Annotated in this window: 46 protein-coding genes (1 of these 46 running past the window's edge); 20 read left to right on the forward strand and 26 right to left on the reverse strand. The window is 66.3% G+C overall.

Going from position 1 to position 57671, the window contains the following annotated elements; all coding sequences use genetic code 11:
* Positions 1-315, forward strand: the end of a protein-coding gene (locus ACLNEE_RS04835; protein ID WP_412006836.1) for a GMC oxidoreductase. The gene continues 1206 nt to the left of window position 1, outside the view; 315 of the gene's 1521 nt are visible here — the last part of the coding sequence; the start codon falls outside the window, past its left edge; the stop codon is at positions 313-315.
* A 161-nt stretch (positions 316-476) separates the two neighbouring features.
* On the forward strand, positions 477-2615 hold the full coding sequence (locus tag ACLNEE_RS04840; protein WP_411422315.1) for a glycogen debranching protein: 2139 nt from the start codon (positions 477-479) through the stop codon (positions 2613-2615).
* Between the two features lie 75 nt (positions 2616-2690).
* On the opposite strand, the gene ACLNEE_RS04845 is transcribed toward ACLNEE_RS04840, so the two are convergent.
* Together ACLNEE_RS04845 and ACLNEE_RS04850 are read right to left on the reverse strand one after the other, a co-directional pair.
* Positions 2691-4091 carry an NAD(P)/FAD-dependent oxidoreductase gene (locus ACLNEE_RS04845; protein WP_411422316.1) on the reverse strand — a complete coding sequence of 467 codons (1401 nt, stop codon included), beginning with the start codon at positions 4089-4091 and terminating at the stop codon, positions 2691-2693.
* Between the two features lie 399 nt (positions 4092-4490).
* Positions 4491-5312: a transglutaminase-like domain-containing protein gene (locus ACLNEE_RS04850; protein WP_412006837.1), complete on the reverse strand. Its 822-nt coding sequence runs from the start codon at positions 5310-5312 to the stop codon at positions 4491-4493.
* A 322-nt stretch (positions 5313-5634) separates the two neighbouring features.
* On the opposite strand from ACLNEE_RS04850, the gene ACLNEE_RS04855 reads away from it, so the two are divergent.
* Positions 5635-6156, forward strand: a complete 522-nt coding sequence (locus ACLNEE_RS04855; protein ID WP_411422319.1) for a hypothetical protein — start codon at positions 5635-5637, stop codon at positions 6154-6156.
* A 145-nt stretch (positions 6157-6301) separates the two neighbouring features.
* Here ACLNEE_RS04855 and ACLNEE_RS04860 read toward each other — a convergent pair whose 3' ends face one another.
* Genes ACLNEE_RS04860 through hemL form a run of 4 tightly spaced genes read right to left on the reverse strand, consistent with a single transcriptional unit; the run spans position 6302 to position 10624 of the window.
* Positions 6302-7675, reverse strand: a complete 1374-nt coding sequence (locus ACLNEE_RS04860; protein ID WP_411422321.1) for a TRAP transporter large permease — start codon at positions 7673-7675, stop codon at positions 6302-6304.
* A 6-nt stretch (positions 7676-7681) separates the two neighbouring features.
* Positions 7682-8251 carry a TRAP transporter small permease subunit gene (locus tag ACLNEE_RS04865; protein WP_411422322.1) on the reverse strand — a complete coding sequence of 190 codons (570 nt, stop codon included), beginning with the start codon at positions 8249-8251 and terminating at the stop codon, positions 7682-7684.
* A gap of 2 nt (positions 8252-8253) precedes the next feature.
* Positions 8254-9366 carry a TRAP transporter substrate-binding protein gene (locus ACLNEE_RS04870; protein ID WP_411422336.1) on the reverse strand — a complete coding sequence of 371 codons (1113 nt, stop codon included), beginning with the start codon at positions 9364-9366 and terminating at the stop codon, positions 8254-8256.
* 19 nt (positions 9367-9385) lie between these two features.
* Positions 9386-10624 (reverse strand): glutamate-1-semialdehyde 2,1-aminomutase, encoded by a 1239-nt coding sequence (gene hemL, locus ACLNEE_RS04875; RefSeq protein WP_411422337.1) that lies wholly within the window; start codon positions 10622-10624, stop codon positions 9386-9388.
* A gap of 218 nt (positions 10625-10842) precedes the next feature.
* Between hemL and ACLNEE_RS04880 the strand changes: the two genes are divergently transcribed.
* Entirely contained in the window at positions 10843-12315 is a 1473-nt protein-coding gene (locus tag ACLNEE_RS04880) for an FAD-linked oxidase C-terminal domain-containing protein (protein WP_411422323.1), read from the forward strand.
* A 14-nt stretch (positions 12316-12329) separates the two neighbouring features.
* Here ACLNEE_RS04880 and ACLNEE_RS04885 read toward each other — a convergent pair whose 3' ends face one another.
* A complete protein-coding gene (locus tag ACLNEE_RS04885; protein ID WP_411422324.1) occupies positions 12330-14066 on the reverse strand; it encodes an alpha/beta hydrolase in 1737 nt (578 codons plus the stop codon).
* Between the two features lie 168 nt (positions 14067-14234).
* Entirely contained in the window at positions 14235-15095 is an 861-nt protein-coding gene (gene xth / locus ACLNEE_RS04890; protein WP_411422325.1) for an exodeoxyribonuclease III, read from the reverse strand.
* A gap of 51 nt (positions 15096-15146) precedes the next feature.
* Between xth and ACLNEE_RS04895 the strand changes: the two genes are divergently transcribed.
* Positions 15147-15512, forward strand: a complete 366-nt coding sequence (locus ACLNEE_RS04895; protein ID WP_412006838.1) for a hypothetical protein — start codon at positions 15147-15149, stop codon at positions 15510-15512.
* Here the strand turns inward: ACLNEE_RS04895 and ACLNEE_RS04900 are convergent.
* Positions 15454-16299: a tetratricopeptide repeat protein gene (locus ACLNEE_RS04900; RefSeq protein ID WP_412006839.1), complete on the reverse strand. Its 846-nt coding sequence runs from the start codon at positions 16297-16299 to the stop codon at positions 15454-15456. The two genes, ACLNEE_RS04895 and ACLNEE_RS04900, sit on opposite strands and share 59 nt — an antisense overlap.
* 100 nt (positions 16300-16399) lie before the next feature.
* On the opposite strand from ACLNEE_RS04900, the gene ACLNEE_RS04905 reads away from it, so the two are divergent.
* The 7 genes from ACLNEE_RS04905 (at position 16400) to ACLNEE_RS04935 (ending at position 23124) form a co-directional block, all read left to right on the forward strand.
* Positions 16400-17065 (forward strand): hypothetical protein, encoded by a 666-nt coding sequence (locus tag ACLNEE_RS04905; protein WP_411422328.1) that lies wholly within the window; start codon positions 16400-16402, stop codon positions 17063-17065.
* Between the two features lies 1 nt (position 17066).
* On the forward strand, positions 17067-17819 hold the full coding sequence (locus tag ACLNEE_RS04910; RefSeq protein WP_411422329.1) for a DUF554 family protein: 753 nt from the start codon (positions 17067-17069) through the stop codon (positions 17817-17819).
* Positions 17816-18478 (forward strand): hypothetical protein, encoded by a 663-nt coding sequence (locus ACLNEE_RS04915; RefSeq protein ID WP_411422330.1) that lies wholly within the window; start codon positions 17816-17818, stop codon positions 18476-18478. The genes ACLNEE_RS04910 and ACLNEE_RS04915 overlap by 4 nt, the downstream gene beginning before the upstream one ends.
* Complete coding sequence (gene larC, locus ACLNEE_RS04920; protein WP_411422331.1) at positions 18478-19737, forward strand: nickel pincer cofactor biosynthesis protein LarC; 1260 nt, start codon at positions 18478-18480, stop codon at positions 19735-19737. The genes ACLNEE_RS04915 and larC overlap by 1 nt, the downstream gene beginning before the upstream one ends.
* Complete coding sequence (locus tag ACLNEE_RS04925) at positions 19734-20780, forward strand: lysylphosphatidylglycerol synthase domain-containing protein (RefSeq protein ID WP_412006840.1); 1047 nt, start codon at positions 19734-19736, stop codon at positions 20778-20780. The genes larC and ACLNEE_RS04925 overlap by 4 nt, the downstream gene beginning before the upstream one ends.
* A gap of 91 nt (positions 20781-20871) precedes the next feature.
* Entirely contained in the window at positions 20872-21351 is a 480-nt protein-coding gene (locus tag ACLNEE_RS04930; RefSeq protein ID WP_412006841.1) for a Fur family transcriptional regulator, read from the forward strand.
* 54 nt (positions 21352-21405) lie between these two features.
* The gene (locus ACLNEE_RS04935) at positions 21406-23124 is read left to right on the forward strand and encodes a SulP family inorganic anion transporter (RefSeq protein ID WP_411424549.1); all 1719 of its coding nucleotides are present in this window, start codon (positions 21406-21408) and stop codon (positions 23122-23124) included.
* On the opposite strand, the gene ACLNEE_RS04940 is transcribed toward ACLNEE_RS04935, so the two are convergent.
* Positions 23076-24134 carry a helix-turn-helix domain-containing protein gene (locus tag ACLNEE_RS04940; RefSeq protein ID WP_411424550.1) on the reverse strand — a complete coding sequence of 353 codons (1059 nt, stop codon included), beginning with the start codon at positions 24132-24134 and terminating at the stop codon, positions 23076-23078. The genes ACLNEE_RS04935 and ACLNEE_RS04940 overlap by 49 nt on opposite strands.
* A gap of 26 nt (positions 24135-24160) precedes the next feature.
* Here ACLNEE_RS04940 and ACLNEE_RS04945 point away from each other — a divergent pair, with 26 nt between their 5' ends.
* Complete coding sequence (locus ACLNEE_RS04945; RefSeq protein ID WP_411424551.1) at positions 24161-25720, forward strand: arylsulfatase; 1560 nt, start codon at positions 24161-24163, stop codon at positions 25718-25720.
* A gap of 85 nt (positions 25721-25805) precedes the next feature.
* Here ACLNEE_RS04945 and ACLNEE_RS04950 read toward each other — a convergent pair whose 3' ends face one another.
* Together ACLNEE_RS04950 and ACLNEE_RS04955 are read right to left on the reverse strand one after the other, a co-directional pair.
* Entirely contained in the window at positions 25806-27422 is a 1617-nt protein-coding gene (locus tag ACLNEE_RS04950; protein ID WP_411424552.1) for a mechanosensitive ion channel family protein, read from the reverse strand.
* Positions 27423-27551: 129 nt separating this feature from the next.
* Positions 27552-28451, reverse strand: coding sequence for an acid phosphatase (locus tag ACLNEE_RS04955; protein ID WP_411424553.1), 900 nt, complete (start codon positions 28449-28451; stop codon positions 27552-27554).
* Between the two features lie 184 nt (positions 28452-28635).
* Here ACLNEE_RS04955 and ACLNEE_RS04960 point away from each other — a divergent pair, with 184 nt between their 5' ends.
* The 4 genes from ACLNEE_RS04960 to ACLNEE_RS04975 all read left to right on the forward strand — a co-directional run bounded on the left by ACLNEE_RS04960 (position 28636) and on the right by ACLNEE_RS04975 (position 35116).
* Entirely contained in the window at positions 28636-30486 is a 1851-nt protein-coding gene (locus tag ACLNEE_RS04960) for a bifunctional metallophosphatase/5'-nucleotidase (protein ID WP_411423602.1), read from the forward strand.
* Positions 30487-30551: 65 nt separating this feature from the next.
* Positions 30552-31541, forward strand: a complete 990-nt coding sequence (locus ACLNEE_RS04965; protein ID WP_411423601.1) for an META domain-containing protein — start codon at positions 30552-30554, stop codon at positions 31539-31541.
* Between the two features lie 462 nt (positions 31542-32003).
* Positions 32004-33209, forward strand: coding sequence for a DUF481 domain-containing protein (locus tag ACLNEE_RS04970; RefSeq protein WP_412006842.1), 1206 nt, complete (start codon positions 32004-32006; stop codon positions 33207-33209).
* A 305-nt stretch (positions 33210-33514) separates the two neighbouring features.
* On the forward strand, positions 33515-35116 hold the full coding sequence (locus ACLNEE_RS04975; RefSeq protein ID WP_412006843.1) for a mechanosensitive ion channel family protein: 1602 nt from the start codon (positions 33515-33517) through the stop codon (positions 35114-35116).
* 11 nt (positions 35117-35127) lie between these two features.
* On the opposite strand, the gene ACLNEE_RS04980 is transcribed toward ACLNEE_RS04975, so the two are convergent.
* From ACLNEE_RS04980 to ACLNEE_RS05000, 5 genes are read right to left on the reverse strand one after another with little or no spacing between them, the layout of a single operon-like run.
* Positions 35128-36261 carry an HlyD family secretion protein gene (locus ACLNEE_RS04980; protein ID WP_411423598.1) on the reverse strand — a complete coding sequence of 378 codons (1134 nt, stop codon included), beginning with the start codon at positions 36259-36261 and terminating at the stop codon, positions 35128-35130.
* The gene (locus ACLNEE_RS04985; RefSeq protein ID WP_411423597.1) at positions 36243-36455 is read right to left on the reverse strand and encodes a DUF1656 domain-containing protein; all 213 of its coding nucleotides are present in this window, start codon (positions 36453-36455) and stop codon (positions 36243-36245) included. Before ACLNEE_RS04985 ends, ACLNEE_RS04980 begins: the two co-directional genes overlap by 19 nt.
* Positions 36455-38584, reverse strand: a complete 2130-nt coding sequence (locus ACLNEE_RS04990) for an FUSC family protein (RefSeq protein ID WP_411423596.1) — start codon at positions 38582-38584, stop codon at positions 36455-36457. Before ACLNEE_RS04990 ends, ACLNEE_RS04985 begins: the two co-directional genes overlap by 1 nt.
* Entirely contained in the window at positions 38578-40284 is a 1707-nt protein-coding gene (locus tag ACLNEE_RS04995) for a SulP family inorganic anion transporter (protein ID WP_411423595.1), read from the reverse strand. Before ACLNEE_RS04995 ends, ACLNEE_RS04990 begins: the two co-directional genes overlap by 7 nt.
* The gene (locus ACLNEE_RS05000) at positions 40281-40835 is read right to left on the reverse strand and encodes a potassium channel family protein (protein WP_412006844.1); all 555 of its coding nucleotides are present in this window, start codon (positions 40833-40835) and stop codon (positions 40281-40283) included. The genes ACLNEE_RS04995 and ACLNEE_RS05000 overlap by 4 nt, the downstream gene beginning before the upstream one ends.
* Before the next feature lie 98 nt (positions 40836-40933).
* On the opposite strand from ACLNEE_RS05000, the gene ACLNEE_RS05005 reads away from it, so the two are divergent.
* Positions 40934-42163: a cation:proton antiporter gene (locus tag ACLNEE_RS05005; RefSeq protein WP_411423592.1), complete on the forward strand. Its 1230-nt coding sequence runs from the start codon at positions 40934-40936 to the stop codon at positions 42161-42163.
* 172 nt (positions 42164-42335) lie between these two features.
* Positions 42336-43919, forward strand: coding sequence for an alpha/beta hydrolase family protein (locus ACLNEE_RS05010; protein WP_411423591.1), 1584 nt, complete (start codon positions 42336-42338; stop codon positions 43917-43919).
* Positions 43920-43946: 27 nt separating this feature from the next.
* Here ACLNEE_RS05010 and ACLNEE_RS05015 read toward each other — a convergent pair whose 3' ends face one another.
* The 5 genes from ACLNEE_RS05015 to ACLNEE_RS05035 form a co-directional block, all read right to left on the reverse strand.
* Positions 43947-45590 carry an amidohydrolase family protein gene (locus ACLNEE_RS05015; protein ID WP_412006845.1) on the reverse strand — a complete coding sequence of 548 codons (1644 nt, stop codon included), beginning with the start codon at positions 45588-45590 and terminating at the stop codon, positions 43947-43949.
* 169 nt (positions 45591-45759) lie between these two features.
* Complete coding sequence (locus tag ACLNEE_RS05020) at positions 45760-46818, reverse strand: hypothetical protein (protein WP_412006846.1); 1059 nt, start codon at positions 46816-46818, stop codon at positions 45760-45762.
* Between the two features lie 397 nt (positions 46819-47215).
* Positions 47216-48610, reverse strand: coding sequence for a DUF1254 domain-containing protein (locus ACLNEE_RS05025; protein ID WP_412006847.1), 1395 nt, complete (start codon positions 48608-48610; stop codon positions 47216-47218).
* Positions 48611-49100: 490 nt separating this feature from the next.
* Positions 49101-49916 carry a DUF2092 domain-containing protein gene (locus ACLNEE_RS05030; RefSeq protein WP_411423587.1) on the reverse strand — a complete coding sequence of 272 codons (816 nt, stop codon included), beginning with the start codon at positions 49914-49916 and terminating at the stop codon, positions 49101-49103.
* A 217-nt stretch (positions 49917-50133) separates the two neighbouring features.
* Positions 50134-51090 carry a DUF1214 domain-containing protein gene (locus ACLNEE_RS05035; protein WP_411423586.1) on the reverse strand — a complete coding sequence of 319 codons (957 nt, stop codon included), beginning with the start codon at positions 51088-51090 and terminating at the stop codon, positions 50134-50136.
* A gap of 487 nt (positions 51091-51577) precedes the next feature.
* Between ACLNEE_RS05035 and ACLNEE_RS05040 the strand changes: the two genes are divergently transcribed.
* Positions 51578-52630 (forward strand): AraC family transcriptional regulator, encoded by a 1053-nt coding sequence (locus ACLNEE_RS05040; RefSeq protein WP_411423585.1) that lies wholly within the window; start codon positions 51578-51580, stop codon positions 52628-52630.
* A 101-nt stretch (positions 52631-52731) separates the two neighbouring features.
* Here the strand turns inward: ACLNEE_RS05040 and ACLNEE_RS05045 are convergent, their stop codons facing one another.
* The 4 genes from ACLNEE_RS05045 to ACLNEE_RS05060 all read right to left on the reverse strand — a co-directional run bounded on the left by ACLNEE_RS05045 (position 52732) and on the right by ACLNEE_RS05060 (position 57630).
* Entirely contained in the window at positions 52732-52917 is a 186-nt protein-coding gene (locus ACLNEE_RS05045) for a type II toxin-antitoxin system VapC family toxin (protein ID WP_412006848.1), read from the reverse strand.
* Positions 52918-52949: 32 nt separating this feature from the next.
* Positions 52950-53120: a type II toxin-antitoxin system VapC family toxin gene (locus tag ACLNEE_RS05050; protein ID WP_412006849.1), complete on the reverse strand. Its 171-nt coding sequence runs from the start codon at positions 53118-53120 to the stop codon at positions 52950-52952.
* A gap of 953 nt (positions 53121-54073) precedes the next feature.
* Positions 54074-55858, reverse strand: coding sequence for a mechanosensitive ion channel family protein (locus ACLNEE_RS05055; protein ID WP_411423581.1), 1785 nt, complete (start codon positions 55856-55858; stop codon positions 54074-54076).
* A 146-nt stretch (positions 55859-56004) separates the two neighbouring features.
* Entirely contained in the window at positions 56005-57630 is a 1626-nt protein-coding gene (locus ACLNEE_RS05060; protein ID WP_412006850.1) for a mechanosensitive ion channel family protein, read from the reverse strand.
* Positions 57631-57671 lie beyond the last annotated feature (41 nt).

Here is a 57671-nt window from a genome sequence, read left to right on the forward strand (position 1 = left end):
CGGTTGGTGTACCGCTGGCTGGACACGATCCAGAAAACCGAGGCCGACCCCGCCACCACGGTGGTGCAGCGGGCGCCGATCTATCCCCGCGGCGAGGCGCCGCTGAGCGTGATGGGCCTGGCCTGCGGCACCTGCCGCATGGGCAGTGATCCGGCCAGCTCGGTGGTGAACCTGGAGGGCCGTTGCCATGGGCTGGAGAACCTCTGGATCGCGGATGCCAGCGTGTTTCCGAGCTGCCCGGCGGTGGGCCCAGGCCTCACCGTGATCGCCAACGCCCTGCGCATCGCGGCGCGCCTCGAGGCGGAGCTGGCATGAACGCGACCAGGGGTTGATGGCCTGGAACCTCTGGGCACCGACCTGAGGGATCGCCAGTGGGGCGCGGTGCGGGAGGAGGAAGCTGTTCCACCACCGTGAGCTCCATCCACCCCGCCCTCACCGGCAGCGCAACGTAGGCAGCGCGCCCGGTCCTGATCACCATGGGCAGGGGATCCCACACCGTGCGGCTGGCCGTGACCGACACTCTCCTGGCTCTGGCTGAGGGCACCAGTGCGCCCCTCGGGGCGACGCTGCAGCGGGGCGGGGTGAACTTCAGCGTTCATGCCCGGGGCTGCGACAGGGTGGAGCTCTGCCTGTTCGACGCGCTCGAGGATCCGGAGCCCTCGGCGGTGCTGGTGCTCGAGGGTGAAGCGCACCGCAGCGCCACCTACTGGCATGGCCTGGTGGCGGGGGTGGGGCCGGGCCAGCTCTACGGCTACCGCCTCCCCGCCGATCCCGACTGCCTGCTGCTCGACCCCTACGCCCCGGCCCTGGCGGTGCCTGCGGGCTATCGCCGGCAGCGGGGCCAGCGCCGCGACGGGGGGCAGATCGGGGCGGGAGGCGGCTGGGCTGGGGCCATCAAGAGTGTCGTGGCCGACCTCAGCCGCTACGACTGGGAGGGCGATCGGCCCCTGCGCCGCCCTGCGCGCGAAACGGTGATCTACGAGCTGCACGTGCGCGGCTTCACCGCCGATCCCAGCGCCGCTGTCGCCCCCGGGCGGGCCGGCACCTATGCCGCTCTGATCGAAACGATTCCCTACCTGCAGCAGCTGGGCATCACCGCCGTGGAGCTGATGCCGGTGTTCGCCTTCGACGCCCAGGCGGCTCCGGCCGGCCTGAGCAACCACTGGGGCTACCAGCCCATCAGCGTGCTCGCTCCCCACCCGGGCTACGCCACTGGCCCCGATCCTCTGGCGGTGCTCGATGAGTTCCGTGATCTGGTGAAGGCCCTGCACCGCGCCGGCCTCGAGGTGATCCTGGATGTGGTGTACAACCACACTGCGGAGGGGGCCATGGCGGGCGCGGCGGCGGGGCCCACCCTCTCCTATCGGGGCCTGGCTCCCCACGACTACTACCTGCTCCAGGGGGAGGGGGACAGCCTGCACGACTTCGACGTGACCGGCTGCGGCAACACCTTCAACGCCAACCATCCGGTGGTGCGGCGGCTGATCCGCCACAGCCTGCGCCACTGGGTGCAGCACATGCACGTGGATGGATTCCGCTTTGATCTGGCCGCCGTGCTGTCCCGCGATGAGGAGGGCCGTCCGGAGCCGCGGCCGCCGGTACTCTTCGATCTCGACACCGATCCGGTGCTGGCCGGCACCAAGCTGATCGCTGAAGCCTGGGATGCCGCCGGCCTCTATGAGGTGGGCCGGTTCGTGGGGGAGCGCTGGCAGGAGTGGAACGGGCGCTTCCGCGACGATCTGCGCCATTTCCTCAAGGGAGACTCCGGCTTCGCCTGGGCGGCCGCCCAGCGCCTGATCGGCAGCCCGGACATCTATGGCCCCCGCCAGCGGGAGGCGGAGCTGAGCGTGAACTTCGTGACCTGCCACGACGGCTTCACCCTGGCCGACTGGGTGAGTTACGACACCAAGCACAACGAGGCCAATGGCGAGGCCAACCGCGACGGCTCCGATGACAATGCCAGCTGGAACTGCGGCGTGGAGGGGGAGACGCAGGATCCCGACGTGCTGGCCCTCAGGGCGCGGCAGATGCGCAATGCCCTCTGCCTGCTGCTGCTCGCTCCAGGCACGCCGATGCTGGCGATGGGCGATGAGGTGGGCCGCAGCCAGCGGGGCAACAACAACGCCTACTGCCAGGACAATCCGATCAGCTGGATGGACTGGGGCCTGGTGGCGAGAAGGGCGGATCTGCTGCGCTTCAGCCGCGCCCTGATCGCCTTCCGGCAGCGGCGCGATGTGGTGGTGGATCACGCCAACCTGTCGCTCTCCGAGCTGCTGCGCCGCTGTGCGGTGGAGTGGCACGGGGTGGAGCCGTTCCAGCCCGACTGGGGGGCCGACTCCCACTCCCTGGCCCTGAGCCACACCAGCAGCGAACACCGCTTCCGGAGGCATCTGCTGGTGAATGCCTGGTGGCAGCCGCTGCGGTTTGCCCTGCCCCCCACCGGTCTGGCCGATGGGCGGTGGCATCGCTGGATCGATACCGCCCTTCCCAGCCCCGACGACATCGTCGACTGGGCGGAGGCACCCGCTCTGCCGGAGCAGGCCTACACCCTGCAGCCCCGCTCGGTGGTGGTGCTGATGGCGCGGGCGGCTCAGGGCGGAGGGGCTGCCCCCTGACGTGTGGCCAGGCCTTCCTCGCCAGTGATGCCGCCAGCTCCATCATTGCCACCACGATCTTCGCCGATGGCGGCATCATGCAGAGCAGCCTGGTGCTCTGACGCCGGGATCGGCGGCTTCCAGTCGCTCCAGGCCTACATCGACGCCCATGTGCTGGTCGGGGCGGCCGGTGATCAGCAGGGAGGCCCGCTGACGGGTGCCGATCGTCCACAGCCATTTGGTGAGCAGGGTGAGGCGGTTCTCGTTGGCCGGCATGAAGGCCAGGTGGGCCAGGCCCCACAGCAGCCAGCCGATCGGCCCGCTCACCCGCAGTCCGCGCAGGTCGGCCACGGCGCAGAGGGGGCCGATCACCGCCATGCTGCCGAAATCGGTCCAGCGGAAGGGGGCATGGGAGCGCCCTTCCTGAGCGGCCAGGATGTCGGCGGCCACCCAGCCGCCCATCTGCACCGCCGGGCTGGCCATGCCCGGCAGGGGCTTGCCGTCCGCGGTGTGGCTGTAGGCGCAGAGGTCGCCCACCACCCGGATGGAGGGGTGGTCGGGAATGGAGAAATCGGGGTTCACGATCACACGCCCGCCCCGGTCGAGCGGGCAGCCGCTGCGCTCGGCCAGCAGTTTGCCCAGGTGTGAGGCCCGCACGCCGGCGGTCCAGCAGATCGTGGCCGCCTCCAGGGTCCGCTCGCCGCCTGGGGCGGTCAGCGTCACCCGTTCGGAGGCGATGGCCTGCACCCGGCCGCCCAGCAGCAGCTCCACACCGCGGGAGCGCAGGTAGCGGCCGGCGGCGTCCGAGAGGCTGGGGTGCATGGCCCGCAGCAGCCTCTCGCCAGGATCCACCAGGGTGACCTTGCAGTCGTCCGGGTCCAGCTGCTTGAAGTCGCGTGCCACCGCATGGCGCAGCATCTCGTTCACTGATCCGGCCAGTTCGCAGCCGGAGGGGCCGCCGCCCACCACCACCACCGACTGCAGGTGACGGCGGCGCTCCCGATCGGGCGTCTGCTCGGCCTCCTCGAGGGCCGTGAGCAGCCGCCGGCGCACCTCGTCGGCGTGCTCGAGGATCTTCATCGGCGGCGCATGCTCGCGCCACTCCTCATGGCCGAAGTAGGTGCTGCCCGAGCCGGTGGCCAGGATCAGGTGGTCGAAGGCCAGGCGGCGGTCGTTGAACACCACCTCCCTGGCCGCCGGGTCGATGTCGACCACCTCACCGAGCAGAACCTGGATGTTGGGGGCCTGACCCACCATCTGGCGCAGGGGTGAGGCCACGTCGGCCTCCGACACGAGCCCCGAAGCCACCTGATAGAGGAGCGGCTGGAAGAGGTTGAAGTTGCGCTTGTCGATCAGGGTGACCCGCACGGGCCTGCCGCTGAGGGCATGGGCCGCCTTGAGGCCGGCGAAGCCACCGCCCACGATCACCACGTGGGGCAGCCCGGCCAGCTGTTCATCCGGTGGGGCGAGCTCGAGGAAGAAGCGTTCCCTGGCCATCAGAGCAGTTCGCCAGGGGTCACGGTAACGGCGTTGGCCGCCGGCCACCGGCATTCAGGATCCGGAGCACCAGGACCCGGTGGACGTCCGCCACGAGCATGCCGCCCAGCTGCTCTCCAACGATCTCTTGTTTCTGGTCCTGTTCACCGGCAGCGCCACTCACGAGGTGCCTTCACCCCTGTGGTTGCCCGATCCAGACAACCAACAGGAGACGGTGCGGGGCGGGCGCATCGAGATCACCGCAGCAGATGGTTGGGATGTGGAGCACAGTCCTGATCAGATTCAGGTCCCTCCCTGCCGATCCAGGTGGCAGGGTGCTGCAGCCGAAGATGACGATCGGCATCCGGGCCAGCTCCACACATTCAGGCCCGCCACTTCGGCAGCCAGTTAGGCAGCCCCTCAGGCCGCCAGCGTGGAGGCGAGCTCATGGGTGATCACCTCAAATCCCACCAGACGGTGATCACCGAATGAACGCAGGAACGGCACATCGCCGGCATCACGACCCTGGCCAATGAGCACCCGGCCGCAGCGGGGCATGTTGTGTCGCGCATCGAAGGTGTACCAGCGGTCGCCGAGAAACACCTCGAACCAGGCCGAGAAGTCGACCGGCTCCTCCCCTACTGGAATACCCGTGTAGCCCAGGTAGCCGGTGCAGTAGCGGGCAGGGATGTTGAGGCAGCGGCACAGGCTGATCGCCAGGTGGGCAAAGTCGCGGCACACACCAGCTCCATCGGCAAGGGTCTGGCTGGCGGTCTTCTCCGGCGTCACTGCGCTGTAGTCGAAGCGGATCTGGGCGTGAATCCAGTCGCAGATGGCCTGGACGCGAGGCCAGCCTGCTGGAACGGACGAGAAGGTGGCCCAGGCCAGGCCCATCAGCGCGGCGGTGTCGCAGTAGGTGCTGGCGTTCAGGTAGGGGTAGGTGTCGATCGGCAGAAACTGAACCGGGCACAGCGCCGCAGCAGGCACCACGGGATCCCCTGCATCCGGCTGCTGGATGGTGGCGTTGTAGCCGAAGCTGGTGGTGCCGGAGGCGGCGATGAAGCGGCACCAGCGGTTGCCTTGCCAATGGGTGAGCACCTCCACCGGTCGATCAGGCTGCAACGACACCTGCTCATGGTCCAGCAGGTTGGTCAACAGGCTGGTGTGGGGGTGCACCAGGGCGAGGATGGGTGTGGGCGCCTCGCAGGCAATCTCGAGTCGGCAGCCGATGCGGAGATCCAACGCGGTTTTGGATTGCGTGCCGAGTGCACGCATGCTGGCCGCTGGGCCCCTGGGCGGCGGGCGCGGTGCGGGGGCTCTGACACGGGCAGGAGGTGAATCCTGCGGCTCGAGGCGAGGGCCAGCCGCTCCTGCCCCCAGCGGTAGGCCTGATCTGGCGGTAGAGCGCTTCGAGTTCAGAGCTCTGAGGGCTCGATGACGCAGGGCGAGGTGCTGCCTACCCGATACTGGGCTATGAGCCCCATTGGCTATGCAGGCTGATCAACAGCACGATCACCAACGTCAATACCCACGTCAATCCCAACATGGGCAGCAGAGGGAATTCATGACACGGCCCGCCAGATCAGGATTGCGGCAGAGGGCGCTAGAGGAGCTCAAGCTGTTCTGGCTCATAGCCCTGTATCTCTGGATCTTCCTGGGCTCATTCACCACCTACCGCCGACTGGTGCTTGCCGAAACCGGAGTCACCTATCTCCATTACGGGGTCGCGCTGATCGAAGCGTTGGTCATCGCCAAGGTTGTGCTGCTTGGCAAGATGTTCGGCTTTGGGCGGCGTTTTGAACAGCTTCCGCTGATCGTGCCCGTGGCTTACAAGTCCATTGCCTTTGGCTTGCTGGTGATGCTGTTCAGCATCCTTGAACACGTTGTGGAGGGAATGCTCCGTCACCACAGTGGCTGGAGTGGGCTGCGCGATCTGGCCGCCCTCGGCATCGATGAGCTGTCGGCTCGCGTTCTCATGCTCACGATCGCCTTCGTTCCGTTTTTTGCCTTCTGGGAGATCGGGCGCGTGCTTGGCATGCAGCGACTCGCTGCCATGTTCTTCGTACGGCAGGACACGTCCGCGTAGAGACGCCTCCGCATGGATCAACTCCCAGGGGATGCGCTGCCATGACGGCCACCAGCCCGGCCAGCCACCATCCCAGATCCCAGACCCATCACGACGCCGCCGAGCACGAACCAGAGCACGTTGAGCAGGAGGCGAAGCATGGGATTCAGCCGGCCGGTGCAGCAAGGGAGGGCAGAAAGGTGACCAGTTGGGGCACCAAGAGCACCAGCAGCAGCACGCAGAGCTGGATCCCCACGAAGGGCCAGGCGCCGCGGTAGATGGCCCAGGTGCTCAGATCCGCCGGGGCCACACCGCGCAGGTAGAAGAGGGCGAAGCCGAACGGCGGGGTGAGGAAGGAGGTCTGCAGGTTGGTGCCGATCACCACCCCGAACCAGAGCAGCTCCTGGGGGCTCAGCAGCGTTCGGGCCGTGGGCAGCAGCAGCGGCACCACGATGAAGGCGATCTCGAAGAAGTCGATGAAGAAGCCCAGGGTGAAGATCACCAGCATCGCGACGGCCAGGAACCCCACCCTTCCCCCAGGCAGGTTGAGCAGCAGCCCGGAGATCAGCTGATCGCCCCCCAGCCCGCGGAACACCAGGCTGAAGGCGGTGGACCCCAGCAGGATCGCCATCACCATCGCCGTGGTGCGCAGGGTCTCATCGCTCACCTCCGCCAGCGCCTGGCGGCTGAAGCCCCCCTGCAGGGCCGCCAGCACCAGGGCGCCGAGGGCGCCGAGGGCGCCGGCCTCGGTAGGGGTGGCGATCCCGAAGAAGATGCTGCCCAGCACCAGCAGGATCAGCCCCAGCGGTTGCAGCACCACCCGCGCCAGGGTGGAGGCCGGCATGGCGCGCTCCGCGGCGGTGCTCTGCTGTGGGGCCAGCTCGGGGCGCAGCGCCGTGATCACCACCACGTAGAGGGCGAAGGCTCCGGCCATCACCAGCCCCGGGATCAGCGAGCCCAGGAACAGATCGCCGATCGACACGCCGAGCTGGTCACCCAGCACCACCAGCACGATGCTGGGGGGAATGATCTGCCCCAGGGTGCCGGAGGCGGTGATCACCCCGCAGGCGAGCGAGCGGTCGTAGCCGGCGCGCAGCATCGCCGGCAGGGAGATCATCCCCATGGTGGTGACGGTCGCCGCCACCACACCGGTGGTGGCCGCCAGCAGGGCCCCCACCAGGACCACGGCGAGGGCCAGGCCCCCGCGCAGGCGACCCAGCAGGTGCCCCATGGCCACCAGCAGGCGCTCGGCGATGCCCGATTTCTCGAGCATCGCGCCCATGAACACGAAGGCCGGAATCGCCAGCAGGGTGAAGTTCCCCATGATTCCGAAGATCCGCTGCGGCAACGCCGTGAGGAACGAGGGATCGATCACCCCCAGGGCCATGCCCAGCAGGCCGAACAGCACCGCCACCCCGCCAAGGCCGAAGGCCACCGGGTAGCCGCTGAGCAGGGCGAGCACGAGCGTGGCGAACATGCCGGCGCCCAGCCAGGCTCCGGCATCGAAGCCGATCACGTAGCCGAGCAGTTCGATCTCCATGGCCGCTCAGCGGTGCTCCTGCGGCAGGTGTTGCTGCCGCCGTTCCCGGGCCAGGCTGGCCAGACGACCGGCCAGGCGGATGGCCTCCGCCACACCCTGCAGACCCAGCAGCAGGAACCCGAGCGGGATCAGGGCTTTCACCCAGAAACGTGGCAGACCGCCCGGATCCGGTGAGGCCTCGGCGATGCGCCAGCTCTCCACGGTGGGGGTGGCCGAGACAATCAGCACCAGGGCCACGAAGGGCAGCAGCAGCAGCAGGGTGCCGGCCAGGTCCACCCGCAGCCGGCGGCGTTCCGGCCAGCGCGCCTGCAGCACGTCGACGCGGACATGCCCCCGGCGCTGCAGGGTCCAGCCCATGCCCAGCAGGAAGGCGAGCGCGAAGAGGTACCACTGCGCCTCGATCAGCCCATTGGAGCTGAGATTGCGGCCCAGCAGCAGCCCCGCGTAGCGGCCGATCACGTTCCAGCAGCCGAGGGTGAGCATGAGCAGCAGGGCCCAGCCAGCCAGCCGCCCCGCCCAGCGGTTCAGTCCGTCGATGGCGCCCAGCAGCCGCGGCAGTGGGGGGGGTGGCGGCATCGTCAGCGGCCTGCCCCGCCGGCGCCATAGGTGAACCGGGAGAGGGAGTATTCATTCACCGCGTTCCAGCCCTGCACCTGGATGCGGAAGCCGCGCCACTGGTCATGGATCTCGCGGAAGCTGCGGTCGCCGGCCGCCATGTCCGCCAGCAGCTGTTCCGAGGCCTTGGCGGCGGCCGTGAGGATGGCCTCGCCGTAGTTCACCAGTTCGGTCCCGCCCTTGATCAGCCGTTTCAGGGCGGCCGCGTTCAGCGCCTCATAGCGGCTGAGCATCGCCAGGTTGGCCTCCTGGCAGGCCGTGCTGAACATCGCCTGGTAAGGCTTGGGCAGACGGCGCCAGGCCTGGTGGTTCACCAGGGCAGTGAGGGTCGGCCCCGGTTCCCACCAGCCGGGGTAGTAGTAGTAGCGGGCGGCCCGGGCCAGCCCCAGCTTCTCGTCGTCGTAGGGGCCCGTCCACTCGGCGGCATCGATGGCGCCGCGATCGAGGGCCAGGTAGATCTCCCCACCGGGAAGCACCTGCACGTTCACGCCCAGGGCGGCCATCACCTTGCCGCCCAGCCCCGGGATGCGCATCTTCAGGCCCCGGAGCGATTCCGGTCCGTCGAGCCGGCGCTTGAACCAGCCGCCCATCTGGGCGCCGGTGTTGCCGGCCGGGAAGCTGACCACGCCGAAGTCGGCGTACACCGCGTTGATCGCGTCGAGGCCGCCGCCCTCGTACAGCCAGGCGTTCTGCTGCTGGGCCGTGAGTCCGAACGGCACCGCCGTGCCGAAGGCCAGCGCGGGGTTCTTGCCCACGTAGTAGTAGCTGGCGGTGTGGCCGCATTCCACCGATCCGCTCTGGACGGCTTCCAGCACCTCCAGCCCCGGCACCAGCTCCCCGGCGGCGAAGGGCTGGATCTGGAAGCGGCCGTCGCTCAGTTCAGCCACCCGGCGGCTCACCGTCTCGGCGCCGCCGAAGATGGTGTCCAGCGCGTGGGGCCAGCTGGTGGCCATCCGCCAGCGCAACGATGGCAGCGAGCTGCCGCTGGTGGAGCCGGCCCGGCGGATCGTGCAGGAGCCAAGCAGTGCGGCAGAGACGCCGGTGCCGGCCGCCTGGAGCAGCCGGCGACGCTGGATCGCCAACCCCGAACTCCGCTCAGACCACCGCCGCGAACGACTCGCGGAAGGCGGCGATGGTGGTGTCGATGTCCGCGTCGCTGTGGGCCAGGGAGGTGAAGCCGGCCTCGAAGGCGCTGGGGGCCAGGTAGACGCCACGCTCCAGCATGGCGCGATGGAGCCGGCCGAAACGGGCCGCGTCCGCCGCCTTCGCTTCCTCGAAGTTGCGCACCGGGCCTTCGCAGAGGAAGAAGCCGAACATCGCGCTGATCGAGCCGCCGGTGATGGGCAGCCCGGCGGCCTTGCCGGCCTCGAGAATCCCGGCGATCAGCCGCTTGGTGGTGGCCTCCAGCCGCTCGTAGGTTCCCGGCTGCTTGAGCAGATCGAGGGTCTTGATGCCGGCCGTCATGGCCAGAGGGTTGCCGCTCAGGGTCCCGGCCTGATACATGGGCCCGGCCGGAGCCACCATGCTCATGATGTCGGCCCGGCCGCCATAGGCGCCCACCGGCAGGCCGCCACCGATCACCTTGCCCATGGTGGTGAGGTCCGGCGTCACCCCGAAGCGGGCCTGGGCGCCGCCGTAGCTGATCCGGAAGCCGGTCATCACCTCGTCGAACACCAGCAGGGCGCCGTGCTCCTTGGTGAGCTCGCGCATGCCCTCCAGGAAGCCCGGCACCGGCGGGATGAAGCCGGCGTTGCCCACCACGGGCTCGAGGATCACCCCGGCGATCTCGCCGGGATTCTCCGCGAAGAGCTGTTTCACCGCCTCGAGGTCGTTGTAGGGGGCGGTGAGGGTGCTCGCGGCGGTGGTGCGGGGGACGCCGGGTGAATCGGGAAGCCCCAGGGTGGCCACGCCCGAGCCGGCCTTGACGAGGAACATGTCCGCGTGGCCGTGGTAGCAGCCCTCGAACTTGATGATCTTCTCGCGGCCGGTGAAGGCGCGCACGAGCCGCAGCACCGACATGCAGGCCTCCGTGCCGCTGTTCACGAAGCGCACCATCTCCACCGAGGGGACCGCGTCGATCACCCGTTCGGCCAGCTGGTTCTCCAGCTCACAGGGGGCGCCGAAGCTGGTGCCCTTGTCGAGGGCGGCATGGAGGGCCGCAATCACCTCGGGGTGGGCATGGCCGCAGATGGCGGGTCCCCAGCTGCCGATGTAGTCGATGTAGCGGTTGCCGTCCACGTCCCAGGCATAGGCACCCTTGACGCGGTCGAAGACGATGGGGTTGCCGCCCACGGAGCGGAAGGCCCGCACTGGGGAGCTCACACCGCCGGGCATCAGGGTCTGGGCGGCACTGAAGAGGTCCTGGGACCGGGTGGTGTTCAGGGCGGGGGCCGAAACGGGAGCCGAGGTCAAGGCGGATTCCGCGGAGTGCGATGGACGGGTTGGTCGGCAGGCGCAACGACTGGAGCGTTACGGATAGACCATGGCCCATCCTGACCCAGAACCCGGCCGATCGGTTTGTCGGTAGTTTCGGAACACGTCGGCCCGGTCTTGTGAGCATCGACTGGCCAGTGCTGGAGCGCGAGCTGCGCCGCCTGCTGCCCCCTCGGGCGGTCGTCTCGGCGCGTCAGGAGTTGCTCGCCTACGACTGCGACGGCCTCACGCTGCACCGCCACCAGCCCCCGCTGGTGGTCCTGCCCGAGACCACCGCGCAGGTCTCGGCGGTTCTGGCGCTCTGCCACCGCGAGGGTGTGCCCTTCGTGGCCCGCGGCAGTGGCACCGGCCTCTCGGGTGGCGCCGTGGCCGAGACCGAGGCGCTCGTGGTGGCCACCAGCCGGATGCGGTCGGTGCTGAGGGTGGATCTGCCCAACCGCCAGGTGGTGGTGCAGCCCGGTGTGATCAACAGCTGGGTCAGTCGGGCGGTCGCCGGCGACGGGTTCTATTACGCCCCCGATCCCTCCAGTCAGGTGGCGTGCAGCATCGGCGGCAACGTGGCTGAAAATTCCGGCGGCGTGCACTGCCTCAAGTACGGGGTGACCAGCAACCACGTGCTGGCCCTCGAGGTGGTGTTGCACGATGGCACCGTCACCACCCTCGGGGGCGACCTCGAGGAGATGCCCGAGCTGGATCTGCGCGGGGTGTTCATCGGCAGTGAGGGCACCCTGGGGGTGGCCACCGCCATCACCCTGCGGCTGCTGCGCGCCCCGCAGAGCGTGGCCGTGCTGCTGGCCGACTTCACCTCCATGGAAGCCGCCGGAGAGGCCGTGCGGCTCGTCACGGCCGCCGGCGTGCTGCCTGCCGGGATGGAAATGATGGATCGGCTCACCATCGCGGCAGTCGACGACTACTTCGGCCACGACGAATACCCCCGCGACGCGGCGGCGGTTCTGCTGATCGAGCTCGACGGTCAGCAGCGGGAGGTGGCCGCGGCCACCGAGCTCGCCACGGCCCTGTGCCGGCAGGCCGGCGCCCGCCGTGTGCGGGAGGCCTGGGATGCCGACGAGCGGGCCCTGCTCTGGAAGGGGCGTAAGTCGGCGATCTCGGCCCTGGGCCGCCGCTTCCCCAGCTACTACCTGCAGGACGGCGTGGTGCCGCGCAGTGCGCTGCCACGGGTGCTGGCCGCCATCGAGACCCTCAGCGAGCGCTTCGAGCTGCCGGTGGCCAACGTGTTCCACGCCGGCGACGGCAACCTGCACCCCCTGATCCTCTACCGCGCCGCCGAGCCCGGCATCGGCGAACGGGTGCAGCAGCTGGGTGCCGAGATCCTGCGGCTCTGCGTGGAAGCGGGTGGCAGCATCACCGGGGAGCACGGCGTGGGCAGCGACAAGCGCTGCTACCTCGCGTGGATGTTCACCCCCGACGATCTGGCCACGATGCAGCTGGTGCGGCGGGCCTTCGATCCCCAGGGCCGCGCCAACCCCGGCAAGATCTTCCCCACCCCGCGCACCTGCGCCGAGTCGGCCCGCCGGGTGGCGGTGCTCAAAGAGGAGGGAGTGTCCCTGCCGGAGGCGGCAGTGGTGTTCTGAGCCGCTCCCTTCCCCTAATCCCTGGGCGCGGGATACTCCTTTCGGAAGGCTTCAATGGCTTCGGAAAGTTTCTGTGACGATCTTGCGCTGACCATGAAGAGTTTGAAGCGCTCATCCTTGCTGAGATATTCGGCATAGGAAGACCGAAGATAAGGTTTGTAGCTGTCGTTCTTGCGCAGATAAACTTCTACGAAAGGCAGGGCCACGCCCTTCATGTAGTTGCCGATCAGGCCCTGGCTGGGCAGGGTGATGTCGGTCATGGATTCGATGGCATCCTTGATGCCGGGGTCGATCTTGGTGAAGTTCACATGGGCCTGCCCCTGCACGATCAGCCAGTATTTGTCAGGCCCATTCAGCCACGTGAACGAGGCAGCCTGCTCCAGGGCCGGTGGTGTCGCCGGGTCGTAGCTGCCCGAGGCCATCACAACCGGCACCTTGATGTTGCCGAGGCCCTGCTTCCCGAAAATGCTGCGGTTCACGGGATTGGCGGCGAACACCGCGGCGGTGCGGCTGTCCTGGAGGTTGGCGAGCTGCTCGGGGGGCAGCTTCAGGGCCTGGCACTGGAGCAGCAACGAAACATTCAGGGATGCGTAGGGACGCTCGCACTCTTCCTTCAGGAAGGCTCGATCCACCGTGGCTCCGCCCAGGGCCAGAACGGTGTAGCCGCCGAAGGAATGGCCGGCCAGAGCGACCTTGGTGAGGTCGAGTTGGCCGTTGAATCGGCTGGCATTGCGGCGCTCCAGTTCGTCGATGACGAAGCTGATGTCCTTGGGGCGATTCGAAAATTCCTGGACGTCGAAGATGTCTTTGTGCAAGCCCCGCAGCATCTCCTTCAACCAGATGGCATCGCTGCCGGGATGTTGCGGCGCGGCCACGACATAGCCGTGGGACGCCAGCTGCTGCATGACCTCTGAGAAGTCTTCCGGACTCGAGCCCAGTCCGTGGGAGAAGACGATCACGGGCAGGGGCCCGGCTGCTGGCTTGGTGGGGCGGTAGACCTCCACGTAGAAGGAGCGGTTGCGGCGGCTGTCGGTGAGGTTCCACACCTCCTTGCTCACTGCCCGACTGCCGGGCTTGCGGGGGTCCGGCAGGGCCGCGAAGTCGGCTGGGGCATCCCCCTTGGCTTCCTCTGCGGTGAGCTGGCCCATCACCGTGTCGAGCCGTTCCGTGGCGGCGATGACCCGCTTGGTGGCCTTCTCGGCGCCCAGAACCTTCTCGCCATGGATCTGGATGTTGGCCGGCAGCTGCTCCAGCACCGACAGCAGACTGAGCCCATCCTGCGAGAACGAGGCATTCACCAGGGCGGCGCGCAGGATGGGCATGCCGTTGCCGCCGCGCAACAGGGTGATGGCTTTGCCGAGGCGCTCGAGAATGTCTTCGCCGATGTTGCTGTTGAAGAATCGCGAGACGAGCAGAGGATCAACCTCGGCTTTTTCCGTCAGGGCCTTGCGCAGCGACGGGTAGTCCTCAGGCTTGACGAGGGACAGGAAGAAGGCCAGATCGTCCTCGACCGTGCCGTCTGCAGCGAATTTCTGCAGCGAGCTGACCTTCAGCGAGCGGATCAGTGGGCCATAGGAGAAGGACAGCGTTTCGGAAGCCTTGGCGGGCAGGCCGGCCAGCCCCGCCGTGGCCAGGACCAGCGAAAGCCCCAGCGCCTTGGCCGTCCATCGCCGCAGGCGGTCTGGTTGGCGCCGCTGGCCTGCGTGGCCGGGCCGACCCGTCGTCGGAGCAAACACGTGACGCATCGGCATGGATGGCCGCACCCGGTGGAGGAGGAAGCCGAAGACTAGGGATCCGAGGACCCGCGGTCCTCAGGGCCGGAACGATCTTGAAATCTTCAGCTGCTGATGCAGCGTTGCCTACCGGGTGATGCAGCGTTGCCAGCCGATGGTTCCGCGGTTTCGCCCGGGGGGACTGGTTCAGCGCGGCGGCCCATCCCCATCCCCATCGCTGAAGCCATCCCCATCCTCGTCGTCCTGCCCGGCCGACCAGGCCAGGTTCACCACCACCGGAGCGTGGTCGCTCGGCTGGTCGTTGCCGCGGGTGGCCTTGTGGATCACGCAGCCGGTGGCGCAGGCCAGCAGGTCTTCCGAGAGATAGATGTGGTCGATCCGCCAGCCCCGATCCCGGTCCCAGGCCCCGCTGCGGTAGTCCCACCAGCTCCAGTGGCCCGCCTCCGGTTCGAACAGACGGAAGGCGTCGCTGAGCCGACCTTCCAGCGCCGCCGCCAGGGCCTGCCGTTCCAGGGCGCTGGCCATGATTCCTCCCGTGAGGCGCTCCGGGTCGTGGATGTCCCGGTCCTCCGGGGCGATGTTGAAGTCGCCCACCATGCAGAGAGGGTCACCCTGGCCTGCCTGCACCGCCAGGTAGCGCTGCAGGCAGGCCAGCCAGGCCAGCTTGTAGCCGTACTTGTCGCTGCGCAGCGAACTCCCGTTCGGCACGTAGAGGTTCAGCACCCGCACCCCCTCGATCAGGGCACTGATCACCCGCTTCTGCTCACTCAAGCCGGGGGCCTCCGGATCCTCGGGCAGCAGGGCCTCGAAACCCACCTGGACGTCCTCCAGCGGCAGGCTGCTGAGGATGGCGACGCCGTTGTAGGCCTTCTGGCCGCTGATCGCCATCTGGTAACCCAGCGCCGCGAAGGCGTCGCGGGGGAAGAGATCGTCGGTGACCTTGGTTTCCTGCAGGCAGAGCACCTCCGGCCGCTCCTGCTGCAGCCAGTCCACCACCTGCGCCAGGCGGGTGCGGACGGAGTTCACGTTCCAGGTGGCGATGCGCATGGCGACCGGCGGAGGGCCATTAGCATGGGCTCATCGGCGAGGAGACGACCCATGGCCCGTATGGCCGGAATCCTGCCCCAGGGGCGAACCCCTGTCCTGCATGCGGTCCTCTCGGCCGGTTGCGGGGTGGCCCTGGCGGCAGCTGCGCTGCTTCCCACCGGTCGCGCCGTGGCCCAGGAGGCCGGCTATGGCCAGACCATCAGCAGTCCCCAGCAGGAACGCGAGCTGGATTACGGCACCGGCGGAACCAACAACAACCTGCTGGATGCGACCAACCCGATGGACCTCATGAACCGGCTCCGCCGGGCCACCGCGCTGGATGAAGCGACCGCTCCGGATGATGCCGTGGATGCCGCCCTCAAGGACTACCACTCGGAGACGGCTTCGCCGGGGGCGTCCCAGGTGAAGGCCCCTTGAGCGGTTTGACCCGCAGCTGCTCCAGGCCCCAGGCGGCCGCCACCTGATCGAGACGGGGGTCCTCCGCGTCCTTGCCGCCCAGCTGCTTCGCCAGGGCGAGGGTCTGCTGGGCTGCCTTGGTATCCCCACGCTCCTGTTGAAGCAGGGCACGGGCCAGCAGCGGGCGCGGGTCCTTGGGGAATTGGGTGGTGAGTTTGATCAGCTGCGCTTCCGCCTTGCCGATGTCGCCGCGCCGCTGGATGACGTTGGCGAGCAGCAGGCCGATCGGCACGGCGTCGCTCCGCAGGTTCGGGCTGGTGGCCCGTTTCAGGGCGGCCTCCACCTGGGCCTGGGCCTGGGCTCCTCGATTTGTCTCGAGCAGGATCAGGGCCATCAGCTGCAGCCCTTCCACCTGATCGGGGCGTTGGTTGAGGAGCTGCCGCAGTTCCCGTTCGGCCCCGCTGCGGTCGTTCTGGTCGCGGCGCAGCTCGGCCAGCAGCAGCCGCAGCGACCAGCGGTCCGGCTGCTGGTCAGCGAGGCGTTCCAGCAGGGGCGTGGCTTCGGCCTTGCGCTCGAGGGCGACCAGCAGTTCGAGCAGGCGCTGCTGCTCGGCCGGGCTGGCTTCGCCGGTGTCGAGCCTGCGGCGCAGCTGCTCGGCCTGGCGCTCCAGCGCCGGGCGGGAGGACCCTCCGGCCGCGCTGCCGCTGCGCAGCTGGCCGATCCACCACCCTGCCGCCAGGCAGGAACCGGCCAGCACCACGGCCATGGCACCCAGCCATGGACCTTGACGGCGCGGGGCGGTGGGCATCGGCGCGATGGGCAGGGCAGTGCGGCCAGTCTGCCCCGGCGGCTCCTGCGCCGGCACGGCCTGCGGGCGGTCCAGCCAGGGGGCTCCTACATTGGCCCCCATGCGCCAACACCCCATTCCGCCGGTCACCGAGCCGCTCCAGTACCGGGCCATCGGCGTGGTGCGCGGCACCTACGTGCCGACCGATCCCGACCAGCTCACCCGGGGGGCGATCCAGACCGCTGACGGCACCGCCATCGAGGCCGTCGTGCTCGGCCGCCTGCTGACCCTGATGCGGCGCCATCTGGACCTCAGCCAACCCCACCTCTGGGTGGTGTACCCCCGCTCCCGTGAGGAGCAGGGGCTCCACCTTCAGATGGTGGGCATCTGGGAGCCCAGCACCCTGGCCGATGGGGCTCTCGCCGACGAGCTCCCCGAGGGGGACGACTACTTCTCGGTGCGCGGCGAGCTGATCTACACCCGGCCGGAGACTGGCGACCTGGTGGTCAAGGTGCGGCAGATGCCCCGCGGGGACGGCAGCCGGCCGGTGCCGTTCAAGCTGCAGCTCAAGGGAGAGGTTCCCCTGGAGCACCTCCGCCATTTCGTCTCCCTCAACCTGCGCCGCCAGGGCCAGGAGCTCCAGCTCGAGCAGTGCGAGGTGCTCGAGCCCGTCGTCCAGCGCGGTAACCGGGGGGGCAAGACCCGACGGGAGGCTGGCGGCAAAGCCGGCAAGCCCGCGCCGCGCCGCTCGGGTCCCCGCACGGCGGTGAGTCGCCCCGCCCGTTGAGATGGTTTTCTGGGAGGCCACCAGTGGCACCTGGATCAACGTGCTGGCCGTCCTGGCGGGCAGCCTGCTCGGGGTAGGCCTGGGCGGTCACCTCTCCGCGGCCATCCGGCTGCAGTGGCAGCGCTGGCTCGGCATCATCACGCTGCTGCTGGCGCTGCAGATGGTGCAACCGCTGTGGGATCTCCGGCTGGGTGCCTTCCCGGCGGTGCTGGCTGCCCTGGTCGTGCTGGTGCTCGGCTCCTGGCTCGGTGAGCTGGTGGGTCTGCAGCGCCGGCTGGATCGCTGGCTGCTGAGGTTCGCCGCCCCCGGCGGAGGCCGTTCGCCTGCGGATGGCGGCGAGCGCTCCCCTGCGGACATCGTCTCGGGGGCCTTCGTGCTGTTCTGCATCGGGCCGATCACCCTGCTGGGCTGTCTGCGGAACGGAGCCCTCGGCGATCCCTCCCTGCTGCTGGTCAAAGCTGGTCTGGATGGCCTGAGCGCGGCCGTGCTGGCCTCCGGGGTGGGACTGGTGCTGCTCTGGGTTCTGGTGCCCCTGGCCGTGCTCCAGCTCGGGCTCTCGGGCCTCGGGATGGTGCTGGCCGGCGGTGTCATGGACCCCAGCGGTTCTCCGCTGCTGCTGTTCACCAGTGCGGTCGGCGGCTTGCTGGTGCTGGCCCTGGCGCTGGACCTGCTCGATCTGCCCCACCCCTCGGTGGTGAACGGCCTGGCGGCGCTGGTGCTGGCCCCGGCGCTCGGCTGGGGGATCCAGCCGTGACCTCTCCCCTGCTTGCGGGGGTGGCCGTGGCCGTCATCAGCCTGCTGGCGGTGTTCGGCCCCCTGCTGGGTCTGCCGCCCTGGGTGATCGCCCTGGTCGCCGGCCTCGCGCTCGGGGGCCTCACCGTGGATGCGGCCCGCTTCGGTGGCCGCGGCGGCCATCTGCTCGCCGAGGCCCTGCCGGGTGGTGCGCTGCGGTTGCGGCGCATCGCGATCCATGAAGCCGGCCATGTGCTGGTGGCCTCGCAGGAGGCGATGCCGGTGCGCCAGGTGCTGGTGGGCAGCCTGGCCTGCCTGCGGGCGGGCCTCAGCTCCGGTGGAACCACGGAACTGGACCCGCCGGCCAGTGCCAAGTTGGCCCTGGAGGATCTGCGCCGCTGGAGCCGGGTGCTCCAGGCCGGCATGGCGGCGGAACAGCTCGTCTACGGAGCCAGCGAGGGTGGCGCCGATGATCGGGCTCTGCTGGGCCGGCTCTGGGGCCTTTCCGGCCACGACGTCGACACCGCCCAGCGGGAACAGCGGCGGGCCCGCCGCGAGGTGGACCAGGCCCTGCGGCAGCGACGACCCGATCTCGAGGCCGCTGCCGAACGTCTTCTGGAGGCGGCACCCCGCCTCGGACGCCCCTCCCGATCCCAGCCCCCAGGGCCGGAGGCCGGCTGATGGGCCTGGCCCTGCTGGATTGCCCGACCGGCCTGGCGGGCAACATGCTGCTGGCTGCCCTGCTCGATCTGGGGGTGCCGGAGGAGGTGATCCACAGGCCTCTGGCCGCCCTTGGCTACGGCGGTGCCTATGCCCTGGAGATCACCGAGCGACGCAGCGCTGGATTGCGCGGTCTGCATCTGGAGGTGCTGGGCGGCGCGAACGATCCGCCCCCTCGCACCTGGCAGGCCCTGCGGCGCTGCTTCGAACAGGCCGCCTGGCCTGAAGCGTTGCGCTCGCGCGTGATCGCGGTGTTCACCCTGCTGGCGGAGGCCGAGGCCGCCGTCCATGGCCATGCCCCGGAGCAGGTGCATTTCCACGAAGTGGGAGCGCTGGATGCACTGGTGGATGTGGTGGGGGTCTGTGCCGGCCTGAGCCATCTCGGCATCGACCGGCTGGAATCCACCCCACCGCCGGCCGGGCACGGCACGGTGTCCACAGCCCATGGCACGCTGCCGGTGCCGGCTCCGGCGGTGCTGGAGATGGCCCGCCGCCGGGCGATCCCGCTGGCCTCGGCCCAGGGCTTTCCCCCTGCCGAGCTCACCACGCCCACCGGGCTGGCCCTGGCGGCCTGCTGGGCGGATCGCTTCGCCCTGCCGCCCGCCCATGTCCCCCGCCAGGTGGGGGTGGGACTCGGCAGCCGGGAACTCGATCGCCCCAACCTGCTGCGGCTGGTGCTGGCCGAGACCCTCACCCCGGAGGGGGCGACCCAACCACTGCGCGAGAGCCTGCTGGTGCAGCAGGCCCAGATCGATGACGCCACGCCGGAAGACCTGGCCGCCCTTCAGGATCGCCTGCGCCAGGGCGGGGCCCTGGAGGTCTTCTGCCAGCCGATCGTGATGAAGAAGGGGCGACCGGCCTGGCTGGTCACGGCCCTGGTGCCGCTCGAGGCCGGCGAGCGCCTGCGGGCCCTGTGGTGGCGGCACAGCACCAGCCTGGGGCTGCGGGAGCAGGTGCAGCAGCGCTGGGTGCTTCCCCGCCGGGCGCTGCGGCTCGAGACCCCGCTGGGGCCGGTGCGGCTGAAGCAGGCCCTGCTGCCGGATGGGCGCTGGCGGGGCAAGCCCGAGCATGAGGATCTGCTGCAGCTCGCGGCCGCCCACGATCTGGCCCTCGATCAGGTGCGGGCCGTGGTCAACCAGGCTTTGCTGGATCCTGGAACGCCGGCCGCGTCCTCCTGGGATGATGCCGGCGATGCCGCTTCAGGAGTGACCTGGCGATGAGGGCAAGGCTGGAGGCCGCGGTGCGCTGGGGCCAGGGTCTGCCGAAGGCAGCCGGCCGCTGGCTGGCCCGCCTGCCCGCCCCCCCGGGGGGGCTCGGCCTCTGGATCACCTTGTTGAGCCTGGGCTTCCTGCTGGCGGCCCTGCAGGGCCATGGCCGCCAGATGCTGGAGCTCCGCCTGGATCTGCAGGGCTGGCTCTGGATGGTGCTGGGGGTGGGCTTCAGCCTGCTCAGCCTGGTGGCCAATGGTCTTGGCCAGGGTGTCGTGCTGCGCTGGCTGGGCCTGCGTCCCCGCTGGGCCCAGCTGGCGCTGGTCTATCTCGACACCAACCTGCGCAAGTTCCTGCCGGGTGGGATCTGGCACCTCACCAGCCGGGTGCGGTTGTTCAGCACGGCGGCGGGCCCGCTCGAGCAGCCGGCCTCCCTGCCGGTCGCGGTGGCGGCCACGCTGCTCGATCCCCTGCTCGCCGCCATCGCCGCCCTGGCCCTGGTGCCGTTCGATGGCTGGCAGTCCGGCCTGGCGCTGCTGTGCCTGCTGCCGCTGGCGCTGCTCTGGCCCCGCTGGCTGCGCCCCCTGCTGCAGAGCCTCGAGCGGCGTCAGACCCGTCGCCTCGCCGCCGCCATCGATGGCCCGGAGCTGGCGCTGCCCCCGCCCGATCGGGCCGCGTCGCTGGCCCTGCAGGCGCTGCCCCGCCACTATCCCTGGCTGCCGTTGCTCGCCCTGCTGGGTTTTGTGCTGCTGCGTTTTGCCGGCTTCGCCTGCTGCGTCCTGGCCTTCGACCTGCAGGGCACCCTCGGGCTGAGTGGTTGGCTTGCGGGGTTCGCCCTGGCCTGGACGGCGGGGCTGGTCGTGCCGGGAGCGCCCGGGGGGCTGGGGGTGTTCGAGGCCGTCCTGCTGCTGCGCCTCGGTTCCCAGGTGCCGGAAGCCCCCCTGCTGGCCATCGCGATCAGCTACCGGCTGATGGTGACCCTGGCCGATCTGCTCGCTGCGCTCACCGCCCGTCTCGATCTGGTCCTGGAGCGTCCCCGGGTCCCCACCCCTTGAGCGACCCAGGGCCGCGAGCCGCCATGGCCGCGAGCCGCCATGGCCGCAGTTCGCAATTGGGCCTATTGTTGAGAACAGCCGGGTGATCGTCTTGCCTGCCCCCTCCAACGCCGGAACGGTGGTGGCTGCGGTCCCCACCAGCGAGGGCCTGCGCAGCAGCCTCCACGATCGCGGCCAGCGTCTCACCCCTCAGCGGCAGCGGGTGCTGGCCCTGTTCGAACGCATCGGGGAGGGCACCCATCTCAGTGCTGAAGAGGTGCATCAGCGTCTGTTGCGCGCCCAGGAGCGGGTCTCCCTGGCCACCGTCTACCGCACCCTGCGCCTGCTGAGCTCCATGGGGCTGCTGCAGGAGCTGGAACTGCCCGAGGGGGGGCGTCGCTTCGAGCTGGCCGGCGATGCGCACCGGGATCATCACCACATGGTGTGCGTGGGCTGCGGCCGCACCGAGGAGTTCGAGAGCACGGCTGTGCTGACGGCCGGGGAGGCGGCCGCCGGCCTGCATGGCTTTCGCCTGCTGGATTGCGTCCTCACGGTGCGGGCCCTCTGCCCCCGTTGCGCCGAGCGCTCGTAGCCTGGGGACCCTCTTCCGGGGGGTGTTCTCACGCCTCGGGCTCACCCCGCACCGATGGCCCCTGCTGAAGGCGTTCTCCAACAGCCGTCGGGCCGGGATGCTGGACCCTGGTGGAAGACCTACCGGCGTGCCTGGCTGCGGCCGGATGGCCTCGCCGGGCTGACCACCGCCGCCGTGGTGATCCCCAAGGCGATGGCCTTCGCCACCATTGCCGGCCTGCCCGTGCAGGTGGGGCTCACCACGGCCCTGGTGCCGATGGTGGTGTACGCCCTGCTCGGCACCTCCAGGGCCCTGAGCGTCAGCACCACCACCACGCTGGCGATCCTGGTGGGCACCGAGCTGGCGGGGGGCGTCGGCCGCACCAACCCGGGCGAGGCCTTGGCTCTCAGTGCCCTGCTCGCCCTGTTGGTGGGGGCGATGTTGGTCGTGGCTTCGGCCCTGCGGCTCGGCTTCCTCGCCAACTTCATCTCCGAGTCGGTGCTGGTGGGTTTCAAGTCCGGCATCGGGCTGGTGATCGTGGTGGATCAGCTCCCCAAGCTGCTCGGGATATCCATCGAGAAGGCAGGCTTCTTCCGGGATCTGGCGGCGGTGGCAGCCCGCGTGCCCGCGTCGTCCCTGGTCACGGTGGCCCTCTCGGGCCTGCTGGTGCTGCTGCTCATGGGCCTGCAGCGCCGCTGGCCCCAGCTGCCGGCGCCGCTGCTGGTGGTGGCCGCGGCGGTGGCGCTCAGCGCCGGGCTGGGCCTGGGGGAGCGCGGCGTGGCGGTGATCGGTGCGGTGCAGGGGGGGCTGCCCTCCTTCTCCCTGCCGCCGCTGGGGCTCGCCGGCCAGCTGTGGCCCGCCGCCATCGGCATCGCCGTGATGAGCTTCACGGAAAGTGCCGCCGCCGCGCGGGCCTTCCGGGGCCCTGAGGACCCGGCGCCGGATGCGAACCGCGAGCTGCTGGCCCTCGGCGCCGCCAATGCCCTGGGGGCCTGCTTCGGGGCGATGGCCGCCGGTGGCGGCACCTCCCAGACGGCGGTGAACCGCCAGGCGGGGGCCCGCACCCAGCTGGCCGCCCTGGTGACCGCGGCGGCCGCGCTGGCCACCCTGCTGTTCCTGGCGCCGCTGATCGCCGTGATGCCCCAGGCCGCCCTCGCCGTGGTGGTGGTGGTCTATGCGTTGCCGATGATCGCCCCGGCCGAATTCCTGGCGATCCGTCGGGTGCGGCACGCCGAGTTCCGCTGGGCTGTGGTGGCGTTCCTCGGGGTGGTGCTGCTGGGAACCCTCAAGGGAATCCTGGTGGCGGTGATCCTCTCGCTGGTGGCCCTGGCCCAGCAGGAGATCAACCCGCCCGTCTACGCCATAGGACGCAAACCCGGCACGGACGTGTTCCGTCCCCTCTCCTCCCGTCATCATCAGGACGAGACCTGGCCCGGCCTGCTGCTGGTGCGGGCGGAGGGGCGTCTCTTCTTCGCCAATGCCGACGGGGTGGCGGCCCGGATCCGTCGCTTGATCGAGCGGCACAGCCCCCGGGTGGTGGTGCTCGATGGCAGTGCCCTGATCGACCTGGAATACACCGCCCTCAAGGCCCTCAGCCAGGCGGAGCGTCACTTGCAGCAGCAGGGCATCGAGCTGTGGCTGGCGGGTCTGAACCCGGCAGTGCTAGAGGTGGTGCGACGTTCGGAGCTGGGCGAGCGCCTGGGCCGTCCCCGGTTGCGCCGCAACGTGCAGCGGGCGGTGGAGCACTACCTGCGGGACAACTCCAAGGCGTCGGGCGGCTCACGGTCCGGCTGAGCTGGAGCACCGGGCTGAGCTGGCGCAGCGGGCTGAAGCGGTATCCGGGCCGTCAGGGTTTCGGAGGGCCGCTCGCCGAACAGCACGGCGTACTGCCGGGCGAAGTGGCCCGGGTTGAGAAAGCCCCAGTCGGCGGCGCGCGCGCCGATCCTGATCTGCTTCGCGTCGGCCTCCAGCAGTTCCCGGCGGATGCCGTGCAGCCGCTGCAGCCGCAGGTAGGTCATCGGGCCCATCCCCAGGTGCTCCCGGAATCCCTGGATCAGGCTGCGCCGGCTCGCGTGCACTTCGCGGCAGAGGCCCTCCAGATGCATGGGCCGGCCGGGGTTGGCCTCCATCCACCGCTGGGCCGCCTTCACCAGCTCAATTCGCGAGGGCGGCCGCCGCAGGCCGCCCATGGCCTCCGAGCCATGGGCGAGGGCGTCCAGCACCAGGGGGATCAGGTCGCCGTTCACCAGCCGCTCGAACCCCGCCGCCGGCTCAAGGCTGGGGTTGGCCTCGATGGCCGCGAAGAGCTGGCGCAGGTAGCGGCGCAGCCGGGCGAACCGGCCTGGATCCACCCTGAGCCAGTTCCCGGCCAGCGCCCCTTCCAGCATCGGGCAGCCGAGCTGGTCGGCCCGGCGCAGCAACTCCTCCCGCCCGAGCATCAGCAGGGCCAGGTCGCAACGGCCGAACGTGGTGAGGTGGATCTCGCCGGCGCAGGAGAGACCGAACAAGGCCCTGGGTAGCAGCGGTTGGCCGTGGCTGCGGATCGGCACCTGGGATCGCGCGTTTCCATCCAGGTGCCCATCCAGATCCAGCGCCACGAGTTGGCGCTCTGCAGACTTCGGGCCGGCGGCGTGGATCGCCCGGTCGAGTCGGATGCGCAGCAGCTTCAGCGGGCCCAGCCCCAGAGGCAGCAGTTCTCCCTGCAGCCTGCCCCTGGCCAGCTGGGTGACCGTCACCGGCAGTCCAGCTCCTTCCAGCAGGGCCTGCAGGCGCTCGATGCCGTCAATGGGGCGGGCGAGCGCCATCAGGAAAATTTCGCACTTTCAGAGTGTTGGCCCAGGCCATCCCTGGCCATGGTGCGGGGGTCACCACGGCATTCCTCACCACCATGCCTAACGGCAAGCCCAACATCCTCATCCTCTGGGGCGATGACATCGGCCAGAGCAACCTGAGCTGTTACAGCGATGGCCTGATGGGGTACCAGACCCCCAACATCGACCGGGTGGCCAAGGAAGGAGGGCGCTTCATCCACTACTACGCCGAGCAGAGCTGCACCGCCGGCCGGGCCGCCTTCATCTCCGGCCAGAGCGTGTTCCGCACCGGCCTCAGCAAGGTGGGCCTGCCCGGCGCCGAACTCGGCTACCGCACCGAAGACCCCACCATCGCCGGCCTGCTCAAGCCGCTGGGCTACCGCACCGGCCAGTTCGGCAAGAACCACTTCGGCGACCGCGACGAGCATCTGCCCACCAACCAGGGCTTCGACGAGTTCTTCGGCAACCTCTACCACCTCAATGCCGAGGAGGAGCCGGAGCTGCCCGACTATCCCACGCCGGAGGAGCTGCCTGAGTTCCGCAAGAACTTCGGGCCCCGCGGCGTGCTGCACTCCTGGGCGAATCCCGATGGCACCCAGCGGATCGAGAACACCGGTCCGCTCACCAAGAAGCGGATGGAAACCTGCGATGAGGAGTTCATGGCCGAGGCCAAGCGCTTCATCCGCGATGCGGTGGCCTCCGGTGAGCCTTTCTTCGTGTGGTTCAACACCACCCACATGCACTTCCGCACCCATGCCCGGCCCCAGGATGTGGGCCGCAGTGGCCGTTGGCAGTCGGAGTACCACGACGTGATGCTCTATCACGACGAGTGCATCGGCGAGATGCTCAACCTGCTCGATGAGCTGGGCGTCACCGATGACACCCTGGTGATGTACAGCACCGACAACGGGCCCCACATGAACAGCTGGCCCGATGCCGGCATGACCCCCTTCCGCAACGAGAAGAACTCCAACTGGGAAGGGGCCTACCGGGTGCCCGCCCTGGTGCGCTGGCCCGGCAGGATCGCACCCGGCACGCTGTTCACCGAGATCGTGAGCCACCTCGACTGGCTGCCCACGCTGCTGGCGGCCGCCGGGGAGCCCGAGATCAAGGAGAAGCTCAAGGCCGGCCACCAGGCGGGCAGTCGGCACTACCACGTGCATCTCGACGGTTACAACATGCTCGACTACTGGACGGGTCAGACGGAGAAGAGCCCGCGGGTGGAGTTCTTCTACTTCTCGGACGACGGTGACCTCACCGCCCTCCGCTACGACAACTGGAAGATGGTGTTCATGGAGCAGCGCGCCGCCGGCACGCTGCAGGTGTGGGCCGAACCCTTCACGGCCCTGCGGGTGCCCAAGATCTTCAACCTCAAGACCGACCCCTACGAGCGGGCCGACATCACCTCCAACACCTACTGGGACTGGCTGATGGATCACGCCTTCATGCTGGTGCCGGCCCAGACCTTCGTGGGCCGTTTCCTGGCCACCTTCCAGGACTTCCCGCCCCGCCAGAAGGCCGCGAGTTTCTCCCTCGAGGAGGTGATCGAGAAGATGAGCAGCACGACGGGTCACTCCTGAGGGTCACTCCTGAGGGGACACTCCTGAGGGACCTGGGGCCGGCCCACGGAAGCGCATGCTTCCTGGGGTCGGCCCGGCCTCGTGCTCACTCGGATCCAGCGGGAATCGTTCTGGGATTGCCATTGCGAATGGCGTGATATCCGGGCGAGAGAATCTCGATTCCGGCGGCTGCAAATTCATCCTGGAGTGCTTCCAAGACCCTGGAAAGCGTCTGGCGGTAGCTGCCCGGCTCGCGCACGTAGGCCGTGAGCTCATAACTGATGTGGAAGTCATTCAGCGATGTCTGCAGCACATAGGGCTTGTCGTCCCGGCTGATGCCCGCAACGCTGTACGCAGCTTTCAGCATCAGGCGGTAGACCGTTCGCCAAGGCACCTCATAGCCGATGGTGATGGTGGTGGAGAGGGCAACCGGTTTGCGGATCTCGCGCCGTGAGAAGCTGTAGTTGACCACCGAGGTTCCGATCACGGTGGCGTTTGGAATGCTCACCAGCTCATTGCGAGGTGTCTGCAGGCGGGTCACCAGCAGGGCTCGGTCCTGCACAACGCCCATCACACCGTTGATGTCCACGAGATCACCTTCTCGGAAGGCGCGGGTGTAGATCAGCATCAGCCCGCTCATGATATTGGTGGCGATGGCGCTGGATCCCAGAGCAGCCAGCACACCCAGAAGCAGGCCGGCCCCCTGAAACAATCGGCTGTCGGATCCGGGAATGTAGGGGAACGCCGTCGCCAGGCCAGCCGCTGCCAGGAGCAGAGCGGCCAGTCGTGATGTGGGCGGGGCCCACTCCTGATAAAACCCCGGGATGCGAACGCTGCCGCGTTCCAGGGCGCGGAACCAGGCATTGCTGGCCTTGATCGCAACGGTGGTGACCAGCAGGATGAGAGAGAGGGAGACAACATCGGGAATGGAGGCCACAACTCCACGGGCGACGCCGGCCAGCAGGCCCACCAGTTGTTGGCGCAATTCCCTGGCGGCGCTCTGGGTAGGTGGAAACAGCCCCAGCAGCAACGGAATCAGGAGGTAGCTGATCAGGATCAGCACGGACCAGTGCACCACCTTGCGGGACATCTGGAGCAGGTAACGCACCTGCTCCGGAGCAATGAAGTGCCCGACTCCATGCCGGTTCAGAAAGTCCAGAACGCGCAGCCGACGGCGGGCGATCCATTGCTCCGTCCACCTGTTGATCTGGCCCTGAAGCCGCAGCCAGAGCACATACACCCCGACGAGCAGGCCGGCCAGGGCCAGGGCCCGCAACCAGGACGCCAGGGTGTTCTCGTCCCGGTAGCGGCGGATGGCGGCGCGGAGACTGTCCCGGGTTTGCTCGGCCAGTTCCACCCGGTTCATCCCGTAGCAGGCCGCCACGCGTTGGTTGATGAAGCCGAGGGTGCGTTCGGGTTCTCCGTCCTGACGCATTTCCAGGATCACCTCACCCTCCCCCTCTCTGATCGCGATGGCCTCAGGAGCGATGCTGTGATCACGCGCAATCCTCAGCAATTCCCTGCTGGCTTGATCCGCGGCGTCCTTGAGGTTGTAGGCGCCGGCCGTGGCCCTCAGCTCCAGAATCCGCCGCCCCTGCAGGGTCACATAGGTGGGTTGTTCGGCGCACCCAGGCCCGCGGCGTTCCGGGGCTCCCATCACATAGGCCTGCACATCTTGGGAAACACCAAGGAGCAGCGCGGCGGTGAGGCCGAATGCAACCAAAATCGAGAGCCAACCGCTGAGCCTTGCTCCTGCGCGTCTGGTGGTGCGTTGCCGCGATGGGTGCCCGTGCGAAGGGATCGATTCGCTGCCCGTTGTCTCCTTCACGGTGTTTCTCCGAGATCCGGCGGCCTAGTTGGGCGTTGCCAAGGCTTTGGCCTCGGCCGAGCATGTCTCCGCGGGGGGGGCGTTCGTGCGGGCGAGGTCGGCCCTGCGGGCGCGTTCGATTTCTGCGCGTGCCGCCTCCTTGTCCGCCAGAAAGGCTGCGTTGGTCTGCAGCCTGGCCACGGTCGCGGCTCCCACGACGCGGCCGGCCACCACGTCGCTGTACCAGTGCACATTGCACACGGTGCGGCTTTCGCCAAAGGCCAGGCCCCTGGCCAGGACGGCTTCGGCCCGATCCGGTGCCAGCTCGCTGAGGATCAGCGCCCAGCCCCAACCGACCGCTGTGTGCCCGGAGGGGTAGGAGCCATCCGTGCGCAGCTTGTCTTCATCTCCAGGTGTGCAGATCGGCGCCCCATTGGCCATGAACGGGCGTGGCCGCTGGTAGGTGGTTTTGGCTCCGTAGGTCGAGAGGCCGATGTCGGCGAGGCTGCGCCGCAGCAACTGATAGAGCGCCGGAGTGTCGGTTTCGCTGATGCGGAGGCCCAGGGCGCAGGAGAAGGCGCCGGCTGCTGCCGGAAAGGTCAGATCCGCATCGCGAATCGCCAGGTCCCAGCGCGCGGAGTTGCGCAGGGACACCATGCGCTCGCTCCAGAGCGTGTCAAGCAGTTGTCGAGCTGACGCACCCTCCGGTGCGGGAGGGACGAAATTCAGGCTGTTGAGCCGCTCGGCGGCGGGAAGATAGCCCTGCAGCACGCCCGGCACGAGCTCCTGGATGGCTTCGGCTGAGGGGGGCACGGCGGCCTGGGCCGCGCCGCTGCCGTTGAAGCCTGCGCTGCCACCCAGACCCGCGAGCAGAGGGGCCAGCAGCACCGAGCGGATCCAGAGGCTGCGCGCGTTGGTGGCCGTTCTGAGCAGCGTTAGAAGCATCGGTGATGGGGTCGAGGGGGGTGGCCCGATGGCCTGGCGATGGCTCTGGCCTCGTGCCGTGATCCTGGATCAGGGTTGCGGGTGCTGCAACGCCGGTGGTGGATGGCCTGCCCCGTCGTTTCCAGCCAAGACCGCTGAGCGGAACGTCCATCAGGATTGACTCGCCCTGCGTCTCCTCTCCCTGATGACGGGTGCCTCCCTGGTTGGGCCCGAATCCCAGGCCAATCCCGATTCCAGCCCGGATCGGCGCGTGGTGTCGATCCTCCACACCAACGACATGCACTCCAACGTGGTGGGGGTGGGTCCGCTGCGGGATTACACGCCGCTGCAGACCGGCAACGACGCCACAAGAGGGGGCTATGCCCGCCTCGGAGCCCTGATCGCCGAGCGCCGGCGCGAGCTCGAACCGCGCGGGCCCGTGCTGGTGCTTGACGCCGGCGATTTCTCCATGGGCACCGCCGTGGCGGCGGCCTGTCGTGAGCTGGGGGCGGAGCTGCAGCTGATGGGGGCGATGGGCTACGACGCCACCACCTTCGGCAACCACGAGTTCGACCTGGGGCCCGACGGCCTCGGCCAGGCGATCGCCCAAGCGGTGGCGGCCGGTCCGGTGCCGGCCGTGGTGGCGTCCAACAGTGATCTGGGGGCCAGGGACGACCGGCTGCTGGACCTGCAGCGGCTGGCCCAGGCGGGGGTGATCCGCCCCTCCGCCGTGATCGAGCGCGGTGGCCTGCGCATCGGGCTGATTGGCCTGATCGGCTACGACGCCTTCAAGTACGCCGCCGATCCGGGCGCGGTGACCTTCGCCGATCCGATCGAGACGGCCCGATCCCTGGCCCGGGAGCTGAAGCAGCGCCAGAGGGTGGACATGGTGGTGGCCCTCAGCCACGGCGGCGTGATCCGCGGCCCCGAGGGCCGCTTCGACCGCGGTGAGGACGTCGCCCTGCTGGAGCAGGCGCCCGAGATCGATGTGGTGATCGGCGGGCACACCCACACCCGCCTGGAGCAGCCCCTCCTGGTGGGGGGACGACCGGCGGTGCAGAGCGGCCGCTATGGCGAGCACCTGGGTGAACTGGTGCTGGAGCTGGAGGAGGGCCAGGTGTCGGTCCGCTCCTACCGGCTGATCCCCGTGGATGACCAGGTGCGGGGCGATGCCGCCATCCAGGCACGGGTGGAGGAGTTCCTGCGCCGGTCCGGCGAGGCGGCTTTCGCCTCGCGCGGTTATGCCACCACCCAGCCGCTGGTACGGATCGAGGAGGACTGGCCGATGAACTACGCCGATGTGGCGGGCGGTACGCCGCTGGCGAACCTGTTCACCGACGCCCTGCGGCAGGCCACCGGCAGCGCCATCGCCTTCACCGCCAACGGCATCATCCGGGCTGGGCTGATCCACGGCAAGAGCGGCATTCAGACCGTCTACGACGTGTTCGCTCTGGCACCGCTCGGCGCTGGCGTCGTGGACGACACGGCCGGCAGCGCCCTGGTGACGGCCTGGTTCACGGCGGCCGAACTGAAGAACCTGCTGGAGTTCTTCCTCGTCGATGATCCCAACCATCCCGGCGAATACTTTCCGCGCGTCTCCGGTCTGCGCTTCACCTACGACCCCGGCCGTCCCCGCTTCGATCAGGTGGTGGGCCTGGAGCTGGGGGATCTGCAGCGGGGCTACCGGCCGCTTGATCTGGCCTCCGCCGATCTGCTCAGTTTCTCCACCAGCCTCTACGTGGGGGTGATCGTGGCCGCCATCCCCCGGCTCAGCAAGGGGGCTCTGAGCCTGCAGCCGAAGCTGGCTGATGGTTCTCCCCTCACCAACCGCACCGAGGCGATCGCCGATCCCCGCGCCTCCAGCGGCCCCTACGTGCTGCCTGCGGGGGCCAGCCTCGATCGGGCCAGCACGGCCCTGGATGCCGCCCAGCGGGAGATCAAGGAATGGCAGGCGGTGATGGATTTTCTGCGCCAGAGGCCCGACCGTGGACCTGATGGGCTGCCCCTCCTCCGCAAGGACGGCCACTGCTTTGAACAGCGGGCCATCCGCGTGTAGGGCACGGTGCGTCCGAGCCTCGGTGCGCTGCAGCCGATGATGGGGCAGCCGGAGGTGGATCGCCCATGCGCCCCGTTCTTCGCTGGCCCGGTCGGTTCCTGGCCAGCCTCGCTCCGCTGATCGCCACCGCCACCGCCACCGCCACTGCAACTGCCACCGCCACCGCCACTGCCACTGCCACCGCGACAGCGGCCATGGCTGCACCGCGCCAGCCCGTGCTGGAGAACACGGTCTGGCGGCTGGTGGAGATCCGCCCGATCGACTCCAGCCAGCCTGAGCAGCGTCCGCAGGATCCCTCCCGCTACACCCTCAGCCTCCAGAGCGAAGGGCGCGCTGCGCTGCAGCTCGACTGCAACAGGGCCAGCGGCAGCTGGAGCCTGCAGCCCAACGACGATCCGGTCAGCGGCAGCTTCCGCTTCGGTCCCCTCGCCAGCACCAGGCGCCTGTGCCCGCCGCCGTCGCTCGGGGATGGCCTGGGGGTCCAGCTGGCGGGCGTGCGCGGCTACCGGCTGCTTGGACGCCTGCTGAGCCTGGAGGCTGAGGCCGCTGAGCTGCTGTGGGAGCCCGTGCCCAGCGCGGAGCTGCGCTACCGCGCCACTCCCGATGCCGCCCTGGAGGCTGCCCTTGGTGCCTTCCTCGGCCCCACCCCGGTGGCTGGGGTGCGGACGCGCTACGTGCATGCCGCCATCGACCTCAACGCCGACGGCCGTGAGGAACGGGTGGTGTATCTGATGGGTCCCGCCGTCTGCGGCACGGGGGGCTGCAACCTGCAGCTCTACCGCTCCACCCCGCGCGGCACCGTGCTGCTGGCCGACTTTCCCACCAGCCGCCTGCCCCTGGTGGTGAGCGAGGCGCGCAGCCACGGCTGGCGTGATCTCTGGCGGCTGCAGTCGGGCGGCGGCGCTCCGGCCACCTACGTGCGGCACGTCTTCGATGGCAGCCGCTACCAGGAGCGGGAACGCCTCCCGGCAGACGCGGGCCCACCCGAGGGGATCACCGTGCTCTCCGGCAACCCCAGCCTCGAGGATGGGGTTCCCCTGGCGCCCCAACCGTAGGGGCCCATGGCTGCACCGCTGGTCGGCGTCAGGGGGCTGCGGGCCTGCTGTTCGCTGTGATCGCGGTGTTCAGGAGAGCTTGATGTAACAGGGCTTACTTCGGCTCGCCTCATGCATGACAACTTGGACGCCAAAGCCCTTGAAGGATGGTTGGACGACTTTGGTGCGTCTGTGGATGCGACACGACGCTGGGGTTGAAGTTGGGGCCTGTTGATTGACACTCTCAAGCTGCCGGTGGTTCGCTCCGCATGGAGTGCAACCTCGGATCCACACCTTCGAGACGAATCTGCCCCTTGTCCAGCAGGTGACGCTTCTGGCGGCCTCGCATCGCGAGAGGCCGATGGCTGGCGCCATCCTGCGTGCCACGCCGCTAGGACTGTGGGCATGAAGGTGGCGGGGATGCAGGAGGGTGAGGTGACCCGGGCGATGGCCCCCCGCCCTGAACCCCGCCGACTTCGGCTGTTGGCATGGTCGCTCCTGGGATTCGGCGTGGCGGGCGGCCTCCTGGTTCCGGCTCCCGTGGTGGCCGGGTCAGACCTGGATGAAGCCACCCTGGAAGCCATCCGCCGGGTTGTTGATCCCGCCCAGCGGGCCTCCCTGCTGCTCGATGCCGTGGAAGCCTGTCACCCGGCGCAGCCCTGCCAGGAGGAGGCAACCGAACGGCTTGCTGAGATCGCTGTCGCCATTCGCCGGGTCTCCGAGCGTTTCCGGAAGGTGGAACTGTTGCTTCGCCTCGCCCGCCTGCAGGGTCAGCTGGACAGGCCCCTGCAGGCAGCCACCACCCGAGCCGAGGCCGTTGCACTGGCCGCAGTGGCCGACGGTGCGGAGCGCGGTGCCCTGCTGCTCAAAGTGGGTCTGGCGGCGGAAGATCAGGACGAGCCTGACCAGGGCGAGACGCTGCTGGCGGAAGGGGTCCGAACCCTGGACCCCTCATCCCCACCCAGTCCGGCGTTCCCGTTCAGGCCATTGCCTGCCAAGGTCAAACTCGGGTTCGCCCTGAGTGGCACCACGTTCCGGGACGACACGGCACTGGGCGCCATCAACGTGGATTATTACAAGCAGGGTCAGCGCGAAGATCTGGAACTCGATCTTGCCGCTGCATTGAGCTATGACAGCAGCCGCAGTGAGAACACCTTCAGGCCGAATGGCCTGGGGGTTCTGGTCTTCCGTCGCCATCTTGATGCCAAGTGGAATCTCTTCTTCGCCCAGCTGGCCACGGTGAACAACGAAACTTTCGCCTCCCGAAATGATGACAATGACCTCTCCGTGATCACGGCCTCCTTGGTTGGGGTTGGCATGAATCTCTGGCGTGGAGAGAAGCCGTCGTCATTTGCCGAGGTTCAGCTTGGGGCTGGACTTCGTTATGAATATGAAGAGCTTGACTCGGAAAAGCTTGTCAATCAGATTGCCCCCAATCTTTCGTTGATTCTTCGTGCTCGCGAGCTCAAGCTTGGCAGAGTCCGTCTGAATCAAACCCTGTCGATCGGCAGCCTCATGGACGAGTGGAGCAATGCCTTCATCTGGTCCGTTACCTCGATTCAACTCCCACTCACCGAGCGTTGGTCTTGGACCAACACACTCTTGCTGCGCTATCGCACCAAGCCGGTGGCCAGTGATGACCCCAGCCTGAATGCGAGCTTTGCAACCGGTCTTTCGTACACCTTCTGAGAATCATGTTGATGTGGGTGGCAACCATTCTTAAGTGGTTTCGATTGATGGCTGCCAGGCGATTCTGGACTTCGCTGCTGCTGGTCCTGCTCCTCACGGCTGGGTTGGGTGGGCGGGCAGTAGCTCAGATCATCCCGGATCTGACGGCCATCGAGAACTCGGTGACATCACAGGAATTCATCCCTGTATTCACCCAGGGTAATATTGAAACATCGCCCATCTTTCTTGATGGCCGTATTGTCGGCCTTGTTCCTGGTTACATCAGTATCCGCGCCGATCCCAGTATGGATGCGGCGCGGAGTGAGTTGACTGCCTCGGAGCGTTCGCATGTCATCCATAGTCGTCTGGAGAAATACCTCTCGGCCCTGGAGAAGTACACCAAGCGACGACTCCTGAGTCGTGGGGTCTCTGATCTCAATGCCCAGAGGCGCGATCTGGATCGCCTGCTCAATGTGTTCGTGGAGGAGTCTGCCGATGGCCCCCGCGTGATGGTGGCGTTCCCCAGAAATGATCCCCCGGAACTGCTGTACACCATCACGCCCGCAGACGTGGCGCGGGTGAGGCTGGACAGCTCCGAGCCGACGGCGATCGCCCTTCGCGCCGCCCAGGTGGCCAAGTCGGCCCTGCTTCGGGGCTGGGAAGAGCTTCAGCCTCCCTTTCGCCGGGCGGCTCTGCGACGTGCCCTGATCACGCTGTTGCTGATCGGCGGCATCAGTGCCCTGGTTTTGTTCGGCCAGACGCGCCTCAGGCGTCACCACACGATCCTGTTGACACGACTGCAGGGAACTTCAGGCGGCGGCCCCGATTCTTCGGAACCCGGCCGCGGATTCAGAAAGGTTCCGTTGCTGAAGCGGGTCAACCTGCGCCACCAGATCAGCCTGATCAGCTTCTACCGCTCCTCTCTGTACTGGGGCCAGTGGCTGCTCTGGGCCGCTGGGGTCGGCTACATCGCAGGACTGTTTCCCCAGACCCGTCCGTTTCGAAACTGGCTGATCGGGGTGTCGGTGCGGGGCTATCTGGGTGGAAATGACCCGGTCCCAGTCGGTTGGGCCCCCCTCGACTGGATGTTCACCCTCGGCAGAGAAGCCACGATCGGCCTGCCGGTATTGATTTTGTTGCTGGTACTGATGACCCGCATCTCCATCCGTGCCGGCAATCTTCTGTGTGATCTCTATGTGAAGGAGTGGATGCAGAGCCAGGAGGGCGATCGCAATCAGCTGCGTGCGCCCACGCTGGCACGGGCGCTGAAGGGATGGATTGCCGTGGGTGTGTATCTGATCCTCGGCATGGTGGTGATCTACCAACTGCATCGGCTCGGGGCTGTGACCCAGGCCGTGGCGGTGTTCCTGGGTTTTCTGAGCTTTGCCTTGTCCCTGGCGTCGCAGAACCTGCTCAAGGACCTGATCGGAGGATTCCTGATCCTGCTGGAGGATCAGTATGCTGCCGGTGATGTGGTGATCATCGGTGACCAGGCCGGCTTGGTGGAGCAGGTGGGTTTGCGGGTGACTCAGCTCAGGAATCTTGACGGCGAGCTGATCACCATCCCCAACGGCGTGGTTTCCACTGTTCGCAATCTTTCCAGTAACTGGTCACGGGTCAACTACGCCATTCAGGTGGATGTGGCAGAAGATGCCGATCGTGTGATGGACATCATGAATGCTGAGGCGCAGGCTCTCGCCGAGGATCCGGACTGGCGAGACAGGATTCTGGAGGCACCGGAGATTCTCGGTATTGATGAAATCACCCATCAGGGCATGTTGATCCGCATGCTGATCCGCACCCGGCCCCTCGAGCAGTGGTCGGTGGGTCGTGAGTACAGGAGGCGTCTCAAGAAGGCGCTGGATGCGGCCGGTATCGCCGTGGGCGTGCCGCACCTGGAGGTGCAGGGCCTGGAGCCCCCCCGCTGAGGCCACGGGCTTCAGCGGCTGGCGCTGCCTGTCCTGACCAGCACCGATGCCGTGCTGCCCAGCCGCAGCACCACGCCTGGCGGAAGGGTGTCGAGCTTGATCCTCACGGGGATGCGCTGGGCCAGGCGAATCCATTCGAAGGTGGGGCTCACATTGGGCAGCAGAAATTCACCGGTGCTGCCGTTGTCCTTCGAGATGCCCCAGCCGATGCTCTCCACCTTCCCTTGGAGCGGCTGGTTGGGGTAGCTCATCAAGGTCACCACGGCCTGATCCCCCGGCTGGACCCGGCCAATCCAGGTCTCCCGGAAGTAGGCCTCGATCCAGTGGCTGTTCTGATCCAGCAGGGCGAGGGCCGGCTGGTTGGCCACGGTCTGACTGCCGAGGCGAAGGTTGAGGTTGGTCACATAGCCGCTCACCGGCGCCTTCACCCGGGTGAACTCCAGGTTGAGCTCGGCGTCCCGCAGGGCCGCTTTGGCCGACCTCAGCTGGGCATTGGCCTCCCCCGGGGCGCCCAGCTGGGCGATGGCCTGGGCCAGGGAGGCCTCGGCCTGGAGCAGGTCTTTGTCCGCCTTCAGCACGGCGGCGGCGGCTTCATCCCGGCGGGCTTCAGCCACCCGGAAGCTGGCGGTCTCATCGTCGTAGTCCTTGCGGGAGATGCTGCCGCTGCGGATGAGTTCGTCTGCTCGGCGGAAATTCACCGAGGCATCGGTCAACTGGGCGCTGGAGGCGCGCAGCGCCGACTTCTGCTGGATCACCACCGACTCGGCCTGCTTCACACCAGCTCGGGCCACCTCCACCTGGCTCGCCAGGGATTCCAGGTCATCCCGGGTGTTGTCGAGTTCGGCCCGGGCCTGATTCACCTGCTCGGAGAAGGTGCGGGGGTCGATCTCGAACAGCAGCTGGCCGGCCTTCACAGCCTGGTTGTCGCGGATCGGCAGCCGGATGATCGGCCCGGAGACGCGGGTGGTGATCTGCACCACGTTGGCTCTCACCTGGGCATCCCTCGTCCAGGGATTGCGCACGTAATCCCAGACCTTCACTCCCACCAGTACCGCGGCCACGCCAACGAGGGCCACGGTCACACCCTTGCGTTGCCATCGCGATGTCTTGAGTGCGGCGGGGAGCTTCATGAGGGAATCACCCATGTACTGAGAATGACGGCATAAATCACACTTAAGGCCAGAAATGCGATTGTGGGAGCTTCAATATAGTGATCCCAGCGCAACCGATAGAGGGCTATCAGGGTGAGCCATGCCAGCAGAAGCCCGAGGATGCCGCACAGCAACAGCGGAGGGAAATAGATGCCACGGATCTCAACCTCCCTGGGAACGCGTTCCATCACTGGGCCGGAATCATAGGCGCGATCGTAACAGTACGGTTGCGAACAGACTGGCGAAAGACAGTCAGCTGCTGCATGGATTCTGCCAACCCTCGCGCCACGGCTGCCAGGGCTGGATCGGCTTCCATGGCGTTGCGTTCGATCAGCTCGAGCAGGGACTGCAGGCGCTCCAGGCCGTGCTCACTGTCGTCGAGTTTCAGCTGCTCCACGGTTCCTGCCAGTGCCCGAGCAGCCTCCACCGCGAGCTGATGGGTCTCTGGTCTGCCCCATTGCCTCTGCAGCTCCATCAGCAGCAGGCTCGCACACCAGGCGGCCTGGTTCACGCTGGCAATCGTCTCGGCGGAATGACCAAATCTGGAGAACTTCGATGAGCGGCTGACCTGATCCATCAGGGCGGGGAGTCGCCTCAGTTCCTCGCTGAGGAACCTCCTGCGTTGCTGCCGCAGCATCCCTTGAAGGCGGTCATGGCGCTGGCCAGGTGCCAGCAACAGGGCGTGCATGGCCGCCACCGTTCGGCGCAGACGCACCAAAGCCCCCAGGTACTGGTCTTCCGGCAAGGCCGACCAAGGAATCTCCTGCAGCACGGCAATGATGCCGCAGGCAATCACGATCGCCACGGTGCGATCCAGGAAGCCGATGAAGTTGAAGCTCTGCTGGTTGGTGATGCCAAAGGTGATCAGCATGAAATCGATGGACAGCGTCCGTATGGGCCGCTGCTGTCCTGTCACCACGAAGGTTGTGATGATGTAAGCGGCCAGCAGAGTGGCGAGCTGGGTGTATCCCTCGAGTTTCGGCAGCACAGTCACGTAGACAATCCCCGCCGGCACCAGGGCGATCAGCACAGCGGGCAGCAACTGCTGGGCGCGCATCCCAGCCAGGGCCAGTACCGCGCTGAACACGGCGGTGAGCGTGATCAGGCCCGTGCCGCCGGGCAGGTCGGGAACGAACATCCACAGCAGTGCTGCCACCCAGATCGCCAGGGCCATGCGAACGCCCACCTTCAGCCGCTCCGGATTGAGGGTCCATGGCTGCGGCGCCGGGGAGGGGATCGGCGCCTGATCCCGGGGATCCTGGGCCAGCCTTCCGAACAGCTGTTCCAGGGCCGTGGTGCTCTGCTCCACCCGTTGCAGCTGCTGCATGGCCAGGGTGAGAGCTGCCCGATCGCTCGCCGAGGACGCTGCTGGCCGGAGTGTCGGCGGCTCGATGGCCTTGTCGCCCTCAGAGACGCCCTCAGAAACACCCTCAGAGACGCCCTCTGTGGCGTCGGCCAACCGCTCCAGCCGTCGTTGCAGGGTCTGGGCCTCAGCGAGATGGGCGTCCAGGTAGGTGGTGGTGCCCACCGGTCCGAGCTGGCGCAGGGTGAGCCGCCAGCCCGCCAGGCTGTCCAGCAGTTCGCCGAAGCGCTGCTGCACGCGGCGCCAGCCGCCCCGTTGCCGAGCAATCCGGGCGCTCTCATCGATGGCCGGCAGCAGCAGCACCTCGAAGCGTCCGAGAGCGGCGCGCAGGTCGGCCAGGGTTTCAGGAGGGTTCGGTTGGCCTTTGGCCTCGGCCCGCACCGCCGCGACCACCCGTCCGATCAGATCCGCCAGCTTGCCGGCCAGATCCCGGATGTAACTCTCGAACATCTGGCGGTTGCCTCGCCTTCCTGCCAGCAGGGCGATCAGCACGATGCAGGACACACCGGTGAGGTTTTCCAGGAACCGTTCGAGGGCCGTGGCGAAGTCGTTCACGGCATCCACCGATCCGGCACTGATGGCGATCACCGGGCACACATAGGCGGCCACCCGCCACGCATAGCCATGGCGGCTGGCCAGCATGTGGTAACCGCAGAGCCCCACATACAGCGAGAGGGCGGTGAAGAACCCCCAGCGATCCTGGGGGAAGAGGGCGATCATGGTGATCGCGGACACGGCGGCTCCCACCGTGGCCGCCAGCCGCAGCCGCCCCTTGCCCAGGGTCGCCGCCTCGCTGTCCTGGCTGATGGACATCACGGCGATGCCCGCCCACTGGGGGCGCTGCCAGTCCATCGACAGGGCCACCCCGACAGCCAGAACCACGGCCAGGGCTGTTCTGAGGCCGAGCCAGAAGTAGGGGGCCCGTTGCCGAGCCCACTCCTGCAGGCTCAGCATGGGCTGGAGCTGGGCTCGAGCGCCTGCTCCAGGGCGTGGAGCGCCTTCTTGAGGGAGGGGAAGGTGCCGACGCTGTTGGCACTTGCACCGATCCCGAAGCTCCGCAACTCCTTCACCATGGTGGAAGAGGCGGTCACCAATGCGGTGCGCACACCACGGCTGGCGAGCTCTCCGGCCAGCTCCTGCAGGGACTTGCCGGCGGAGTAATCGATGTCGTCGATCCCCGAGGCATCCACGATCAGGCCTCGCACGGGGCCGTCAGGCTGGTTCACCACCGCCAGCACTTCTTCGGTGAAGCGGTTGGCGTTGGCATAGAAGAGGTTGGCCTCGAACCGGTAGGCCACGATGCCCGGGGCGGCGAACCGGCCAGGCCCCACAGGCAGGGTCTGCCAGGCCGTGCCTTCGCCGTTGGGGCACCACAGGCGGGTGCGCGGGCGATAGGTGTGACGCACCTGCTCGATCAGCGAGAGCACCACGGCGAGCACGATGCCCTGGAGCACACCTACCTGGGCCACCGTGATCGCCGTGGCCAGGGCGATCAGGAATTCGTTGCGCTGCAGCTGCCACAGTTCCCGCAGACCCTCCAGGTCGACCAGCTTCACGCCGATCAGGAAGACGATCGCGGAGAGCACCGCTGCGGGGAGAAGAGCCAGTGGGCCGGTGAACACCAGCAGCACGAGCAGTACCACCAGGGCGGCGCTGAGGTGGGCGATCTGGCTGCGGCCGCCGGCCTCATCCACCATCTCGGTCTTGGTGGGGCTGCCGTTGACCACGAAGCTGCCGCTCAGGCCGGCGACCAGGTTGGCGCTGGCCAGGCCCACCAGATTCACGTTCTCGTCGCAGCGCTCCTGGTAGCGCTGGGCGTAGGCCCTGGAGGTGGCGGCACTCTGGGCCAGGATCACCACGAAACAGGAGGCTGCCGTGATCAGCACCTGGTTCCACGGCACCCCTGCGAGCGGGGGCAGGCCCAGCTGGGGCAGCCCGCCGGGAACGGTGCCCACCACCGGCAGGCCGCGGGCGGGAAGGTCGAACAGACCGCTCACGGCAATGGCGCCCACCACGGCGATCAGCGCACCGGGAACCCGCGGATAGCGCCGGCAGCCCACGATCAGCGCCAGCACGGCCACGGACACCAGGAGGTGGTCGGTGCGGGTCTCCCCGAGCCTGGGCAGCACCGACAGCACCTGCTGCAGGGCACCGCTGCCCTGCTTGGGGAGGGCGAACAGCCCGCCGAACTCCCCGGCGGCCACCTGCAGACCGATGCCGCTGAGCAGGCCGATCAGGGCGCTCCGGGACAGAAAGTCGGCCAGAAAACCGAGCCGCAGAACGGCGGCCAGCACCAGCAGTACCCCCACCATCACCGCCACCAGGGTGGTGAGGCCCACGTAGGCGGTGGAGCCGGGATGGGCCACTCCCGCCAGCGTGGCGGCCAGGATGGCGGCGGTGGCCGAATCGGCCGCCACCACCAGGTGCCGTGAGGCCCCAAGCACGGCGAAGGCGAGCATGGGCAGCAGCATCGTGTACAGCCCTGTCACCACGGGGGTCTGGGAGATGCGGGTGTACCCCATCACTTCAGGAATGGCCAGGGCCGCGAGGGTGATCCCGGCCACCACATCGGCGGCCAGCTGGGGGCGCTGCAGCGGCAGGATGCCGCCGAGCAGAAGCCTGGGAGAGTGGTGGTTGAAGGGGTTGTTGGTCAAAACGGCCTGCTGGGATCGGTCTGGTGGGAATCCCGTCGCATGGCGATGATCTTCTGGCTCACGGCCACCAGAAGGGCCGCGCTCCAGCCGGCCATGAGGATGCCGACCAGGGCTTCGAAGGATCCGAGCAGACGATAGTGCGATTGGAGAGTGACGTCTCCATACCCGAGGGAGGTGAAGGAAACAGCGGAGAAGTACAGGGCCTTCTCCACGTCACTCAACGCACCGAGCTGCAGATAGAGCAAGGCCCAGGCCACGATTTCCACGGCCATGGCAACGAAAGTGATCAATGCCGCCAAGGCGATGACCACCACCTGGCGAAGCGTAGACCGCGCCATCCAACGTCGCAACTTTTCGTTGTGGTTCCCGGCGATGATCACGGTTGTGAGCAGGATGTGAATCACCGTGCAGATGAAGATCATCACCACAGCCAGGCCAAACTGACTCAAAAGGAGCGCCGATGTGACTTCGACCTCCTGCAGCTCTGAGTTCTCGGACGCCCGCAGCGACCCGGCTCCCATGGTGATGCCGATCCCCGCCAGCCCCCCCATCACCCGTGATGCCGAGAGGGACCCAAGCTTGTGGCGTGTCATGGAGCGCTGGCAGGTTCTGACCATCGCCCTAGTTTGGTGACTTCAGACGGAAGACGATGATCCAGGGCTATCTGCAGTGGGCTGTCCTGGCCATCGCGGTGCTCGGCTACGCCTTGTTGTCCGGGCGCCTCGGCAAAACGCCGCTTTCGGGTTCTCTGGTGTTTCTGGTGGCGGGCTGGCTGCTCGGCCCTGATGTCCTGGGCTGGTTGAACATCCAGGTGGAGTCGGAAAACCTGCGCACGATCACCGAATTCACCCTCGCCCTGATTCTGTTCACCGACGCCGCCAACGCCCAGCTGTCCGTGTTGCGCGACCTGCGTCTCCCGGTGCGGTTGCTGGGCCTGGGGCTGCCGCTCTCGATCGTGCTGGGAGCGTTGCTGGCGGGCCTGATCTTTCCGGCCTTCACGCCTCTGGAGGCGTGCCTGCTGGGGGTGTGCCTGGCCCCCACCGATGCGGCTCTGGGGCAGCCGGTGGTGACCAATCCAAGGGTTCCTCCGCGCATCCGGGAGGATCTGAGCGTCGAGAGCGGGCTCAACGACGGAATCTGTGTTCCGTTCCTGTTGTTTCTGCTCAGCCTGGCTGCCGGGCAGGGAGCTGCGAATGCTGGCGCTGCGAAAGCTGGCATGGGTCAGCTGGGCACCTTCTTCGTCGGAGAGATCGGCGGCGGCGTGCTGGTGGGTGTGGCGGTGTGCCTGCTGGGCTGCGCCGCTCGCGACGCCTGCAGCCGCCGGGGATGGATCGCGCCGGACTGGCGGCCCGTGCTGGCGGTGGCCATGGCCATGGTGTGCTTCACCCTGGCCCAGCTGATCGGCGGCAGTGGCTTCATCGCCTGCTTCTGCGGCGGCCTGCTGTTTGGCGGCCTGACCCCTCGCGACAAGGAGGAGGAGCTGGTGGTGGCGGAGGGCACCGGTGACGTGCTCTCGGTGACCACCTGGCTGATCTTCGGCGCGGCGGTCTTCGGCCGCGCTCTTGAGGCGCTCACGCCCGCCAACCTCCTGTACGCCGTGCTGAGCCTCACGCTCGTGCGGATGCTGCCGGTCGCCGTGGCCACCCTGGGGCTCAAGCTCCACCGCGCCACCACCCTGTTCGTGGGCTGGTTCGGCCCCCGCGGCCTGGCCAGCATCGTGTTTGCGGTGATCCTCTTGGACGCCGGCCTGCCCCACGGCAACGCTCTCGCCGACGTGATCGCCATCACCGTCACCCTGAGCGTGCTGGCCCATGGCCTCAGCGCTCAGGGTCTGGCCGAGCGCTATGGGCGCATGGTCGCGGCCCGAACCCCGAGCTGACCGGTCTCCCCGGGGAGGCCCATCCCGTGGGCGCGTGACGCCTTGGCGCGCCAGGTCCCTTGGCTATGGATCGGACGATCGATGCCGGGCACGATGGTGAGCATGCATCTCCGAGGGGCTGCCCCTGGCGGCCGCTCTCCCCGCCTCAACCCGCTGCAGACCCGCCCGTTCCATGGCCCATCCCACCTGGCTGACACCCCGCCTGCCCCGATGGAACCGCCCCCTGTTGCCGCAGATCCTCGCGGTGCTGGCGACGGCGGGGGGCGTTGCGGCTGGCCAGCCTGCCGTCGCGCTGGAGGAGCTGGAGCTGCGCCTGCCCCTGGTCAACACCCCCCTGGTGGTGAAGCTCGCCGAGCTGGGCAACGGACAGAGCCTTCTGGCCGGCTCGAGTGATCTGGCCGAACTCGACCGGGCAACCGATGGGGCGATCGGCAGGATGGTCCTGCAGCTGTTCAACCATCCGATCGCCCTGCCCTCGGGAGTGTCCCGTGGATTGGCGGGGGCCGTGGGTTCCCCTCTGCTGCACGAGGCCCTCCTGGCCACCACCGCCCTGGTGAAGATCGATGGGATTCCCACCGACCTCAGCGGCGAGGCGCTTTCGGAGGCCCTGAGCACCAGCGAGCAGGAGGGGTCTGTGACCCTGCTCAACCTGCTCCGTGCCATGCCGGGCACCAGGGCGTCGGTGGATCTGGGCCGGGCGGCTTTCGTGCTGAACCGCCTGCAGCGGCAGCAGCAGCCCGCCGCCGACCTGCTGGCCCGCCGCCAGCGGGTGGCGGCCGATCCCGAAGCCAACCGCATCGGCCCCTATGCCGTGAACCGCCGCCAGCTTCAGCTGGCTGTGCGCCACCGCAGCCAACCCCTCCGAGGGGTGGCGCTGCTTCCCCAGGGCAAGCTGCCGATCGGCCTGGTGGTGATCTCCCACGGGCTCTGGGATGCTCCGGTGAACTTCGAGGGCTGGGGCCAGCATCTGGCCAGCCATGGCTACGCCGTGCTGCTGCCTGAGCATCCCGGCAGCGACAGCGCCCAACAGGCGGCCATGCTCTCCGGCGCCATCCCCCCGCCGGCCCCGGAGGAGCTGGGGCTGCGTCCCCTGGACATCAGCGCCCTGCTCGATGCGGTGGCCGAAGACCGCCTCGGTCTCGGGGCCCTGCCTTCGGAGCGGACCGTGGTGCTCGGCCATTCCTGGGGCGCGATCACGGCCATGCAGCTGGCCGGTCTGAAGCCCAGTGCCGGCCGGTTGCAGCGCCATTGCGGCAACCTCGATGACCCCGAACTCAATGTGAGCTGGATCCTGCAGTGCAGCTTCCTGCAGACCGCCAACGAGGCCGCGGTGGCCGATCAGCGCGTGCGCGGTGTGGTGGCCGTGAGCCCCCCCCTGCGTCTGCTGTTCGAGCATGGGGCGTCCGAGAGCATGCACGCCCGGGCCGTGGTGGTGAGCGGCTCGAAGGACTGGGTGGTGCCCTTCGGCCCCGAAGCGCTTCACCCCTTTCTGGCGGTGAGCGAGATCCGCGGGCACCAGCTGGTGCTCGCCGATGGCGGCACCCACTTCAACCTGCGGCCTGGAGCGGCTGCCGATGAGGCGGTGCTGCGGGCCCTGATGCTCACCTGGGTGCGGCAGGTGCTGGCGGCTGGTGACACCGCTCGCCCAGCCACGGGAGCCCCTCCCCTGTTGCCGCCCAGCGGATGGGGGGATCCCGATCGGCCCCTGATCGAAGCCACACCGGCACGCACCGCGGCCGCGCCAGGCCAGCCGTGATGGGAGCAATCCAGCTCTGGGCCGATCTCAGTGGAGGTGGTTGGGCTCCAGGCCACCGAAGTCGACAGGGGCCACGAGAAAGTCGTTCTTCCACCTGTCGACAGACAGGGGTCTGAAGCGTGGCTTCGCCTCGACGGGAAAACGGATCGGCTGGCCGGGATTGACATCCTGGAGCACCCTGGAATCTCTCACGACCACCGTGCCGTTGACGATCACGAAGGGGATGCCCGTGGTCGGCAGGGTGCCTTTGGCATAGGTGGAATTCTCCCTGACCGTGCTGGGATCCAGGATCGTGATGTCGGCCACCATGCCCTTCTGGAGGCGGCCCCGCACCTTCATGGCCTCCAGCCCGGTCTTGCCGAGATAGTTGGCAGGGTTGTAACTGGAGGCCGCCAGGATCTGCATCAGCGGAATCTTCTGCTCGCGGGCAATCCGCAGGCAGGTGCCGTGCGTTCCTGATAAACGCGGGTGGGTGTTGGGGATCTTTTCGTAGGGTGTGTCCCACGCGGGTGGATCATTCCATCCGCCCGGCATCATCATGGCATCACTGGCGATCACCACGCCTGGCAGCCTGCACCAGTCGGGGATGTCATCCGGTGGCATCTTGTAGAGCACCACCTGGGTGGCAGGCGCTGCGGCGAGCACCTTGCGGTATTTCTCCAGGGTGTAGAACTCGCCGCTCTGGGGATCCTGCATGGTCTTCTCGTAGGTATTCCCAAGTTTCTCCACCCAGTTCTCCGGCTTGATGAAGGCCGCATTGATGGTGGTGGAACCGGCTGCATAGGGATAGATCTCACCCCACACGTTGTGGCCACGGGCCCGCAGGTCGACCAGCAACTCCTGCACCACCTGCCAGCCAGGATTGTTGAAGTGGTTGATCACCGCCGGTGCGCCCAGCGCCACGGCGTTGGCCAGGATTTCCTGGGCCCCGTTCGGCTCGGTGGTCACGGTTCCGGGCGTGTAGCGCAGATGCACGGAGGTGGGCCGGCCGTAGTTGGCGCCGACGCGCTGCACTTCGAACATCTCGCGCGCGGTCGCCCCGGGGAGATAGCCCAGCGTGGAGGCCACGCCCAGGGCCCCCTGCCGCAGCCCCTCATCGATGATGGAGAGCATCCGGTTGCCTTCCTCGAGGGTGGCCACCTTCTCGAACCAGGCTGTGCCGGAGGCGCGACCTTTGACGACGGAGTAGGGAGCATCCAGAAGATCGGCGTCGGGCAGGTTCTGCATCACCTTGGTGCGGGCAAACTCATGCCCCGAGGAGGTGCCGTAATTCACCTGGCTCTGTCCGGCGTGCATCCCGTACCACTCGTCCACCCGGGGGCCGTACACCCCGGCCTCCAGATCCATCGCCGTGGTGACGCCGTCGCGCAGCGCCAGCTTGTAGCCGATCGGGCGCGTCCAGTGGAAATGGGTGTCGATGAAGCCGGGGGCCACCACCAGGCCCGTGGCATCGATGCTGTCGCGGCCGTCGAGGCGCTCCGGGGTGATGGCCACGATCCGGCCAGCCTCGATGCCCACGTTGGCGATCCTGTCGTAGCGGGTCTCGGGGTCCATCACCCGGCCGTTGCGGATCACCAGGTCGTAGGTCTGGGCAAGCGCGGTCTGGCCAAACGCCGATGCCGAGAGGCTGAACCAGGCGGCCACGATGGCCAGCATTGTTCTCGCTGCCATCATCGCAACCCTCCTGGTCTTGTGTTTCCGCTGCACCCGCGAGAGGTGCACCCGCGAGAGCTGATCATCACGGGGACTCCTCAAGCCTGGACGCAGCGGTTCCACCACCACGCCAGTGGTTCAAGAGTCTTATCCAACGGCCATCCTTCTGTGGCGCTGGATCCTGACCTCAGCCCCCCTTCTTCGGAAACAGCAACTTGAAGGTCACGCGCGCCGTGAAGTCGCCGAAGCCGGAAGGCTTGGCCACATTGCCGTAGCCCTCCAGCGCCACACTCATCGGCTGGCCGCCCACCGTGAAGATCCGGCCCACACCTCCGCCGAGGGGCACGGTCCACTGGTCGCGGGCGCGCTCCCAGTTGGCGGTGATCACCGGCGAGCTGGTGAGATACCAGCCACCCGGAAGGTTGTAGTTGAGGAAGGGCTGCACCAGAAAGGAACTCACCGATCCACGGTCACCCTCCCCGGCGAACGACCAGATCTGGCTCACCAGCCCACCCGCCACCCAGGGGCCCCGGGTGTAGACAGCCACGGCCGCGGGGCCGGCGGACCATTTCCCGGTACCCAGCACGTCGTTGGTGGCGGTGGGCAGGAGAACGGTTGGCCCGACGCCGACCGTCCAGGGGCCCTTGGTGCTGGGCACGACGAAGAAGGTGGGGTTGATGTCCCCCAGGCCCCACACCTGCCCCTGGCGCACCGTGGGCTTACTGACCACCGGCACGATCGTGCGGGTCACGAGGGTGAGGTCATCGCTGAGTTTGATCGGGATGACCGGCTGGATGTTGAGAACGTTGAGGGTTTCGTCGTCGTAATTGCGCAGATCCTTCCGCAGCTGGCGCAGCTTCTGGGGATCGAGGCTGCGCTGGAGTTTCCTGAGTTGCTCCGCATCAAAGTTGAAGACGTCATCCAGGCCGCCGTTGGACACATCGAACACGCCGGGCGGGTTCAGGCCGAAGGTCGTGTTGTTCTGAAAGGGAACACTGATCAGATCAGCAATCGGGTTCTGAGACGACGCCGCCAGCGACTCGGTTTCCGCTTCGCTGCTCACTTCGTTGGATCTCGGCGCTGTGGGAGGCGGCCCGCCAGCCTCAGGGCTGGGCTGCTCCGCCGGCGCCGCTGGGCCGCCGTCGGGCTCGCCCATCCCATCGGCAAGCATCGGGTCGGCAAGCACCGGGACTGCTGCGAGCGGCAGGGCGGTCAGGGCGAGCAGCCAGTGCAGACAGTGCGGCATGGGAGTGATGCTGTGAACGTACAGATGGTGTTGCGAACCCCCTCATTGGGGACTCCATGGCTCAGGGGCTGTTCGCCCATGAGCTGCGCTGCGCACCACGCAGGGGCTCCAGATTGCGGCGAAGCAGGGCTAGACAATCACGATCGGGCCAGCTGAGGCTGGAACGGCTGGACGGTGGCGTACCCGGACCGGTCAGCGAATCCCACGATCCCACAATCGCCGATCCCAAAGTCAGAGCCCAGGGGTGCTCTGCATAATGACTTGTCCGCAGAAATGCTTGTGGTGGTGATGGAGCTGGTGGCATCTCAGGCCGTGCTTTGAGGAGTGCGGTTGGACATGAGCGAGTCGCCCTCGCCCTATCGTTGACTGAGTCAGGGTCAGCATGAACAGATGTGAGTTACCATTCAGTCCTTTCGAAATCAGGGAGCACCCACGCACCACTAAAGTGCTCCTTCTTTGGTCCGTAGAGACGGAAATAACTGAACCAGCCCCGGCCGGGGACAGTCTCAACCCAGTTCTCCTCCTTACCAGCTGGGGGCTCCGGGCCAACAAAAAGATCGACGCAGCCATCCTCGTTGATCTTCAGGTCCATGCGCGAGGAACGGTCCGCCTGCTGGGTGGGATTCTCGATCAGGCAGCGACTGCCGACGTCGTAGACAGTCATGGACCAAAACTGTTCTACTGGGACATTTTCGGGCACCCTGAGCCGATAGAAGTGCGACCCATCTAGCCAGTCTCCGTTGTTGTCCTTGTAGGTCCCGAGATAGACTTGCCCAACGCCCGGCGTCCTAGTCACCATCCCTGAGGATGTTGTCACGGCCTCATAAAACCAGGCCGCCCGTCCGTCAAGTTGGTCATAGAATTGCGCCCGTTGGGAGGGATCGATGACGAGTGCAAAATGCCAGTGGGTTCCAACTGCATAGTGGGCGGCCTCAAGCCGCTTCTCGAAATCATTGGCCTTTGCCATCGCTTCACCAACCAAGGCCGCGTCGGTGAGTAGGTTGGTTTGGCGCTCGTTCGGATCGAACGGCCTGCCCTTCTCAATACCCAAGGGCTTAAGCATGGCCATGAAAAAACGATCGCGCTCATGGACTGGCTCCCGCTGGATAATCGCATGCAGGCTTCTCCAATAGTCGAGCCCTCTTGGGGAAGTCTGATTCCAGCGTATTCCCGAGATATCAACGATCCTCTTCCTAGGCGGGTTGTCGCTCTGTGCCAGCGGGTAGATCTCCAGCATCTCGAGCAATTCCATCGCCTTAACGGGATCCCTCGCCAGGACACGGAAACCCCAGAAGACATTATTCGTCTTGGATTCAACCAGGTATCCCCCCTCTGGAGCCACGGCGTTCTGTCCGGGCCCAGCAATCACATAGATACCGCCCTGGCCTTCATCAGGCCCTGTTTGCCCCATATCAATCAAAGGTCGCTGCCACATGTCGTCGGCGAATCCTGCCACCGGGCCGGCAGGCATCTTGACGACCATTGGTCCAGTTTCCACGAGATTGAAGAAACTGATGATATAGGGCGTCGTGGCGTTTGCCGTGAGAATTCCGAGCTTGGCAAGATAGTTGTCGTAAACCACGACATCACCCGAGCTGGCCTTGAAGGTCACCTCATGAGCCATCTGCCATTGCGCAAAAGAGACGATTGGTATGCTCCATAGGTAGGCCTGACACGCCCGCTGGAAATCAATCGTATCGAAGAGCAGGCCAATCGATTCCCTTGATGGATAGCCGTTTATGAAGTCAGGTGTAAAGGAGAGCTTGCCAATCGGTGTATCAATCGTGGCCATCTGGGTCGGCTTCATGATTCGTCTCTCGTGAAAAACTCCGGGTCGTCAGGGAAGTGGATGCCGCTTCGCTTGGTGTGGATTCTGCTGGGCGCTGGCGGAGGGAGACAGCCAGCAGGCGTATGGTCATGTGGACAATGACGAACGAGCGCCGATTCCGCGGAAACAGCACCAATGCAGCAGCTTGCAAGCCTCTCAGCTGATATCCCTTGGACAGCCTCCGATCAGCAGTCGTAAATGCCCGCCGCGCAGCGTCGTACGGTACGGCGACCCACACCAGCCACGCTCACGGGTGTGAGTGGCCGCCCCACGCGCGCCATCGCCGGCGGGACAAAGCTGTCCAAGATGCCAGCGGATAAGCCCTGTAGCAGACCTGTGCTGGCAAGGCCTGCGGTGGCCAAAACGATGGCTACAGTTTTGAAAGTTGTCATTGCTTGCATGTTGGCCATAGCCGTGTTGGTAGAAATGACTACAAGTCTGTCGAGGAATTGAATCAAAGCTGGTAGTGACTGGGTAGTTCACCCATGTCCTTCATCTTCTTGAGATCATCGAAGGTTATTTTTCTGGCCCCATCCGGTGGTACAAAGCTGAAGTCTTGACCCACCGCAGCAGCGCCTGTCTGCCAGTCACTCACCTGAACCGTGTACTGGGGAGAACCGGAAATGAGTTTGGATGTGATCTGATAGCGACAGGGGAAAGGGCGATCACCTTGAGCGATCCAGATCTGGAAATCAACATCCTTCTTGCGAAAGGCAAGATGATCACATTCAACCCCACCGATCACCCCACTGCCGAGATCTTTGACGTCGATGACACCGTCGGTGAGTTCCTCATAGGCCTGTGGAAGGAGTAGATCGGCCGCAGGCAAGGGCCTGCGGTATTTGTCCTTGAGTTCGTCAACGAGAGTCTCTATCGATCCATTGATCGGAACCTGCATATAGACATTGCGGCCTTTGCCCAGCAGGGTAAATGTTTTCCCGTCGAACACGGACTCCGTGTTGATGAAACCATTTGAGCGTGTAGCTCGGATGCTGCCGGGACGAGCCAGGGAGACCGTACCAGAGCTGGCCAGGTTGAGTCTCTGTTTGTCGTTGGTGATGATTTCGAGGTCGGTATCGTAACGGAATGAGATGGCCTGTTGGGCTGCCATGTACCTGGTCATGCTCTTGAGCAGTGTCATTGCCTCGGCTTCTCCAGCCATTGCCCTTGATGACAACCCTGTGCAGCCAATCAGCACGCCGATACCGACGGCGGCTCTTCTCCGAAGGCCAGAGCCAAAGCCGCTGGCCTTGAACAAATCTGAAGCCACGCTAAAAAACCTCCTTCCTGGATACGGGTAGACATTGGGCGAGAAGGCCCCTGCACGCTCATACCAAGGCTTCCTGATTGGGTCAGCCTCGCATCGCCAGGGAACCCTTAACAGATTGAAAGAAGAGCCTTCTCAGGGGGAAGCCCTACCCCCAGCCTTGACAATCCGTGTCTGCATTGAAGATGAACTTGTCGTATTGCCGTTTTGAAGCCAGCCACTAATGAAGTGGTTGAGGCGTCGGAGCCACCCAATCCCCCTCGATGATCTCCGTGCCCGGAAGGTAAAGACGGATAATATAATTCCAGCCTTCACTGATCGGAAGATAGTTGGGTGAGCCTGGATCTCCGCCGAAGTGAATGGTTACCCCACCATCTTCATTTTTTCTTCCAGTAACGTTATTCACTGAGTATGCGTTGAGTTCGTTTGGAGTGAAAAAGCCCTCTTTGTTATAGACAGTTACCGACCAGAAGCCTTCCACTGGAATATCATTGGGAAAAGTGACCGTATAGGCTGTCTTCCCATCATTCATCTCCGGAAAAACATTAATGTACTTTGCGCCGCGGGGTGGATTGCCGCCCCAGCCGAAGGAGCTTGCCATCAGATGCGTAATGGGATCAACCTGCCCCCTCTTCCCGAAACCGTCGGAGAAGTCAGGCAGCTTGTCAGCCAGTGCGTTCAGCGCTTTGCGAGTTTGCTCAAACGATTCCATGTCCCAATCCGGTAACTCCAGCGTACCGGGAGAAGACTGCTTCACCTCAATGGCATCCTGGAGGGCGTGAGCAGCCTTCATGTCCTCGGGGTCATTGGGATCAGCGAATGTCCTGAAGAGCACCAGCACATAGCGAGTTCCAATGGAGTCCAGTGACAACGTGACTTCGCCACCTCCATGCTTGAGCACCGGATTGAAGTGATCCTGACAGATAATCAACAGAGATTGGAAGCGATCAGGCGATGCGGGCTTGGTGACGGTTACGGGCGTTGTGAGATCAAAAACGCCCATGGTGTACAGCGTGTCGCGGTTCCCACGGATTGTCGTCTGGTTTTGAACGGAATAGGGTTCTCTCATGTGAAACAGTCTGCCCACTCCCCCCGCCTTTTCTGCATAGCCCTTCATCTGGACATCGCTCTCGGCCCGGATGTAGTTCTTGACAGTTACGATCTGTTTTTTGGACATGGCTCTTGGTTTCTGTTGGTTTCTTTTTAAGGTCGTGTAGGATTGGGGCTGCCGTGCGCAACTACACTAGTAAATGTGCAATGTGCCCGAATGTACTCCAATGCCGACCGACAACTGGAGTCAACCCCACCCACAAGAGCTAGATCTCTTGACTTCTCAGTGTGCTCATCTATGGGTGTGTGGTCTTGGATGGATGCTCCATGGGAGTGAATGCTTCCTGCACTCTTCTACTTTTGAGGCAACCCCTCGCCGGATCTTGTGATTTCGCGCCAATTCTCCAAAGGAAACCGGAGTCGATGCCAGTCAGGCGGATGTCACTTTGCTTCCAGGCAACCCCCAAGCATCTGATCATGGAGGCCTCTGGCGAACACGATCACCACATCTTGATCTCAATTGCATATGAGACCGATTGCGGCCTCAACCAAAGCCAGGCAACTTCTGGACCCATTGACTCCGCCCTGCCACCAACATCTCCCTTTCGCTGCTGATGAAGCCCATCCCCCTGGTCCGAGTCAGTTCAGTGTTACCTTCCATTTTGTCTCTGCAAAGGGTGGGGGCACCCGTTCATCGATACTTGCGGCAAGCAAAGATCCCCGAGCAGGTCTTAGAGAGCACTGAACTAAGCATACCTCTACACACCGTTTTTAATTTCTATCGCATTTCTGCTCATGCCGAAGGCTTGGAGAGTCTAGGCTTGGCCTTTACCAGCTCTTACCATATCTCTAATCTCGGTGTAGTCGGCAAGATTCTGGGACAGGCACTTACCCTCTACGATGCACTTTGTCAGTTATGTAGTATTTCAAAAAAGGTTTCTACTGGACAGACATATTGGATTGTGGAACAGGCCCGGCAGATTTTGTTTTGTGAGCGATTCGATAAACTACCCTCGTCATGTGATGCTGGCGTATATGGGGCAACGCACTATGCGTTTGCTCTGATGCTCAATTATATTCGCAAGTTTCTGGGGGCTGACTGGGAGCCGCCGGACGTTTATGTGGCCACACCTCCGTTCAGGCACTTTCGCCAAGAATTTCAGCTTGAGGCTACCCGCATTCACTTTAACCACCCCCACCTTGCTATTTGTGTTCCTAGAAAGTTGATGGCGTTGGAGCCCTCTGCAAAGAGATTGCCCTTGCTCCAATTCGACAACCTTGATGTCTGGCGAGAAAGCACTCCCAAGCAGGATTTTGTCGGTTCCTTGGAGCAAACTCTTGCTACCCTATTTCTTGATGGCTACCCCTCAATAGAATTGACTGCAGAGGCTGTCGATCTCAGTGTCCGCACACTGCAGCGTAACTTATCCAAGCAGGGGCTGAGCTATTCTCGCCTGGTGGACAGGGTGCGATACCAGCAGGCAGTGTCATTCATGCAAAACCAGGATATTCCCTTGATTGAAGTGGCCTATTCTCTGGGATACTCTGATCCGGCTAACTTCTCTCATGCCTTCAAGCGGTGGACGGGGGTGGCTCCTCGACAGTATCGTCAACTTAATGCGTCTCATCCCCACGGAGGGGGTGATAGTCATCAACCCGTTTCATGAGCAAATCAGATCAGCTTTAAGCTTGTCGGCGGTAAGAAGGATGCTAACAGCGCCTGGGTAGGGTACTTAAAAGACTGCTTGACTGCCCATAGATCCCGGCTTCAGATGGCTGTCATCTCATCGGTGGAACGGAAGTCATCCCCCTTGAACAGCAACGGTGCCGACAGGGCCTTGGCCAGTCCGTAGCTGAAGCAGGCGCCGAAGTTGAGGCCAGCTGGATGGTTTTCCTTGCCATACCGGCGACATCCCTTGAGGGCCCACTCCACATGCAGGAGATCAAGCTCCATCGGGCGAATCGTGGCCCTGGTGAGCAGTAGATTCAGAGCGATCTCCCCGGGCTCGCCAAGCTGTCGATCGAGCACGATCCGTGTTTCGAAGAGGTTGCCGTGGAGATCAGCTTGTCTCCCGGTTCACTCAGGCTTCTGAGCAGAACCGTGGCCTCGGGTTCGCCCTTGAGGATGGCGATCAGGGCCGAGGTGTCGATCACCATCAGACGGGAAGCCGTCATCAGACCGGCAGACGATCAGGCCCGTAGAGCTCCTCCTGCAGTTGCGTGCTGACGCGACCATCAGGCCAGGACAAGTGCTGAACGCGGGAAGCAGGCCCAGGAGTTCCTCACGTTTCGCAGCGGCGGCCCTGGCCTCGGTCGCTTCACCGGTCGAAACCTGGCGGGCCTGGCCTTCGGATCGGGCTGGAGGGTGGAGGTGGCCTGCTACGACACCGGCTGCAGCAAGCTGCGCGAGGCGATCGGTCAATGATTCGCTTCACCCGCCTGGGGGTAGCTGCCGTTCTGGGATTCACCCTGGCGCTCCCCCCGTTGACCGGTTCGCCGCCATTCACTTCCCCACCGGAGCTTCCGGATCCCTGCCGGTGGAAGCGGTGCAGCTGGCACGTGACCATGGCGGCGGACGCGGCAGCCGGGGCGGTGGGCGCAACTTCAAACGTGGCGGGCGCACCGGTTTCGGCGACAGGAGTGGCCGTTTCGAAGATCGTCGCGATCAGCTCGATGACTGCTGGCACAGGTACTGGTCAGGCTGGTCCCGGCCCGGATGGCGTGGTGCCCGCCCCAGGCGGGAAGGCTGGTACAACGGTTGGAATTCCTGGGCCTGGTGGATGATGCCATCAACCAACAACGCACATCCTTTGTGCTTCCAGGTACCGGCTATCAGCTCTCTTACCCGGGCGTCACGCCATCAACAGTACGGGATTGTCCTCTGCCGTGAAGACCGGCGCGTCGGACATGCAGATGACGGCTGACTGCCGCCGGGGAACGCTCATTGGCCGGGTGCCGGGACCTGTTGCAGGGATCTTTGGGCACTCCCGATCAGGATATGGGTGAGTCAGTGGAATGGAGCAGCCCCATCGCACTGGGCCTGACCCAGCTCGTGGACCTCACCAGCCTCGTCTGCTGCGATGTGGCTCCGCTCACGCCCCAGGCCAAACTCAGCACCCAACTGTTTCGTTGGGGCGCCGGATCAGCTGCTGCGGAATTCCAGGCTCGATGCCGGCGGCATCGAAGGCCCCTTTGAGGCGCCGGCGGAACTCCCTGGCCACCCCCCACTGCTTCAGCGGCAGTGTCTTGATGAACAGCCTGAGGCGCACGCCGCTCTGCTCGAGGCGATCGACGCCGAGCAGCTGGGGCGGCTCGAGGATCTGCTCCTGCCACTCCGGGTCCCGCGCGAGCTGCGCGGCCACCTCCTGGAGCACCGCGCAGGCCCGCTCCAGATCGCTGCCCCAGGCGATGTCGATCTCGAAGTTCACCCGGGCCCAGTCCTTGCTGCGGTTGATGCTCTCGCGGATCATGCCGTTGGGGATCGTCACCACCTCTCCTTCGCCGCCGCGGAGCTGGGTCTGGACCAGATTCATCGCCTCCACCAGGCCGGCATGGCCGTTCACCGCAATCGAATCGCCGATCGCGAAACGGTCCGAGGCCAGGATCCGGATGCCGCTGATCAGATCCTCCACCAGGCTGCGGGCGAGGAACCCGAAGGCCACCGCCACGATCCCGGCACCGGCCAGGATCTGGGGATTGATCCCGAACAGCAGCACCGTGAGATAGAGCCCCAGGAGCGTGGTGCCGGCGGCGATGCTTCCCCGCAGCACCCGCGCGTTGGTCTCCAGGCGCATCCGCGGCCGCCGGGAGTCTGGCTGGGTGGCCTGCGCATCCACCGCCCAGCGGTTGAGACGCCGCATCAGCGCCCAGACCACGACCGCTTCCAACAAGACCACCCCGATCCAGATCACCGGCAGCCCCACGGACTGCTTCATCAGAAAGGCCGATCCCAGGCGGGTGGAGGGGAAGAGATGCAGGGTGATGATGATCGCCATCACGCCCACGGCAATCCGCAGCACCTGCAGCAGTTTCACCAGGATCCGCCGCCGCCGCAGCTGCCGTTCAAGTCTCTGGTCGCTGAGCAGCGACTCTGGCGCGTTTGCGGTGATGGCTGGCGAGGCACCGTTTCTTTGCTCTCCACGGGCCTGAAGCGTCGCCAGGCTCTGCCGCCGCAGCCGGTAGAGGCCCTGCAGGCTGTGGCTGCAGAGCGCCACCACCGCCGCGCCGATCCCCAGGCTCAGCAGGGCTCCGGCCCAGCGCAGGCCCGGGATGTCACGATTCAGGCTCTCTCCCCAGAGCGCTTCGCTCATCGCCCGCTCGAGGGTTCCCTTCCAGCGGCTGGCCAGGCTGGGAAGGTCCGCCCCGTTGGCCAGGCTGTCCGGTTCGGTGAGGGTCACCAGTGTGATCTGCGGCGCCTTCGACGCCTCGTCGGCAGGCAGGTAAATCACCGGGGTGTTGTTCTTCACCCCCACCTGCAGGGAGGGCGTGGCCGGATGGCGCGGCTTGTGCTGGCGGTCGAGCCAGAACCCCAGCGAATGGCGGCCGGTCGGCTGGTCTTCCTGGGCCAGCCGAGCCCGCAGCTGCCCCAGGAGGCGCTGCAGCGAGGTGGAGACGGCAGTGGAGCGGGCCTCCACCCGCAGGGCCAACTGATCATCCGTGTCCTGCGGTTGCGGCATCACCGCCAGAACAATGCCGTTCTCGCCCGGCAATTGAGGCAGCTGAGGGCTCACGACCCGGCTGCACCACATTCTTCCGCAGCGCTGGGCCCGGTCGAGGTCCCACCAGGGCTTGCGGCCACTGGCGCCGTCCGCCGCCTCCTGGGCCAGGGCAGCCTGTCCCAGCACCAGGGTGAGGATGAGGATGCCGATCAGGGCGCTGCGCCGGAAGGTGATCATCAACGAGGGGGGAATTACAACAAGAAATCGCTACAAGTCGTACCAGATGGGCGATGCGTCGCCCTGCAGCCCGCGCGGTGTGGGGAGCTTCAGTCTTCCGTTTCTACTTGCCGCCTGGAGCCGCCGCGACGAGCCCATGAACGCCTTCAGGCCGAGGGCGGCGGCGGCACGGTGGAGGCATTGCCATTGCGCATGGCGTGATAGCCAGGCGAGAGGATTTCCACTCCTGCCCTGGCGAAGCAATCCTGGAGAGCCGCATGAAGCTGAGACAAGGTTTCTCGATAGGTGGTTGAATCCCTGAGATAGGCATTCAGCTCGTAGCTGATATGGAAGTCGTTCAGCGCCGTTTGAAGCACGAAGGGATCAAGCTCATCGCTGATTGTCTTGACGCTTCGGGCAGCTTCAAGCATCAGCTCCTCCACCTGCCGCCAGGGCACGTCGTAGCCAATGGTGATCGTGGTGGCAAGGGCTACCGGCTGCCGGATCTCTCGCCTCGAAAACGTGAAGTTGACCACCGAACTGCCGATCACTGCGGCATTGGGAACACTCACCAATTCGTTCCGGGGTGTGCGCAGTCGTGTAACCAGAAGAGTGCGCTCCTGCACAATGCCGGTCGTGCCATTGATTTCGACCATATCTCCTTCCCGAAAGGCCCGGGTGTAGATCAGCATCAGGCCGCTGATCAGGTTGGACGCTACGGCACTGGATCCAAGGGCTGCAAGCACACCCACAAAGACACCAGCGCCCTGAAATACCTTGCTTTCAGAGCCAGGGATGTAGGGGAAGGCACTCACAAGACCCACCAGCGTGAGCAGGATTCCCACCAACCTTGAGGTCGGCCTGGCCCACTCCCGATAGAAGCCTGGAATCCTCAGGCGACCCAGCCTGAGGGCGTCAAACACCCCATTGCTGATGCGTATGGCGACAATAGTGATCCCCAGGATGATCGCGATGGAGAGGATATTGGGGATCGCTCCCACTACACCGCGCATCGCTCCGAGAAAGACACTGCGCAGCTGAGCCCGCAGCCCCTCCGCAATTCCCTGGGTTGGGGGGAAGAGGCTGAGCAGCAGCGGGATGAGCAGATAGCTCAGCACCAGGATCAGCAGCCAGTAAAGAATGAGGCGAAAGTTCTGCAGCGTTCCTCGGATCTGATCTGGCTCGACCAGTTCTTTGACGCCAAGTCTCTTGAGGGATTGAAGATAAAAGCGTTGTCGGCCAGCAATCCATCCCTGGGCACGACTGTTCAGGTATCCCAGGGTCTTGAGCAACAGGACATAGAACAGCAACACGGCAGCCGCGAGGCCCGTTCCCTTCAGCCATGAGCGGGTGCTGTGAATGTCTCGGTAGCGAACGATCGCATCCCGGATCTTGGTTTGGCTGCGCTTGGCCAACGCCTCGCGATTGATATCAAAGCAGGCTGCCATCCGGTCATCGAAGGCGCCAAGCTGTTTGAATTCCTGTCCCTCTTTCTGGACACCAATCAGCACGAAGGGGTGGGAATCCTTGAGCACCACCTGCTCAGGGGCGATACTGCGGTCTTCAGCCAGCTCGAGAAGCTGTTTTGAAGCACGCCGCGCAGCCTCCTGTAGATTCTGAGCCCCTGGAACAGAGCGCAACTCGATCACGTTGCGGCCATCCAGCTTCACGAAGCTGGGAGTAGGCGAACATGCCTGCGGATCTTCGGCTCTGGTGGGTGACGGCAGGATCAGGAGCAAGGTGATCAGTGCCAGAGCGATCGTGATCAATCGCGGCGCCAGCCTGGTGCGCACAGCACCACGGAGAGCGGAGAACGCCAGAGGAGGTCGCATGC

This window comes from Aphanothece stagnina RSMan2012, assembly GCF_046764815.1.
In the GTDB taxonomy this organism is placed as follows: Bacteria; Cyanobacteriota; Cyanobacteriia; order PCC-6307; family Cyanobiaceae; genus NIES-981.

Bases quoted from the DNA above. Each gene is read 5' to 3' on its own strand.
- ACLNEE_RS04840 (WP_411422315.1), top strand. From the start codon at position 477: ATGGGCAGGGGATCCCACACCGTGCGGCTGGCCGTGACCGACACTCTC.
- ACLNEE_RS04845 (WP_411422316.1), bottom strand. From the start codon at position 4,091: ATGGCCAGGGAACGCTTCTTCCTCGAGCTCGCCCCACCGGATGAACAG.
- ACLNEE_RS04855 (WP_411422319.1), top strand. From the start codon at position 5,635: ATGACACGGCCCGCCAGATCAGGATTGCGGCAGAGGGCGCTAGAGGAG.
- ACLNEE_RS04860 (WP_411422321.1), bottom strand. From the start codon at position 7,675: ATGGAGATCGAACTGCTCGGCTACGTGATCGGCTTCGATGCCGGAGCC.
- ACLNEE_RS04865 (WP_411422322.1), bottom strand. From the start codon at position 8,251: ATGCCGCCACCCCCCCCACTGCCGCGGCTGCTGGGCGCCATCGACGGA.
- hemL (WP_411422337.1), bottom strand. From the start codon at position 10,624: ATGCCCGGCGGTGTGAGCTCCCCAGTGCGGGCCTTCCGCTCCGTGGGC.
- ACLNEE_RS04885 (WP_411422324.1), bottom strand. From the start codon at position 14,066: ATGCCGATGCGTCACGTGTTTGCTCCGACGACGGGTCGGCCCGGCCAC.
- xth (WP_411422325.1), bottom strand. From the start codon at position 15,095: ATGCGCATCGCCACCTGGAACGTGAACTCCGTCCGCACCCGCCTGGCG.
- ACLNEE_RS04895 (WP_412006838.1), top strand. From the start codon at position 15,147: ATGGCCCGTATGGCCGGAATCCTGCCCCAGGGGCGAACCCCTGTCCTG.
- ACLNEE_RS04900 (WP_412006839.1), bottom strand. From the start codon at position 16,299: ATGCCCACCGCCCCGCGCCGTCAAGGTCCATGGCTGGGTGCCATGGCC.
- ACLNEE_RS04905 (WP_411422328.1), top strand. From the start codon at position 16,400: ATGCGCCAACACCCCATTCCGCCGGTCACCGAGCCGCTCCAGTACCGG.
- ACLNEE_RS04910 (WP_411422329.1), top strand. From the start codon at position 17,067: ATGGTTTTCTGGGAGGCCACCAGTGGCACCTGGATCAACGTGCTGGCC.
- larC (WP_411422331.1), top strand. From the start codon at position 18,478: ATGGGCCTGGCCCTGCTGGATTGCCCGACCGGCCTGGCGGGCAACATG.
- ACLNEE_RS04925 (WP_412006840.1), top strand. From the start codon at position 19,734: ATGAGGGCAAGGCTGGAGGCCGCGGTGCGCTGGGGCCAGGGTCTGCCG.
- ACLNEE_RS04935 (WP_411424549.1), top strand. From the start codon at position 21,406: ATGGCCCCTGCTGAAGGCGTTCTCCAACAGCCGTCGGGCCGGGATGCT.
- ACLNEE_RS04940 (WP_411424550.1), bottom strand. From the start codon at position 24,134: ATGGCGCTCGCCCGCCCCATTGACGGCATCGAGCGCCTGCAGGCCCTG.
- ACLNEE_RS04955 (WP_411424553.1), bottom strand. From the start codon at position 28,451: ATGCTTCTAACGCTGCTCAGAACGGCCACCAACGCGCGCAGCCTCTGG.
- ACLNEE_RS04960 (WP_411423602.1), top strand. From the start codon at position 28,636: ATGACGGGTGCCTCCCTGGTTGGGCCCGAATCCCAGGCCAATCCCGAT.
- ACLNEE_RS04965 (WP_411423601.1), top strand. From the start codon at position 30,552: ATGCGCCCCGTTCTTCGCTGGCCCGGTCGGTTCCTGGCCAGCCTCGCT.
- ACLNEE_RS04980 (WP_411423598.1), bottom strand. From the start codon at position 36,261: ATGGGTGATTCCCTCATGAAGCTCCCCGCCGCACTCAAGACATCGCGA.
- ACLNEE_RS04985 (WP_411423597.1), bottom strand. From the start codon at position 36,455: ATGGAACGCGTTCCCAGGGAGGTTGAGATCCGTGGCATCTATTTCCCT.
- ACLNEE_RS04990 (WP_411423596.1), bottom strand. From the start codon at position 38,584: ATGCTGAGCCTGCAGGAGTGGGCTCGGCAACGGGCCCCCTACTTCTGG.
- ACLNEE_RS05000 (WP_412006844.1), bottom strand. From the start codon at position 40,835: ATGGGGGGGCTGGCGGGGATCGGCATCACCATGGGAGCCGGGTCGCTG.
- ACLNEE_RS05005 (WP_411423592.1), top strand. From the start codon at position 40,934: ATGATCCAGGGCTATCTGCAGTGGGCTGTCCTGGCCATCGCGGTGCTC.
- ACLNEE_RS05010 (WP_411423591.1), top strand. From the start codon at position 42,336: ATGGCCCATCCCACCTGGCTGACACCCCGCCTGCCCCGATGGAACCGC.
- ACLNEE_RS05015 (WP_412006845.1), bottom strand. From the start codon at position 45,590: ATGGCAGCGAGAACAATGCTGGCCATCGTGGCCGCCTGGTTCAGCCTC.
- ACLNEE_RS05020 (WP_412006846.1), bottom strand. From the start codon at position 46,818: ATGCCGCACTGTCTGCACTGGCTGCTCGCCCTGACCGCCCTGCCGCTC.
- ACLNEE_RS05025 (WP_412006847.1), bottom strand. From the start codon at position 48,610: ATGGCCACGATTGATACACCGATTGGCAAGCTCTCCTTTACACCTGAC.
- ACLNEE_RS05035 (WP_411423586.1), bottom strand. From the start codon at position 51,090: ATGTCCAAAAAACAGATCGTAACTGTCAAGAACTACATCCGGGCCGAG.
- ACLNEE_RS05040 (WP_411423585.1), top strand. From the start codon at position 51,578: ATGAAGCCCATCCCCCTGGTCCGAGTCAGTTCAGTGTTACCTTCCATT.
- ACLNEE_RS05045 (WP_412006848.1), bottom strand. From the start codon at position 52,917: ATGGAGCTTGATCTCCTGCATGTGGAGTGGGCCCTCAAGGGATGTCGC.
- ACLNEE_RS05050 (WP_412006849.1), bottom strand. From the start codon at position 53,120: ATGGTGATCGACACCTCGGCCCTGATCGCCATCCTCAAGGGCGAACCC.
- ACLNEE_RS05055 (WP_411423581.1), bottom strand. From the start codon at position 55,858: ATGATCACCTTCCGGCGCAGCGCCCTGATCGGCATCCTCATCCTCACC.